50 protein-coding genes and 1 other annotated feature (1 of these 51 running past the window's edge) are annotated in these 57,671 nt (G+C 53.7%); of the genes, 11 read left to right on the top strand and 39 right to left on the bottom strand.

What is annotated here, in order from left to right; translation table 11 throughout:
- From FC18_RS02445 to FC18_RS02430, 4 genes are all read right to left on the bottom strand, one after another.
- Window positions 1-1,068, bottom strand: the 5' portion of a protein-coding gene (locus tag FC18_RS02445) for an ArgE/DapE family deacylase (RefSeq protein WP_056975397.1). The gene continues 81 nt to the left of window position 1, outside the view; 1,068 of the gene's 1,149 nt are visible here — the first part of the coding sequence; the start codon lies at window positions 1,066-1,068; its stop codon lies off the left edge, out of view.
- A gap of 170 nt (window positions 1,069-1,238) precedes the next feature.
- Entirely contained in the window at window positions 1,239-2,675 is a 1,437-nt protein-coding gene (locus tag FC18_RS02440) for a 6-phospho-beta-glucosidase (RefSeq protein ID WP_054677644.1), read from the bottom strand.
- 149 nt (window positions 2,676-2,824) lie between these two features.
- Window positions 2,825-3,124 carry a PTS lactose/cellobiose transporter subunit IIA gene (locus FC18_RS02435; protein WP_054677726.1) on the bottom strand — a complete coding sequence of 100 codons (300 nt, stop codon included), beginning with the start codon at window positions 3,122-3,124 and terminating at the stop codon, window positions 2,825-2,827.
- Window positions 3,125-3,202: 78 nt separating this feature from the next.
- Entirely contained in the window at window positions 3,203-3,523 is a 321-nt protein-coding gene (locus FC18_RS02430; protein ID WP_054677647.1) for a PTS sugar transporter subunit IIB, read from the bottom strand.
- Between the two features lie 319 nt (window positions 3,524-3,842).
- Here FC18_RS02430 and FC18_RS02425 point away from each other — a divergent pair, with 319 nt between their 5' ends.
- The gene (locus FC18_RS02425; RefSeq protein WP_054677649.1) at window positions 3,843-4,550 is read left to right on the top strand and encodes a GntR family transcriptional regulator; all 708 of its coding nucleotides are present in this window, start codon (window positions 3,843-3,845) and stop codon (window positions 4,548-4,550) included.
- Between the two features lie 51 nt (window positions 4,551-4,601).
- Here FC18_RS02425 and FC18_RS02420 read toward each other — a convergent pair whose 3' ends face one another.
- The 4 genes from FC18_RS02420 to FC18_RS02405 all read right to left on the bottom strand — a co-directional run bounded on the left by FC18_RS02420 (window position 4,602) and on the right by FC18_RS02405 (window position 8,697).
- Window positions 4,602-5,318 carry a GntR family transcriptional regulator gene (locus FC18_RS02420; protein WP_054677651.1) on the bottom strand — a complete coding sequence of 239 codons (717 nt, stop codon included), beginning with the start codon at window positions 5,316-5,318 and terminating at the stop codon, window positions 4,602-4,604.
- 797 nt (window positions 5,319-6,115) lie between these two features.
- Window positions 6,116-6,934 carry a Cof-type HAD-IIB family hydrolase gene (locus FC18_RS02415; RefSeq protein WP_054677653.1) on the bottom strand — a complete coding sequence of 273 codons (819 nt, stop codon included), beginning with the start codon at window positions 6,932-6,934 and terminating at the stop codon, window positions 6,116-6,118.
- Window positions 6,935-7,077: 143 nt separating this feature from the next.
- Window positions 7,078-8,421 (bottom strand): PFL family protein, encoded by a 1,344-nt coding sequence (locus FC18_RS02410; protein WP_054677655.1) that lies wholly within the window; start codon window positions 8,419-8,421, stop codon window positions 7,078-7,080.
- A gap of 9 nt (window positions 8,422-8,430) precedes the next feature.
- Entirely contained in the window at window positions 8,431-8,697 is a 267-nt protein-coding gene (locus FC18_RS02405) for an ACT domain-containing protein (RefSeq protein ID WP_054677657.1), read from the bottom strand.
- Window positions 8,698-8,961: 264 nt separating this feature from the next.
- Between FC18_RS02405 and FC18_RS02400 the strand changes: the two genes are divergently transcribed.
- Complete coding sequence (locus FC18_RS02400) at window positions 8,962-10,335, top strand: glycoside hydrolase family 1 protein (protein ID WP_054677659.1); 1,374 nt, start codon at window positions 8,962-8,964, stop codon at window positions 10,333-10,335.
- Window positions 10,336-10,393: 58 nt separating this feature from the next.
- On the opposite strand, the gene FC18_RS02395 is transcribed toward FC18_RS02400, so the two are convergent.
- Both FC18_RS02395 and FC18_RS02390 read right to left on the bottom strand, forming a co-directional pair.
- Window positions 10,394-10,969 (bottom strand): GNAT family N-acetyltransferase, encoded by a 576-nt coding sequence (locus FC18_RS02395; protein WP_054677661.1) that lies wholly within the window; start codon window positions 10,967-10,969, stop codon window positions 10,394-10,396.
- A 114-nt stretch (window positions 10,970-11,083) separates the two neighbouring features.
- Window positions 11,084-11,815: a LysR family transcriptional regulator gene (locus FC18_RS02390; protein ID WP_054677663.1), complete on the bottom strand. Its 732-nt coding sequence runs from the start codon at window positions 11,813-11,815 to the stop codon at window positions 11,084-11,086.
- A 111-nt stretch (window positions 11,816-11,926) separates the two neighbouring features.
- Between FC18_RS02390 and FC18_RS02385 the strand changes: the two genes are divergently transcribed.
- Entirely contained in the window at window positions 11,927-12,328 is a 402-nt protein-coding gene (locus FC18_RS02385) for a tautomerase family protein (RefSeq protein ID WP_054677665.1), read from the top strand.
- 64 nt (window positions 12,329-12,392) lie between these two features.
- On the opposite strand, the gene FC18_RS02380 is transcribed toward FC18_RS02385, so the two are convergent.
- The 9 genes from FC18_RS02380 to FC18_RS02345 all read right to left on the bottom strand — a co-directional run bounded on the left by FC18_RS02380 (window position 12,393) and on the right by FC18_RS02345 (window position 23,621).
- Window positions 12,393-13,703: a PTS sugar transporter subunit IIC gene (locus FC18_RS02380; RefSeq protein ID WP_056975386.1), complete on the bottom strand. Its 1,311-nt coding sequence runs from the start codon at window positions 13,701-13,703 to the stop codon at window positions 12,393-12,395.
- A gap of 118 nt (window positions 13,704-13,821) precedes the next feature.
- Window positions 13,822-14,073, bottom strand: coding sequence for a hypothetical protein (locus FC18_RS12005; RefSeq protein WP_156660852.1), 252 nt, complete (start codon window positions 14,071-14,073; stop codon window positions 13,822-13,824).
- Window positions 14,074-14,134: 61 nt separating this feature from the next.
- A complete protein-coding gene (locus FC18_RS02375) occupies window positions 14,135-14,323 on the bottom strand; it encodes a hypothetical protein (RefSeq protein ID WP_054677667.1) in 189 nt (62 codons plus the stop codon).
- 593 nt (window positions 14,324-14,916) lie between these two features.
- Entirely contained in the window at window positions 14,917-15,804 is an 888-nt protein-coding gene (locus FC18_RS02370; protein WP_056975385.1) for a PfkB family carbohydrate kinase, read from the bottom strand.
- A 179-nt stretch (window positions 15,805-15,983) separates the two neighbouring features.
- A complete protein-coding gene (locus FC18_RS02365) occupies window positions 15,984-17,621 on the bottom strand; it encodes a putative polysaccharide biosynthesis protein (RefSeq protein ID WP_056975384.1) in 1,638 nt (545 codons plus the stop codon).
- Window positions 17,622-17,828: 207 nt separating this feature from the next.
- Window positions 17,829-20,240 (bottom strand): leucine--tRNA ligase, encoded by a 2,412-nt coding sequence (gene leuS / locus FC18_RS02360; protein ID WP_054677669.1) that lies wholly within the window; start codon window positions 20,238-20,240, stop codon window positions 17,829-17,831.
- A gap of 78 nt (window positions 20,241-20,318) precedes the next feature.
- Window positions 20,319-20,525, bottom strand: a binding site (T-box leader).
- Window positions 20,526-20,618: 93 nt separating this feature from the next.
- Window positions 20,619-21,269 (bottom strand): phosphatase PAP2 family protein, encoded by a 651-nt coding sequence (locus FC18_RS02355; RefSeq protein WP_054677670.1) that lies wholly within the window; start codon window positions 21,267-21,269, stop codon window positions 20,619-20,621.
- A gap of 135 nt (window positions 21,270-21,404) precedes the next feature.
- Window positions 21,405-21,878 (bottom strand): nucleoside 2-deoxyribosyltransferase, encoded by a 474-nt coding sequence (locus FC18_RS02350; RefSeq protein WP_054677672.1) that lies wholly within the window; start codon window positions 21,876-21,878, stop codon window positions 21,405-21,407.
- A 579-nt stretch (window positions 21,879-22,457) separates the two neighbouring features.
- Entirely contained in the window at window positions 22,458-23,621 is a 1,164-nt protein-coding gene (locus FC18_RS02345) for an MFS transporter (protein ID WP_056975383.1), read from the bottom strand.
- Between the two features lie 424 nt (window positions 23,622-24,045).
- Here FC18_RS02345 and FC18_RS02340 point away from each other — a divergent pair, with 424 nt between their 5' ends.
- On the top strand, window positions 24,046-24,687 hold the full coding sequence (locus FC18_RS02340; RefSeq protein ID WP_054677678.1) for a TetR/AcrR family transcriptional regulator: 642 nt from the start codon (window positions 24,046-24,048) through the stop codon (window positions 24,685-24,687).
- Between the two features lie 38 nt (window positions 24,688-24,725).
- Here the strand turns inward: FC18_RS02340 and FC18_RS02335 are convergent, their stop codons facing one another.
- From FC18_RS02335 to metK, 6 genes are all read right to left on the bottom strand, one after another.
- Window positions 24,726-25,592, bottom strand: a complete 867-nt coding sequence (locus tag FC18_RS02335) for a lysophospholipid acyltransferase family protein (RefSeq protein ID WP_056975382.1) — start codon at window positions 25,590-25,592, stop codon at window positions 24,726-24,728.
- Window positions 25,589-26,542: a glycosyltransferase family 8 protein gene (locus tag FC18_RS02330; RefSeq protein ID WP_054677682.1), complete on the bottom strand. Its 954-nt coding sequence runs from the start codon at window positions 26,540-26,542 to the stop codon at window positions 25,589-25,591. Before FC18_RS02330 ends, FC18_RS02335 begins: the two co-directional genes overlap by 4 nt.
- 77 nt (window positions 26,543-26,619) lie before the next feature.
- Window positions 26,620-27,444, bottom strand: a complete 825-nt coding sequence (locus tag FC18_RS02325) for a glycosyltransferase (RefSeq protein WP_054677684.1) — start codon at window positions 27,442-27,444, stop codon at window positions 26,620-26,622.
- A 21-nt stretch (window positions 27,445-27,465) separates the two neighbouring features.
- On the bottom strand, window positions 27,466-28,215 hold the full coding sequence (locus FC18_RS02320) for a 1-acyl-sn-glycerol-3-phosphate acyltransferase (protein WP_054677686.1): 750 nt from the start codon (window positions 28,213-28,215) through the stop codon (window positions 27,466-27,468).
- 228 nt (window positions 28,216-28,443) lie between these two features.
- Window positions 28,444-29,901: an MDR family MFS transporter gene (locus tag FC18_RS02315; RefSeq protein ID WP_054677687.1), complete on the bottom strand. Its 1,458-nt coding sequence runs from the start codon at window positions 29,899-29,901 to the stop codon at window positions 28,444-28,446.
- Between the two features lie 109 nt (window positions 29,902-30,010).
- Window positions 30,011-31,195: a methionine adenosyltransferase gene (metK, locus tag FC18_RS02310; RefSeq protein WP_054677689.1), complete on the bottom strand. Its 1,185-nt coding sequence runs from the start codon at window positions 31,193-31,195 to the stop codon at window positions 30,011-30,013.
- Between the two features lie 305 nt (window positions 31,196-31,500).
- On the opposite strand from metK, the gene FC18_RS02305 reads away from it, so the two are divergent.
- Both FC18_RS02305 and FC18_RS02300 read left to right on the top strand, forming a co-directional pair.
- A complete protein-coding gene (locus FC18_RS02305) occupies window positions 31,501-32,148 on the top strand; it encodes a hypothetical protein (protein WP_054677691.1) in 648 nt (215 codons plus the stop codon).
- Between the two features lie 93 nt (window positions 32,149-32,241).
- Entirely contained in the window at window positions 32,242-33,138 is an 897-nt protein-coding gene (locus FC18_RS02300; protein ID WP_056975381.1) for a DMT family transporter, read from the top strand.
- Window positions 33,139-33,189: 51 nt separating this feature from the next.
- On the opposite strand, the gene FC18_RS02295 is transcribed toward FC18_RS02300, so the two are convergent.
- The 5 genes from FC18_RS02295 to FC18_RS02275 form a co-directional block, all read right to left on the bottom strand.
- Window positions 33,190-34,974: a LysM peptidoglycan-binding domain-containing C40 family peptidase gene (locus FC18_RS02295; RefSeq protein WP_054677692.1), complete on the bottom strand. Its 1,785-nt coding sequence runs from the start codon at window positions 34,972-34,974 to the stop codon at window positions 33,190-33,192.
- Between the two features lie 264 nt (window positions 34,975-35,238).
- Window positions 35,239-35,805: a guanylate kinase gene (locus FC18_RS02290; RefSeq protein WP_225353676.1), complete on the bottom strand. Its 567-nt coding sequence runs from the start codon at window positions 35,803-35,805 to the stop codon at window positions 35,239-35,241.
- Window positions 35,806-35,961: 156 nt separating this feature from the next.
- On the bottom strand, window positions 35,962-37,122 hold the full coding sequence (locus FC18_RS02285) for a C40 family peptidase (protein WP_056975380.1): 1,161 nt from the start codon (window positions 37,120-37,122) through the stop codon (window positions 35,962-35,964).
- A gap of 355 nt (window positions 37,123-37,477) precedes the next feature.
- Window positions 37,478-38,740, bottom strand: coding sequence for a tyrosine--tRNA ligase (gene tyrS, locus FC18_RS02280; RefSeq protein WP_054677698.1), 1,263 nt, complete (start codon window positions 38,738-38,740; stop codon window positions 37,478-37,480).
- A 507-nt stretch (window positions 38,741-39,247) separates the two neighbouring features.
- Window positions 39,248-39,502: a hypothetical protein gene (locus FC18_RS02275; protein ID WP_054677700.1), complete on the bottom strand. Its 255-nt coding sequence runs from the start codon at window positions 39,500-39,502 to the stop codon at window positions 39,248-39,250.
- A 254-nt stretch (window positions 39,503-39,756) separates the two neighbouring features.
- Between FC18_RS02275 and FC18_RS02270 the strand changes: the two genes are divergently transcribed.
- Window positions 39,757-40,467, top strand: a complete 711-nt coding sequence (locus tag FC18_RS02270; RefSeq protein ID WP_054677706.1) for an MgtC/SapB family protein — start codon at window positions 39,757-39,759, stop codon at window positions 40,465-40,467.
- A 377-nt stretch (window positions 40,468-40,844) separates the two neighbouring features.
- Here FC18_RS02270 and FC18_RS02265 read toward each other — a convergent pair whose 3' ends face one another.
- From FC18_RS02265 to FC18_RS02255, 3 genes are read right to left on the bottom strand one after another with little or no spacing between them, the layout of a single operon-like run.
- Entirely contained in the window at window positions 40,845-42,626 is a 1,782-nt protein-coding gene (locus FC18_RS02265; protein WP_156300833.1) for a GGDEF domain-containing protein, read from the bottom strand.
- Between the two features lie 15 nt (window positions 42,627-42,641).
- Window positions 42,642-44,441 (bottom strand): sensor domain-containing diguanylate cyclase, encoded by a 1,800-nt coding sequence (locus FC18_RS02260; RefSeq protein WP_056975379.1) that lies wholly within the window; start codon window positions 44,439-44,441, stop codon window positions 42,642-42,644.
- A 30-nt stretch (window positions 44,442-44,471) separates the two neighbouring features.
- On the bottom strand, window positions 44,472-47,210 hold the full coding sequence (locus FC18_RS02255) for a YhgE/Pip domain-containing protein (RefSeq protein ID WP_054677713.1): 2,739 nt from the start codon (window positions 47,208-47,210) through the stop codon (window positions 44,472-44,474).
- Between the two features lie 163 nt (window positions 47,211-47,373).
- Here FC18_RS02255 and FC18_RS02250 point away from each other — a divergent pair, with 163 nt between their 5' ends.
- On the top strand, window positions 47,374-48,009 hold the full coding sequence (locus tag FC18_RS02250; protein WP_054677714.1) for a copper homeostasis protein CutC: 636 nt from the start codon (window positions 47,374-47,376) through the stop codon (window positions 48,007-48,009).
- Between the two features lie 17 nt (window positions 48,010-48,026).
- Window positions 48,027-48,518 (top strand): GNAT family N-acetyltransferase, encoded by a 492-nt coding sequence (locus tag FC18_RS02245; RefSeq protein ID WP_054677715.1) that lies wholly within the window; start codon window positions 48,027-48,029, stop codon window positions 48,516-48,518.
- A 58-nt stretch (window positions 48,519-48,576) separates the two neighbouring features.
- Here the strand turns inward: FC18_RS02245 and FC18_RS12275 are convergent, their stop codons facing one another.
- Window positions 48,577-49,890, bottom strand: coding sequence for a polysaccharide deacetylase family protein (locus tag FC18_RS12275; protein WP_082403933.1), 1,314 nt, complete (start codon window positions 49,888-49,890; stop codon window positions 48,577-48,579).
- A 397-nt stretch (window positions 49,891-50,287) separates the two neighbouring features.
- On the opposite strand from FC18_RS12275, the gene FC18_RS02235 reads away from it, so the two are divergent.
- The gene (locus FC18_RS02235) at window positions 50,288-50,725 is read left to right on the top strand and encodes a methylated-DNA--[protein]-cysteine S-methyltransferase (protein ID WP_054677716.1); all 438 of its coding nucleotides are present in this window, start codon (window positions 50,288-50,290) and stop codon (window positions 50,723-50,725) included.
- Window positions 50,726-50,831: 106 nt separating this feature from the next.
- Here the strand turns inward: FC18_RS02235 and FC18_RS02230 are convergent, their stop codons facing one another.
- Both FC18_RS02230 and FC18_RS02225 read right to left on the bottom strand, forming a co-directional pair.
- Window positions 50,832-51,272 (bottom strand): nucleoside-diphosphate kinase, encoded by a 441-nt coding sequence (locus tag FC18_RS02230; protein WP_054677717.1) that lies wholly within the window; start codon window positions 51,270-51,272, stop codon window positions 50,832-50,834.
- A gap of 105 nt (window positions 51,273-51,377) precedes the next feature.
- Entirely contained in the window at window positions 51,378-51,719 is a 342-nt protein-coding gene (locus FC18_RS02225; RefSeq protein ID WP_082403935.1) for a thioredoxin family protein, read from the bottom strand.
- 251 nt (window positions 51,720-51,970) lie between these two features.
- Between FC18_RS02225 and ndk the strand changes: the two genes are divergently transcribed.
- Window positions 51,971-52,399 (top strand): nucleoside-diphosphate kinase, encoded by a 429-nt coding sequence (gene ndk, locus FC18_RS02220; RefSeq protein ID WP_054677718.1) that lies wholly within the window; start codon window positions 51,971-51,973, stop codon window positions 52,397-52,399.
- A 53-nt stretch (window positions 52,400-52,452) separates the two neighbouring features.
- Here the strand turns inward: ndk and FC18_RS02215 are convergent, their stop codons facing one another.
- From FC18_RS02215 to FC18_RS02205, 3 genes are read right to left on the bottom strand one after another with little or no spacing between them, the layout of a single operon-like run.
- Window positions 52,453-54,309 (bottom strand): hypothetical protein, encoded by a 1,857-nt coding sequence (locus FC18_RS02215; protein ID WP_054677720.1) that lies wholly within the window; start codon window positions 54,307-54,309, stop codon window positions 52,453-52,455.
- A 4-nt stretch (window positions 54,310-54,313) separates the two neighbouring features.
- Window positions 54,314-56,293, bottom strand: coding sequence for a glycosyltransferase family 2 protein (locus FC18_RS02210; protein ID WP_054677734.1), 1,980 nt, complete (start codon window positions 56,291-56,293; stop codon window positions 54,314-54,316).
- Window positions 56,294-56,298: 5 nt separating this feature from the next.
- Window positions 56,299-57,381: a bifunctional glycosyltransferase family 2/GtrA family protein gene (locus tag FC18_RS02205; RefSeq protein ID WP_054677722.1), complete on the bottom strand. Its 1,083-nt coding sequence runs from the start codon at window positions 57,379-57,381 to the stop codon at window positions 56,299-56,301.
- Window positions 57,382-57,671 lie beyond the last annotated feature (290 nt).

Raw genomic sequence — 57,671 nt, 5'->3', positions numbered from 1 at the left:
GGAAGTATCGTTACCAGGGCCGAATTCGGCCATGTCCATGCCGGGTGTGAGCAACAGCGCCGCGTCACAGATACCGGTGCCGCCGACAACCGGCAACTCTTCCTTGCCGAACTGCTGTTGCACGCTCTGAATCGTCTGCACCAAACGGTTATCTGCCGGGCTGCCAACGGATGGCAGCGTCGAGTCGATACTGAGGCTGAGCTTAACCCCCGGCACCTGAGTGTTTGCCTCCGCCACCGCTGCAGTCAAGGCGGCAGTAAAGTCATCGTTATCTGCCAGCGGCGTGGTGCGAATATTGCCGCGCAGGCTTGCGGCTTTGGGGATAATGTTGACCTGATTGCCGCCATTAATCAGGGTAATGCTGTGCGTGGCGTGGCCCAGCATTGCGTGGGCTTTGGCGGTCAGTGGTGCCGTCAACTTAGCGGCGGCTGCGTTGTAGGCGAACAAACCGGCGATGGCATTCGCACCCTCTTCAGGAGTGGACGAGTGGGCGGCCTTCCCCGTTGCCGTCACGGTGTAATCAATAATCCCCCGCGTGGTAGGTTCAATCTGCGGACCACTTGGTTCACACACAATCAGCCCGGTTAACCCGTCGTTGTAACCCGCAGCCGCCAGCTGGCGCGCCCCGTAGTTGTCAACTTCTTCACCCACCGTGGCGAAGAAGTGCAGCTGACTGTTAAGTTGGACGCCGCTAACCAGCAAGTTGTACAGGGCCACAAACGAGGCAATTAACCCGGCCTTCATGTCCGTCGCGCCCCGTCCATACAGGATTCCATCTTCAATCTCGGCAGCAAATGGCGCGTGCGTCCACTTGGCGGAATCGCCCGCGGCAACGACGTCCATGTGCCCGTCGATGCCCAGCTTGGTTGCTGCATCCTTAGGCCCGGCAACAATAATCAGGTTATCCCGGCCCGGCGCGTATGGTAGGCGTTCAATTGTCGCAAGCCCCGCATCCACCAGTGGCTGCATCTTCGCCGCCAGAATGTCCGCAATTTTGGCTTCATCTGCCCCCACCGTGGGAATCTGCATCACTTGCTGGAGTAATGCGACTGCTTCTTCATCCGTAATCTTCTGCATAACCAGACCTCCGTTTTGCTATCAATGCATATAGTGTACATCTTCGTGAATAAATATTCAACGAGTAACTGCATATTCTTTCGGCACCAAAAAGGCAGCCACACAATCATGCGGCTGCCCTTGCATTCATTCATTTCATTGTTGCTTTGTGGTGCTCTAAGTTAAAGTTCGGTCCCGCGGCTAGCAATCAGCTTCTGGTACCAGAAGTAAGAATCCTTCAGCAGGCGCTTGCCGCTACCCTGACCCTTGTCGTCTTGGTCGACGTAAATCAGACCGTAACGCTTGGCCATTTCCCCCGTGGAGGCAGAAATCAGGTCGATTGGACTCCACATCATGTACCCAATCAGGTCAACGCCGTCAATCACCACGGCCTTTTCCATCTCGGCAATGTGCGCCCGCAGGTAATCGATCCGGTAGTCATCATGAATCTTGCCGTCTTCGAGTTTGTCGTACGCCCCAAACCCGTTTTCGACAATCATGATTGGCTTGTGCCAGCGATCCTGGGTCCAGTTCAGCATCCAGCGCAGGCCGACGGGGTCAATCTGCCAGCCCCAATCGCTCTTCGGCAGGTATGGGTTGTTGACCAGGTTGTTGTGCTCGTCGAATTCAACCTTGCCGTCCTTACGCGCTTCGGTAGTGAAGGACATGTAGTAAGAAATCCCCATGAAGTCGGCAGTACCCCGGCGCAGGATGTCCGCATCCGCAGCAGTCACCTTGATGTTGTAGCCCTTTTCCTGCCAGTAGTTCCGCAACCATGCAGGGTACTGACCCAGGCAGTGAACGTCGCCCCAGAAGTAGCGGTACTGCATTGCGCGCATCGCAAACATCTGGTCTTCAGGCTTAGCAGTCAGTGGGTAAATTGGCACCATCGCCAGCATCCCCCCGACCTGCAGCTGTGGGTCAATCTTGCGGGCTGCCAGTACAGCCTTCGCACTAGCCACCAGTTCGTTGTGGGAAGCCTGGAACATTGCTTCTTCCGCGTTTTCACCCGGCTTCAGCTGCAAGCCGGAGTCCTGGAGCAGGTGGTGATCGAAGCGCCAGTCGGACTGGTTATCAATTTCGTTGAAGGTCATCCAGTAGCGGACCTGCTTGTGGAAGCGTTGGAAACACGTGGTGGCAAAACGTACAAACATGTCAATCAGTTCGCGGTTCCGCCAGCCGCCGTATTCCTGCACCAGCTTGTAGGGCATTTCAAAGTGCGACAGGGTCACAATTGGTTCAATGCCGTTGGCGCGCAAGGTGTTGAACATGTCCTCGTAGTATGCCAGCCCCGCTTCGTTTGGCGTAGTCTCATCACCATTAGGGTAAATCCGGGTCCACGCAATCGAAATTCGGAATGCCTTCATCCCCAACTGCTTGAACAGTTGAATATCATCCTTGTAGTGGTGGTAGAAGTCGATGCCCCAGTGGTTCGGGTACACCTTACCCGGTTCAACTTTGTCCGTCACAATGCGGGCAGGGTCAGTCCGGCTTGCGGCCTGCATCACGTCGGCAATACTTACACCCTTGCCGCCTTCTTGCCACGCGCCTTCAACTTGGTGCGCCGCAACGGCACCACCCCAGAGAAAGTCGCTGGGCATCTTCAATCCTTTAGTCAATGAACGTGTCCTCCTAAAACCGCGCGGAATCGCGCCAACCGGCTGATTCCGCTTGTATCAATAATTACTTCACCGTATGCACCAAAATCATTGAATAAAAAAGACCGGCAGAAAATAAGCCGGCCCGTAAATATTCATTTTGGTTATTGTTACTTGGTGTCCTTACCGTCGAGGCGCTTGTACAAGTCGACGATTTCGCCAGCCAGGTCGCGGAACGTGATGGCATTCATCAGGTGATCCTGTGAGTGCACGGTCAGCAGCGTTACCTTAGCGTGGTTGCCTTGTGCTTCTTGGGTCAGCATCCCCGTCTGGGAGTTGTGTGCTTCAACCAGGAAGTTGTCGGCTTCGGTCAGCTTAGCGTCAGCGGTTTCGAAGTCGCCTTTTTTCGCAGCTGCGATTGCCTCGAATGCGGAGCTCTTGGCGTTACCGCCATTCACGATGAGACCCATGATGGTTTCCAAATCTTGTTCTTTTTCTTCTGCCACGGAAAAACGCCTTCTTTCTTTTGTCTAGTTTATTGGTCTGTATTAAGCTTCGGAGTCTTCAATCAGCTTCATCGCTGCCTTGAGCACCTTAGCCCCGTTCATCAGACCATAATCTTGCATGTTGATAACGTCAACTGGAATGTCCAGTTCCTTCTTCAGGTCGTTAGCCATGTAGCGAACTTGAGGTCCAAGCATCAGAACGTCTGGGTGCTGCTGCTCCAACTGGTTACGAATATCATTGGAAGCGGCAGCGAAGATCTTAACTTCAGTGTTTTCAGCTTCAGCAGCCTTCTGCATCTTGTTAACCAGAAGACTTGTGGACATACCTGCGTTGCAAGCCAACATAATCGTTTTTTCAGCCATAATACATACTCTCTTTCTTATCTACAAATTGTTCAGCTAACGGCTTTTCCGGAAACCGTTTCCATCTCTACGTGGATTATCATAATACGTAGGAACAAATTTCGCAAGTGCTTACAAATGATTTTTTGCAAAAAGTTGTAAATGCTTGCGCGAATTTCGCCCGCGGCCAAAGCGTTACCAGGTGGCGAAATTTGGTCTCAAACAATATGAAAAGCGGGTTAAACAAATTTTCCTACCCTTTTGGTGCGCACTTGGCGTACAATATGGGGAGACAAATAACGAGTTTTCACATATCGAAAACGAACGGACGGTGAAACCCTTGTACCATGACATTGCAGAAGACATAATCGCCAAAATAAATAACGGCGAGTTCGATACCAAGCTGCCGACTGAGCAAGCGCTGATGAATCAATACAACGTAAGCCGTAACACAATCCGGCGCGCAATCGATGTTGTCTACCAGCGGGGACTCCTGCGCCGCGTTCAAGGATCTGGTTACTACATCAACCAACTGCCAAGCACCTCTAAGGCAATTCTCAACTTATCTGTGGGCACTGGTGGGCCAATGCACAGCGCGGAATACCACCTAACCTCCCACGTTGTGACCTTCGACAAGATTCTGGCACCCCACAAATTGGCGCGACTGATGAGCGTCGTGGACGGCACCGAATTGTACCGCGTTGTCCGGCTGCGCTTCCTCGACGACGTTGAATATTCACTGGAATGTTCCTACTACCTCACAAGCGTCGTTCCCGTTTTGACCGTTGATGCCGTCAACAACTCCATCTTCGGTTTCGTGCGCGAAACTTACGGCATCCGTGTCACCAGCAGTGAGGACTACATCAGTATGGAGGCCCTGCAGCCCGACCAGGCATCGCTTCTGGGCCGGGAAGTCGGCGATGAAGTAATGGCGCTCAGCCAGTTGAACTTCTACGGTAACAACTCACTGTTCAACTACTCAACCACCTATTTCGTCTACCCCGACCTGCGTTTTTACGTCCACTCATCGCACCTTAGCAGTAACTAAGCCGGTTGACGGCACCAAAAAAGCTATCGAAAAATTTTCGATAGCTTTTTTTTAACGCTTAATTTCGACATCCGCAACCACGGAACTGGTCTCGTACGGGAAGTGCGTAATCGAGTATTCGAACGGTTCGCCCTCCTCCGTGTAACTCACCTGGGTAATGGCGAGCACGGGATCATTGAGCCGGGCACCAAGCGCCTCGACATCTTCAGCCGTAGCCTTAATCGCGTACACTTTGCGGTGTGAACCCGCAATGTGCATGCCCTTTTCGTCCGCCAAGTGCTTGTAGACTGACCCCATCAGCACTTCTTCGGTGATGGTCGCAATCTTGGTCGGCATCACCGTGTGTTCGTACGCGTAGACCTGACCGTCGACATACCGGACACGGCGAATGACGTACACCGGTTCACCGGGGCCAATCAGCAGCTGATCTTGCTCCTTACCCGTTGGCAAGCGTGCATCGAGTCCCAAAACTTTACTGGTAACTTTGCGCCCCAGGTACGTCTCGGTGGTCCCGTACGGCTTGTCAATGGAGGAATCAAGTTCATTATCGTCACGCCGGAAGTCCTTGCGCAAAAAAGTACCGGCACCGCGCCGCGTGTACACAACCCCCTCAGTCACGAGGGTCTGCACCGCCTTACGAATGGTCATCCGGGTGGTGTTGAACTCCCGGGCAAGCTGTTCTTGGTCCGGAAGCAGCGCGCCGGGTTCGTATTTGCCGCTGGTGAACATCGCCTTCAACTCGGCAGAAATTTCTTCGTATTTGTACATAACTTTCTCCTCCTACTTTACGCAGCATAGTGCGGTGCGGTAAAGCACTAGGTTTGTTTGATCGAGGACAAGCACGGCCCGGCGCGCTCGTCCCACGCGTTTTTTAATTTCCCACTTCAACCACAATTTTACGCTATTTTACAGCAATAGCAAATGCTAAATTTTATTAATGTATATACTTTTTCAAAAAAAGACTTTACAGGAGTGTGAGCAGCGTATATACTTGTAATCGGATTCAAGGATGACAACGTTAACTGATGGACATTCCGCTGCCACACGTCAAGCTAGTCAATAGCACGGCCCGCGAAGGCCAGCTCGGCGCCCCGACTGCGAAGTAAAATCTACTTGCGTCCGAATCTATGTGGGACATGTTTAGTGCATGTCGGTGACGAACTCTACCTTGTTGATAATTTGTTCAGCGCACATCGTCACAACCACACCTTGTTTTTGCCGTTCCGCCCCCGCATTGCGGTTGGGCGGTATGTATATATTGAATGCAAAATGTAGCCATATTCGTCCGGGAATACGACTACACGGCGGATTCACCCACATAAATGCGTTTGTTACAGTTACACTTGGTGGTTTTGCCTGGTTATTTTAACCAGCTTAATGACCAAGCTGCTCACAGTTACTAAGGGGGATTGGGAGCATCTAACTTGCTGGTGAACGTACTTATGGTTCAACGATTACCTTGGTGCCATTGCCCAGAATTACGCACCACGGTTAATCCATTCCGTTTTGCTATTTTTATCAACTAAAAAGGTGGCGTGCCGATTGGCGCGCCACCTTTTTTGGCTTCACTGAATATCACCCGTAATCACTCGCAGCAGGGTCAAGCCCGCCCCGTCTTTTTCATTCGTCGGCGCCACAATCTTCGCCGCCTGCTTCACCTGCCGCACCGCGTTGCCCATCGCGACCCCATAGCCAACGCCCGCAACCATGGTCAGATCGTTCAGTTGGTCGCCAAAGCACATGCACTCAGTTAGCGGGACCCCCGCAGCTTGCGCAATTACGCGCATGCCGGCTAGTTTATCAATCCCCGGGGCCAGTCCTTCGTACAGCAGGGGCTTGGACCGCGTCATGTTCAGTGGTAGCTTAGCCAGCGCAGCCAGTGCCAGCTTGAGTGCGAGGACGTTGCCGAACGCGGCCTCCACCGTAAACTTGTAAAACTGGACGTCTGGTCGCCGCAAGAGTTGATTCATCGCGGATACCGTTGCAATCCGGACGTCGCGGTCCAGTTCGCCGCCGAGGTAGTTACCGGCGCGGTGCGGCGTATACAGTGCGTGCTGTAATTCACTGTAAAAGCGCACCTGCACCCCGTAATGCTGGGCAAGGGCGAACACCCGCCGCACCGTCGTCTTGGCCAGGGGCGTCGCGCTAAGCAGCTTATCGTCCTGATCATACACTAGTGCCCCGTTCAGACACATCTTATAGCCCGGAACCTGCAATTCATCCCGCATCAACTTCGCAACGCGCGGAATCATCCGCCCAGAACAGATTGCAAAAAGGCGCTCGCTGGCAACCCAGGCGCGCACGGCATTGCGGTTCATCTTCGACACGCGCAGATGTCGGTTGTACAGTGTCCCATCAAGGTCTAACCCTGCTAATTTAATCACAATAACGCCCCCAAACAGTTCCTAATGCTTTATCTTGATTGTACCGCAGCTCGCGCATTAATTTGTTAATGTTTGCACTAAAATGGCCACCAAAACCGTTAAGTTACATGCGGTTTTGGTGGCCAAATTGGTTTGCGCTAACGTTAGTTCTTGAAGCTGTGAATTGGTGCCGGAATGTGACCCCCACGGGCGATGAATTGACTTGCATCCCCGTCGTTCACCTTCATGATTGGCGCCCGACCAAACAAGCCCCCAAACTCAACGAAGTCGCCGACATCCTTACCGGGTACGGGAATTACGCGCACGGCCGTGGTCTTGTTGTTGATCATCCCAAGGGCCGCTTCATCCGCTATCATCCCGGAAATCGTACTTGCTGGGGTGGCCCCAGGAATAGCGACCATGTCCAGACCCACGGAACAAACCGCGGTCATTGCTTCGAGCTTCTCGAGGCCAATGTGCCCCTTAGCCACGGCATCGATCATGTTCGCATCTTCACTAACCGGAATGAAGGCCCCAGAAAGACCCCCGACCCGTTCAGCCGCCATGATTCCGCCCTTCTTGACCGCATCATTCAGCAACGCCAATGCGGCAGTGGTCCCGTACGTCCCCACGTGGCTGAGGCCCATGGTTTCCAAAATCTGCGCTACGGAATCACCGACCGCTGGGGTTGGTGCCAATGACAGGTCAACAATGTTGAACGGAACGCCGAGTCGTTCCGCCGCCGTTTTGCCAATCAGCTGCCCCATCCGGGAAACCTTGAACGCGGTCTTCTTGATGGTCTCGCAGACTTCGCCAAATGGTGCGTCCGGAATGGCGGCCAGGGCCCGCTGGACCACCCCGGGGCCAGAAACCCCGGTGGATACGGCGCAGTCGCCCTCAGAAACGCCCCAGAAGGCCCCCGCCATGAACGGGTTGTCTTCCACCGCGTTGCAGAAGACAACGAGCTTCATCGCGTTCTGGGGTACTGGGTTCGCGATTTCTTTAACCACTTCACCCATCAGCTGTACGGCGTCCATGTTCATCCCCGACTTGGTGCTGCCGACGTTGACGGAGCCGCAAACCCGTTCGGTTGCCGCGAAGGCTGCAGGCATACTGCGCATGAGCGCCTCATCCGCCGCGGTCATCCCACTTTGCACCAGCGCCGTGTAGCCCCCGATGAGGTCGATGCCGGTGTCGCGCGCAGCATTATCCATCGCCTTGGCAATCTGGACAAAGTCAAAATCAGTTGCCCCGCCCGCCAGCAGTGCCACGGGCGTCACCGCCACGCGCTTGTTCACAATGGGAATCCCGAATTCAGTTTCGATTTGTTCTGCCACCGGCACCAAATTCTTGGCCCGCGCCACGATTTTGGCGTACACCGCATCTGCCGTTTCCGTCATCGTGCCACGAATACAATCGAGGAGGGAAATTCCCATCGTGATGGTCCGAATATCGAGGTTTTCTTCCCGAATCATCGCAATGGTTTCTTGCATTTGCTGGATATCCATAACGACCTCCTACAGGCTGTGCATGGCGGAGAACAGTTCTTCGCGCTGCATCTGAACTTCAACTTCAATCTGCTTGCCGGCAGCCTGAATGGCGTCGCGAATGTCCGCAAAGTTGCCGTCGTCAGGCAAAGCCGCACTGATCATCATGGTGAAGTTGCCCTTGAAGATGGACTGGGTTACTTCAAGGACGTTGACGTTCTCCTTGGCTAGTGCCGTAGTGATGGCAGCAATGATGCCGGGGTGGTCCTTACCTAATACAGAAACGATTACGTTCATGGTGTTTTCCTCACTTTGGTGGGCCCGCTGCCAACACGGACCATGTATTTTTAATCATCTTTGGCGTTCTGATTTATATTATACCGAAGTTTTGAATTAACTCCAGTTCACGACCCATAACCATTTGACGTTCTTTGTACTTTCAACGTGGAACACCAATTCGGCTCTTGATTTGTATATACTTTTATATATAAAGACTTCACATTAGATGGATTGCATGGGATAATGAAATCGTATACAAGAATCACTCAAGGAGGATGGATCATGAGCAAAGCATTACCACAAGGGTTCCTCTGGGGGAACTCCACATCCAGCATGCAGACAGAAGGCGGCTGGAATGAAGGCGGCAAGGGCCTGTCCGTTTACGACGTACGCCCGGCAACCGCGAACTCAATGGATTGGCACGTGGCCATCGATAATTACCACCACTATGATGAAGATATTCAACTGATGGCGGATCAGGGGATGAACTGCTACCGGTTCCAGATTTCCTGGAGTCGCGTGTGCCCAGATGGCGACGGCGCGTTCAACGAAGAAGGTATCAAGTTTTACAGCGACCTCATCGACAAGCTGCTGGCACACGGCATCACCCCGATGATTTGCCTCTACCACTTCGACATGCCCCTCGCCCTGGCGCAGAAGTACAACGGGTTCCTGGACCGCCACGTGGTTGACGCCTTCATCCGCTACGGTAAGGAAATGGTCGACCGCTTCAGTGACCGCGTCCCTTACTGGATCACGTTCAACGAACAGAACCTGTACTCGATGGAAAACGTCTGGGATATCGCTGGGTACGACCACGGTGACAAAACGGACGCGGAACTGCTGAAGATTGCCCATCACGTCATGGTCGCGCACGTCGGCGTGGCGAACTACATCCACAGCAAGACCGACGCCAAAATCGGGGGCATGCTGGCATACAGCGAGGTGTACCCCGCTAGTGCTGCGCCCCGCGACATCCTGTACGCCCGCCAGATTGACGAGTTCCTGAACAAAAATCTGCTGGACGTCTTCGTTTACGGGACCTACTCCACCGAATACGAAAAGTTCATCCAGAACCACCACTTCGACATCGACTACACGGACGCCGACAAGGATGCGTTTGCCGACAACTACAGTGACTACATCGCCTTCTCCTACTACCGTTCCGATGCCATCGACAGCAGCAAGGTGCCCGTGAACACCATTCCGAACCACTACCTGGAATACGGGACGGTGAAGGTACCCGGACTCCAGTCCAACGAATGGGGCTGGAATATTGATCCACTCGGTTTCCGCGACATTCTCACCAAGGTCTACAACCAGTACCACCTACCAATGTTCCCGATTGAAAATGGGATTGGGATTCGTGAGGAGTATGACGGTCGCGAAATCGAAGACGATTACCGCATCGACTACCACCGCCAGCACATTCAGGCCATGAAGGACGCAATCTACGTTGATGGCGTTGATGTGCTCGGCTACCTCGGCTGGGGCCTCATCGACATTCCTAGCTCGTCAGGGAACATGGACAAGCGCTACGGGATGGTCTACGTGAACCGCACCAACCACGATTTGCGCGACATGAAACGCATTCCGAAGAAGTCCTACAAATGGTTCCAGGAAGTGATTGCTTCCAACGGGGCGCACTTGGATTAATCATTAATAATACGCAAATGGGCCACCAGTTCAGCACTGGTGGCCCATTTTGCTTTGCTTAATGCAGCCCCTTTTCTACCAAGTGATACGGATATTTGGACCAATACTTCAGGTACTTACGGGCCGAATCGCCATCACGATTCAGGAGGTAAAGCCGAAAGTGGACCGGAATGTCCTTGGGCTGCCACTGTTCCAGATACGTGTACTGATACTGCATCCCGAGGCGCTGCATCACCGCCCCACTGCGCGGATTCTGGACATCATGGGTCGCCGTCAGGTATGGATAGTCTGCCACGGGTAAGGCCGCAATCAGCGCCGCGGCAGCCTCCGTCATGTAGCCGTGGCCCCAGGCATCGCGGCGCATCCCGTAACCAAGGTCGTGGCTCTCATCCGCGTCAACACCAATGTAACCAACCGCCTTGTTAGTACTGCGCAAGCACACAGCCAGCTGATAGCCAGCAGCTGGCGCCAAATACCGTTCCTGAAGCATGATTAACGCCTCAGCCTCAGTCTTAGGCGCAAACCACGGCAAGAACCGATTAACTTCTAGATCAGCTTGAATGGCGTAGAACTCGGGTAGATCCGCCTCCGTGAACGGACGCAGAATTAACCGGTCAGTGGTAATTGGCAACATACTATCTCTCCTTCATGACCTTAAGCAGATATTTCCCGGGAAATAATGCGGTCTAAATGCTCATTTCCCAATGTGCTTTCCATTATGCACGTTCGCACCATGTAATCGCCAGGCTTAACGGCGAAACCAGCCGTACGGTACGCGGAAATGGCGTTTAGCATCCACAACCGTCAAATGCTCCGCTGCTGCTAAATATTGGGGCAACAATGCTACCCCACGACCTGCCTTAACCAGTTCGATGATGCTCGCCCACGAGTCGATTTCGAGCACTTGGCGTTTGCCTTGCGCTAGCCGCAGTGTCCGCGCGCGAAATGGACACGCCCGATCTTGATTAACTAGTAGCGGTAACTCCGCTGCCTTTGCAGCATCCCTCACTAAAAAACTGGCAGGTAAATAATCGCGGGCCACTTCAGTATAGCGTGGATCATTAAAGTTGGCATACGTAATCACCGTGTCCACATCCGGCGTTTTTTGCAAGAGGGCCGTCGAACCAACAATCGCAAAGTGACTATCCGCCAGTGCTAAGCGCCCACTCGCCACCACCAAATAATTGAACAATAGCTCCGAGATTGCGACCGTCTGCCCCGCTTGGACCGGCTCCATTTGTGCCTTAATTTTGGTTGTTGCCCGCAGCACCGACTGTGCATAGTGGTAAAACCGCGTCCCGTTTGCAGTCGGGGTGAGCCCCTGTGCACTGCGCGTGAACAGCTGCGTACCAAATTCCGCTTCCAGCACCTGCAAGCGCACGGTGATGTTCGACTGTGCGAAGCCCATGGTGCGGGCAACCAGGTTAATCGACCGCAATTCGTACAGCTGCTGATAGATTTCTAAGTCCTGGGTTTGCATGACGTCCTCCTTATCACTTTTTGCGATAACTATATCACTAATTGGTAATATGCAACAGCCACCGCGCACCTTAGAATGACCACGTAATCAAAACAAAGGAGCAAACAAATTATGCCATATTTACGTGTCCGCATTGCAACCGAAAATCCTAGTAAGCATGCTGCCCAGGAGGTCGCGACAGTCCTCACCCAGCTCGCCGTGTCCGATCTAGGCAAATCCGCCAGTGCCGCAGCAGTCGACGTACAATTCACTAACCCAGCTAACTGGTTCATCGGGGCCCAGCAGCTTGCAGCCAACCAATCCAGTTTTGTCGTTGAAATCAACATCACCGCTGCAACCAACACCCGTGATGCCAAGGCCAAGTTCGTTCGCGACGTCTTTGCCGCCATGGCGGCCCAGTTCCCCCACGTAGCCAAAACCAGCTACGTGCTGCTGCGCGACGTCACCTCTGAAGCTTGGGGGTACGGCGGTAAAACGCAGGAATTCCGTTACATTACGGGCGTAACCGATTAAACTAACCCGTAAATTTACACAAAAAAAGCGTTCCCGCAAAGGAACGCTTTTTTTCGCATCAATCTTAGTCGTTAGCTTCAGCAAGCTGCTTAGCAACAACACCATCGTTAATCTTAACAAATGGCATGTAGAGCAGAACACCGGCGATGAAGACGATAATCTGGATAACAGGAGCACGCCAGTCACCACCTGTTGCCAGGAAGGAGTTGAGGAACATAGGTGTGGTCCATGGAACCTGAATGACCATTGGGTTCATCCAGCCAAGTGTCGTCGTGAGCCATGCCACGAAGATACCGATGGAAGGAAGAGCGATGAATGGGATGATCAGGGAAACGTTGTAAACGATTGGGTAACCAAAGATTACAGGTTCGTTGATGTTGAACACACCTGGAAGGAGGGCCAACTTAGCAACGTTACGGGAAGCTGCGTTACGGCTAACAAGGAAGGTCGCAACCAGCAGGCAGAGGGTACCACCAGAACCACCGAGAAGAGCGAAGGACTGAACAAGGGACAGGTTGATGATGTTTGGAATCGCGTGACCTGCGTTGTAAGCAGCCGTGTTCTGCACGATGTTGATAATCAGAAGAGGTTCGAGGATAGTACTGTAGATAACGGAGAAGTGAATCCCGAAGAGCCACAGCAGGTTTGCCAGGGTGTAAATGATAAGCGTCCCAACAATACCAGTACCAATCCCACGAAGAGGTTCCTGAATGAAGGTGGTAATCAAACTGATAACATTCATGCCGGTAGTGTCAAACAGAACGGTAGAAATGATAGCAAAGAATGAAAGAACCAAGATAACTGGAATCAAAACGTTAAAGGAGTCACCAACTGCAGGTGGAACCTGGTCACCCAAGTTAACCTTGAGTGCCTTAACGTTAGACAAGCGAATGAAGAGTTCGGTTGCCAGAAGACCCATGATAACCCCGGCGAACATACCACCAGTACCCATGTTGGAGTAGGTCAGGACGCCGGCAATGTCGACAGCCTTGGTTGCGCCAGTAGGAATCAGGGAAACGGAGTTAGGCATCATTGCAACCAGGGTTGCAAGAGATACCATTGCTGCTGCCAGTGGGTTGTCAAAGCCCCGGTTCTTCGCCAGGAAGTAACCAATCATGGTAGCAATCAAAATACTAGAAATATTCAGCGTCGCGTTACCCAGCATGTTGCCCCAGTACTGAACGTTGACCAGTGCGTCACCCTTAAAGATCCAGGTGAACACGGTGTTGTTCAGCAATGTGGAAAGACCAGCCAGGATGTACAGAGGCATGATTGTCGCGAACGCGTCACGCAATGAGCGCAGGTGGATTTGGTTACCGAGTTTAACGGCGACCTTGATAAATCCTTGCCCGAACTTAGTGTCCTCTAAAGCCATATTGTTCACATCTCCTTCAAACAAGTGCGCATGTCCTTCAGAGGATCCCCGGCTATTGCCCCCAATGTCAGGAATCAGGAATTGAAAAATATCAGTTGGAAATAATAATCTCTGAATTTCATGCTTTACAACAACAAACGAACAAAACGACCAGACGGTAATGAAGTGGGTCGACACCGGATGGAACCGTTTCGAAAGCGCTTGCTATTCCTATCAACAAACTAAAGTATACACCGTATTCGCGGTAACGCAATACATTTTCTTTAAAAGAATATACATTTGCGTTTACATTTTGATTTTCAGTGTGTGAACCTTGATTTATGGGCGTTTTGCAAGCCCTATCATTTTTTAAAAAAACATCGATGGCCAAAGAAAGGGCCACCAAGCATTGATAGTTACCTATACCAATACTTGATGGCTCAAGCTGAATGCTATTTAGCTGTTCCGTGCTCCAAGTAGCTAACATCCAGACTAGTCATGCCCGTAGCGAGGATTGCCATCCCCAGGACGACCAAGCCATAGCTCTGGTTTGCCACACCCAACCCGACTAACAGTGATCCACCGATGAATACGACTACGCCAACGACCAAATAGAGCAACCAATTTTCGTTCTTACGCATGTATACCACTCCTTTGATTTCACACCCTTATTGTAAGCCCTATTTTTATATTAATAAATAGGTTTTGTGAAGTTCCGCACGATTTTTAGCGGCGGGTACCTGACCAATATTTCATCAAAATATTATTTTATTCGGAATCAGCCGAATATTCACTGATTAAAGAACGCCAATCACCCGAATTTTAAAGTGCGAATTGTCAGCTTTCTGTTCACTTTGTTCATTTGGCGTGGATTCTAGCCTTTTACCGTTCACGTTTGCATACCAATTCAAGAATTGTTCCCATGAATATCAATCACAGCAAACGGTAAAAGCCACCACAGAATGCCGCATGTGCCGTTTGCAATCCGCAACACAGCGCGTTATTCTCTATTAGTTGGCAAGATTTATGGCCAACTAATTCCCCACACTACTTCAGGTAGTTGTGATTTAGCACCCGCTCAACTTATGAGCGCAGCCATCATTATTAGCGAACAAAAACTTGACTTGGAACAAGTTTGTGTCTGCCGGATTACGACACAGTTCGCTTCCCCAGGTTTGGGGTCAATTCAAAAAAATCTGCCCCGACCAACGTCGAGGCAGATTTTTTCGTTTAACTAAAATGATACTGACAGCATGTTGGCCTGCATCCCGCAAACCTTCGCCGCGAGCTGGTTTCCAAGCTGAATCGATTCGGTCAAGCTGAGACCCTGCGCCATCCCCGCGAGCATGCCCCCACAGTGGGTGTCGCCGGCGCCAACCGTGTTGACGACCTTGACCTTAAAGCCCGGCACAATCCCGGAATCATCGGGACCCGCGTAGTAGTAAGTCCCCTTGCTTCCAAGCGTGACCACTACTGGCTGGTGGGTCTGCGCGTGCAGGTAGGCAATCCGTTCGTCGAAGGTATTGCCTTCAGCGACCTGGGGCAGTTCCACTTCATTACAGTGAACAATGACCCCTGAGTGCAGCAGTTCAGCCAGGATGTCCTTGTCCACACTCTTAATCCGGGCCGCCACGTCAAACAGCACCACGGCGTCGTCCCGGCGGTTGTTCAGCGCGTCAACGGTTGCCCGCGCGACCAGTGGGTTGGTGAGCTGAAAACCGCTCAGGTAAATGTAGTCGTACTTAGTCATGTCGACCGGCTTAAACCATGGCGCACGCCACAGCTGTTCCATCCCGGGCAGAACGACGAAGGTCCGTTCCCCGTTCGGCTCAATCATCGCAACCGTCCAGCCGTTATCGGGGGCCCCGGTCACGACGTAAGGCTTCACGCCAATCTTCTTCAAATGTTCAGTGATCCGGTCAGCGTTAGCACCGCGCCCAACCGGCACGAACAGGTCACCTTCAGCGCCGGCGTAGCGGTAGCCGCAGTAGGCGTTAATCGCACAGCCGCCGACCTGGTATTCGAGGAAATCACCAAGCACATTCAGTCCGCTGGTTGGCACGCTTGGTACGTTCATCAATGCATCAACGAGCGCCGTACCGAAAATCAGAGTTTTACCCATGGGTTTTGTTATTCCTTCCAAAATCAATCACAATGTCTAAAAAGTATCTTAATTATTTGTACCGCATTTCACGCACTGCATGCAAGTCTAAAATAACACGAGGTGCTGGCTTCGGGCCCCAAATGTGCCTTTTCCCCGCACCTCAGCGTTTATTTGATAAATAATTGTTTGAATCTTGCCTACCGGATATGCAGCATGCGCCGAATCTTGCCGACGCGCTTGCCCATGATGGTATCCGCCAGCCGGGTGGTCAAGCTGAGGTAAACATAAATGCCGACCCCAACGGCCAGTGCGGGAATCAGGATAATCGCGGACTGCACCTTGCTGGCAGGATTCAGAATCTGGCTGAGCCCAACCACCGTGAGCCGGGTGGCGATGAACATGATGATACTGAAGGCCGTGATGCCCACCACGCGCTTTAAGGTCTGCAGGCCCTTGTAGTGGTAAAGGTGGTGCAGGTCATAGAGCATGAGCGCACACGACACGCCGGCGCCGGCAATCGTGGCAATCATTGGCCCGTAGACGTTGAACAGGTACATGAATGGCAGCTGCAGGATGACTTTGACCGCCATCCCCGCCAGCATTTCCCAAATCGCCCGCATGTTCTGGAACAGGCCCTGCAAGATGCCGACCAAGACCAGGAACATTCCCAGGAAGATGGCCATCACACAAGAGATTTCGAGCATCCGGAAACCGATCTCGTTGTAGTCGTAGAAGATGACGTACAGCGGGTGGCTAATGGCCGCCATCCCGAACGACGCCGGGATAATGACGAAGAAGAGCAGTTGGAGCGCGTTAGTGATTTGGTTGGTCACCTCGTGCATCTTGTGCTTGGTCCAGGCTGTGGTCAGCAGCGGAATTGCCGTGGTCGACATCCCCGCGGCCAGGGACACAACGATGGTCACCAGCTTGTTGGCGTTGCCGGCGAACATCGCGTAGTAAATGTTGAGTGCGTGCATGGTGGTCGAATACAGACTCTTCATGCCCGTGAAGAACGTGTACTGGTCAATCAGGTAGTACACATTGATGGTGGCACTCAGGATAATGAACGGAATCGCCTGCTGCACAACTTCCCACAGCAGGTGGTTTACGGACACGTGAATCTCGTTGCGGCTTTCCGCGTTGCGCCGCCGAATTTGCGGCATCCGCTTGGCCAGCAAGAACGCGAGCAGCGCAATCCCGGCGATGGCCCCAACGAAGGCCCCGAACGTGGATTGCTTAACGGCTTCCACGTAATCGCGGTTCCCCACCTTCATGATCATGTAGGCGGTGACCAGCATGTACGCCACGCGGACGAGCTGTTCCAGGAACTGCGAAATGGCACTCGGCGCCATTTCGGAATGGCCCTGGAAGAACCCGCGCAGGATACTAAGCATTGGAATCAGCACGAGGGCGAGCGACAGGGTGTGGAATATTGGTACCATCCGCGCATCGCCTGCCGCTAGGATTGGGGCGGCGAACCACATGATGGCAGCACCCAAGACACCCATGATGCTGGTCGCAAGCATCCCGTGCCAGAACAGCCGCATACTGGTTGAGTATTCGCCCATCGCGTCATACCGGGCGATTTGCTTAGACACCGCCCCGGGAATCCCCGCCGTTGAAATCATGATGAAAATTGCGTAAACGGAGTACCCCTTAACGAAGAGGGAATTCGCCGTCGCGGCGGACGCCCCCATCCAGATGTACCAAGGGATGATATAAATCGCACCAAGTACCCGCGAGAACATACTCCCCGCAGTCATCCAGGCCGATCCCGTTAACATTTTAGCTTGGGCAGACTTCTCTTGTGGTGCCCGTGCTGCTTTTCTATCCATTGTGTCCCCCGCTACCACCAGTTTTTGTCGCTGCCGTATTTCAGACAGCCCGACATTATAACACTCTATTCTATAATTAAAGCGGGGCATTATGCAATCAGCAGCGCCAATGTTAACCTTCTCAAAAGAAAATCGGGGCCAGCACGCGCAAAAAAGCACCGGTTGCCCCAGATTTTGGGTAACCGGTGCTTGATTTAGGCGCCAATATTACTTAGCAACAATGTTAACGAGCTTGTTTGGAATGACAACAACCTTCTTGATGTCCTTGCCTTCCGTGAACTTCTGCACGTTCGGCTGGCCCATCGCTGCCTGCTGGGTATCTTCCTTAGAAGTATCCTTCGCCAGCTTAATCTGCGCCCGTAGCTTACCGTTAACCTGAACGACAACGTTCACTTCGTCGGAAACCAGTGCGGATTCGTCGTAGGTTGGCCATGGTTCGTAACTGATGGTTTCGTCGTGGCCAAAAATGGACCAGATTTCTTCCATCAGGTGTGGTGCAACTGGGGCGAGCATCTTGACGAAGCCCTCGCAGTATTCGAACGGCAATGCGTCCACCTTGTTTGCTTCGTTGATGAAGACCATCATCTGGGCAATGGCGGTGTTGAAGTGCAAGTCGGTGTAGTCCTTGGTTACCTTCTTGACCGTTTCGTTGTAGACCTTGGTCAGCTTGCCATCGTTGAGGGTCGTGATGTGGTCACGCATCTTGCCCTTGTCATCGACGAAGGTCCGGTAGACGCGGTCCAGGAACTTGTGCGCGCCGGCGAGACCGTCAGTACTCCAAGCAATCCCGGCGTCCAGTGGGCCCATGAACATTTCGTACAGACGCAGAGTATCCGCACCATATTCAGCCACAACATCGTCAGGGTTAACCACGTTTCCCTTACTCTTACTCATCTTTTCGTGGTTGTCACCCAGAATCATCCCCTGGTTGAACAACTTCTGGAATGGTTCCTTCGTTGGTACAACGCCAAGGTCGTACAGGAACTTGTGCCAGAAGCGGGCGTAGAGCAAGTGCAGAACCGCGTGTTCGGCACCACCGATGTAGAGGTCAACATTCATCCAGTACTTGAGCTTCTTCGGGTCGGCAATCATGCGGCCGTTGTGTGGGTCACAGTAACGCAGGAAGTACCATGAAGAACCAGCCCATTGTGGCATGGTGTTGGTTTCCCGGCGGCCCTTGCGCCCGTTTTCGTCAACCACGTTCACCCAATCTTCAAGGTTAGCCAGTGGTGATTCACCGGTCCCAGAAGGCTTGATGTCGGCTTCTTCAGGCAACCGCAGTGGCAGCTGGTCTTCAGGCACCAGTGTGGTTTCGCCATCTTCCCAGTGAATGACCGGAATTGGTTCACCCCAGTAACGCTGACGGGAGAAGACCCAGTCGCGCAGCTTGTAGTTGACCTTGGCACTACCAACGCCTTCGCTCTCGAGCCATTCAATTGCCTTGGCAATCGCGTCGGTCTTGTTCAGGCCGTTCAAGAAACCAGAGTTGATGTGCTGGCCATCGCCAGTGTATGCTTCTTCCTCGGTGTTGCCGCCTTTGATAACCGGCACAATCTTGAGGCCGAACTTCTTGGCGAAGGCGAAGTCACGTTCGTCGTGTGCGGGAACAGCCATGATGGCCCCCGTCCCGTAAGTGGACAGCACGTAGTCAGAAATCCAGATTGGCAGCTTGTCGCCATTAATTGGGTTGATGGCGTAGGCCCCGGTGAAGACCCCGGTCTTGTCCTTGTTGAGGTCCGTCCGGTCCAGGTCAGACTTGTGGGAAGCTTCGTCGATGTAAGCATCCACAGCAGCCTTCTGCTCTGGCGTGGTGATTTCCTTAACCAGGTCCAGTTCAGGCGCCAGCACGGAGTAGGTCGCCCCGAACAGGGTGTCTGGGCGCGTGGTGTAGATCTCGTAGGACTTGTCGGTTCCGTCCACCTTGAACGTCACGCTGGCCCCAGTTGACTTACCAATCCAGTTACGCTGCATCTGCTTAATGGATTCAGGCCAGTCAAGGTCGTCGAGGTCCGAAAGCAGGCGGTCAGCGTAGGCCGTAATCTTCAGCACCCACTGCCGCATTGGCTTGCGAATAACGGGGAAGCCGCCACGTTCGGTCTTACCGTCGATAACTTCTTCGTTGGCAACAACCGTGCCCAGGTCGGGACTCCAGTTAACCGCAACTTCATCTTCGTAAGCGAGACCCTTCTTGTACATCTGTTCGAAGATCCACTGGGTCCACTTGTAATATGAGGGGTCGGTCGTGTTGATTTCCCGGTCCCAGTCGTAAGAAAAGCCGAGGCTTTGGATCTGGCGCTTGAAGTTGGCAATGTTCTTGGCCGTGAATTCCTTAGGGGCGTTCCCGGTCTTCAGCGCGTACTGTTCTGCGGGCAAGCCAAAGGCATCCCAGCCCATTGGGTGCAAGACGTTAAAGCCCTGCATCCGCTTCATGCGGGCAACGATGTCCGTTGCGGTGTAACCTTCTGGGTGCCCAACGTGCAAACCCTGACCTGATGGGTAAGGGAACATGTCGAGGACGTAATACTTAGGTTTTTTTGGGTCTTTCCCCGTCTTAAATGTGTCGTGTTCGCGCCAGTACTTCTGCCACTTTTTTTCGATGCCAGTGTGATCGAAAGCCATGATGAATCCTCCCTGAATTGATATGTAACCTGGATGTATGTGTGTTGGTCCATTAAACGCAAAAAGCCGCCCTAACAACGTTAGGACGGCTTGGCCGCGGTACCACCTAATTTCTGCACCAATTGATGCAGCACTTAACTGGATAACGGCAGCCCGGTCACTCCTACTTGATTCAAAGTGACAACATTTAGAAGTCAGTTCGTGATTTTGTGGGGTCGGCTCGCAGTCCCGCCGACTTCCTGAACGCCACCAAAATCCTACTACTCTTCCGCGTTTAATATTAGTCTTAATATAGCAGACAAATAGCGGAAAAGCAAAACGGAAACGGGCAAAAAGTCACGGCAGACGGCGACTTTCTCTGCAGGTAGGCGCAGTGCCTTAAGCATTTTCGGTATCGAAGAAATACAGCGACAAAAACAGGCCGGTTGCCCCCAAGCACAGCCCCGCCAGTACGTCAGTTGGGTAGTGCACCTGCACGTAAATCCGGCTGAGCGGAATCGTAATCAGGAGGAAGATACTGAGACCCCGCAACCAGTTAACCTGCCAGCGCTTTTGCACCAGCGCCGCCGCACACACGATGATGGTGCCGTAGAGTAGCACCGCGCCGGTCGAGTGGCCGCTGGGAAAGCTCCAGCCACTAGCTGCAACCAGGTTGTGCACCGTCGCATCCGCGTTGAACGGTCGCACCCGCTCCACGATGTTCTTGACGATGTAGTTCACCGCGTTGATGCCCATCATGTTGACCGCCACGAAGCTAAACAGGGTCCACTGCCGACGCATTGCGAAAATTAGCGCCAGGATAATACTCAAGATGGTCACCACTAGCGGATTGCCGAAGTTAGTCAGCGGCACCACCAGCGCCGTCAAGCCAGGATTACGCACCGCCAGCGCGCCGCGAAAACCAGCTTGGTCAATCGCGTGAATGTAACCAAAGTTATTCAGCACACCTGCAATCAAGATGGCAAAAAGTGTGGCCGTGATGCACGCGCCAATTAGTAGATACGCGGGCTGCCGTTTTCCTCTATACATGTCCTCGTCCTCCAAAGCATTCTATGCCTAGAATAGCATGGTCGCAGCCGAAATGGCACCAAGGTTGCGCATCCTTAACAAAGCAGCAAAAAACGGGCGGCAATCATGCCACCCGCAAATCTGTTGCTGTTTGGTTTAGTAAACTTGACCCTTGTACACGTCGTAGTTCGGGAAGTTGAAGTTGTAATCAGCCAGGTCCTTAACGTGAATGATGGCCGTTGCGCCAATGGCCGGCATCAGGTTCAGCGGAATTTCGTTGGCATCTGGCAGCACCAGAATCACTGGCTTGCGCAGGCCGTATGCGTAGCCGACTTCCCAGAGCACGCCGGGATCGCTGTTTTCCTGCTTCGGATCGTACAGAGCAATCACGAGGTCCGTGTTGTTAATGCCCTGCACGTCGCCGTTGAACGTTGCCAGCTGCCACTCGGTGTCGCTGAGCAGTTCTGGGTTCTTCATGGTGTCGAGGCCCTTGTACTGGTGTGCCAGTGGCAGGTAGCTGTTGTCGAAGTCGACAGTTGGGTTCGCCTTGATTGCGGCAACCCCACCGTTCATGTGCGCGGTCTGTTCGTCGTTGAACCAGCTTGAGGCAATGTATGCTGTTTTGGTCATGAATTCATTCATCCTTCTCTATTAATATTTATATAGCTTAACAAAGATTCGCTGGCATTGCACGGCACTGCAAAATGTTCATAGTTAACGCTTTTTGACTTCACAGTTAAAACACCCGCAATTCAAAGCTGCCCGCTATTCTATATTCATAGTCAATCAGCGGTCAGTATCTCCGGCAACCACCGCCTAACTGCAACCGCGCAGGACCACCCACCAAAGGAGGCGTAACCGACGCATGATAATCTCATTTTTACTACTAATCGGCTGTTCCGGTTTAGCCGGCATCGCCACCATCTTGGTCGCCAGCCGGCCGGAACCACAACACGTTAAAACCCGTAACCACATCTAAGGAGCTTGCCTATGCAAAAATTCATTATTATCGGTACCGCCACCACCATTATCGGTGCCGCTGCCATCGCCCTTACCCACTTACGTAATGTCCGCCACGAATTTGTCAGATAATCTGTGGGGACAAAGGCGCGCGTTAGCCGAGGTATCTTCGTCTAATGCGCGCGTCCACCATTAACCCTAACTATCAAAGAAGGCCAGCAAGCTATCGTTCTTGCTGGCCTTCGTCAATTATGCGGCGCGTTTTTGGCGCACCGCCCAGCCAATCGTGGCTAGCAGCAAAACCAGCCCGAAGCCGCCAAACGTCACGTTAAAGCTAAAGCGGTCAACAAGCCAACCACAAACCGGGAAGAGCACAATCATTACCACCGAAAACAGCATGCTGGCCACACTCAGCAAGGTTGCCCGCTGCTTGCTGGGAATCAGCTCGTTGTAATAGGCGTTAAACAACGGGTACATGACTGCCGTAATGGCCTGAATTATGAGGTACATCACAATCATCGCCACCATCGACGGCACGGCGATGACGATGAGGGCAAACGTCATCGCAACCGTAATGCCAAGCAAAAGCTGCAGCTGTGAGGTCTTGGCCTGCAGCCACGGAAGTGCCCGCATCGCTGCGATGGAGCCCAATGAACTCACGAGCATCAAGGTTGAGATCATCCACCCGGCAAAGTCGGCCTTCGTCATCACGTCCTGGAAGTAGTAGTAAAAGGCGGTGCCAGCCGTGCTGATGACTGCGTCCAGCAACATGAGGTTGCGCAAAACTGGCTGGTGCCGCAGTTCGTGAACGGCGGCGCGGACAATCATCGCAAGCGTTTGTCGCTGCTCGCGCGGACCGTGCACGGATGGCTCCTGCATGAACGCAATCGTGCCCAGCGCAACGATGCCGAGGACGATGGAAATGTAATAGGTAATTTCGAAGTGCCAGTGCACCAGCGCCCCAGCGATGATCACCCCCGCCGTGCTCCCCACTTCGGTCACGATGCTAATCATCGACACGACCTTAGCGTACCGCGCATCCCGGCTCGCCTGGGGTAGTGATTCGTAGGCCAGAGCTTCCAGCGTTCCCGACTGCAAGTTGTACGACCAGGCACTAACAATAAAACTAATGGCGAACCAGATGAACGAGTGCCCAATCAGCATCAATAGCGACGAAATAATGGCCATGATGCGGCTGAAGTACAGTACCGTTTTGTAGCTGAAACGGTCAGCCAACATCCCCGACGGCACTTCGAAGCAGAAGCTGGCCACGTGGAAGATGCTTTCACATAGCCCAATCTGAATCAGGGGCAGTCCTTGCTGACCCAGGTATATGACCCATAAATTCGTAATCCCAAACCACGCGGCAAAACTGTAAGCATAAGCCAGAATGGTATTTCTTTTTGTATTCATTTTTAAATTTTCTCCGGCTGCAGGCCGCCCACAAAAAAAGCCTTGCGCCACGCAAATGCGCGGATGAGTGCAAGGCCGACGCCGGGACGTCACGGTGCTGCGGATTCGAATGCGACTAATGCACCCGTAGCAGTCACCTACCTGCAGAATATTCATTGACTGACGACCAAAAAAGGGTAGACTCCACCCCTAAAGCGCAAAAATGAAGATAATTGCGTTCTTCTGGCCAATCCAGTCAATGAGTTCGTTCTGCATTAGACGTTTCCTCCGTTTAAAAGTTGGCCTAATAATACCATTGTGAAAATGAAAAAACAAATAGTTTTCAAAGTTCCATTAGCTCTTTTATAAAACCACTTGACACGGCAACAGGTAAACGATTAGGCTTATTTTGAGTAAACACTTAAAATGTGAATTGGGGCACGTCATGGAACCGCAAGAATTACAAATATTTATTGATAATCATGTCTTTGATAACTACACCGCCAAGCAGATGCAAATTATCGGTGCGGCCATCGATGTCTTCGCGCAGAAGGGTTACGCGAACTCCAGCACGCACGAGATTGCCAAGGTAGCCGGCGTCGCGGAAGGCAATATTTTCAGCAAATTTGGCAGCAAACACGGCCTACTGGAGGCAATCGTGGAGCCGGTGATTGAATCCATCTTCCCGGCAACCATCAATAACTTCATCGCTGAACGGTTCACGTCGCAATACCATACCCTGCACGATTTCTTCGCCACCATCCTGCACGACCGCGCGGAATTCGTGCGCGCCAACCGCAAAGTCCTGCGCATTCTAATCTCGGAACTCGTTTACAACCAAGAGGTGCGCGACAAGGTCATGGCGAACGTACCCAAGGGCTACATCGCGGCGCTGAACAGCAAATTCAACCAGCTTAAGGCGGACGGCTTGCTCGTGCAGTGGGACAACCAGGAGATTTTGCGGATGATTCTCGCCGTCGCCGGCGGCATCCTGAGTACCGCCCTGTTTTTCGAGGTCAAGCCCACCACGAACATGGAAACGCACGTGATTGATGCCCTCACCAAGGCCCTCAGTCCGGAGCCATAGAGATAACAAAGGCTAGTGCCCCCGCAGATGCGGTGGTACTAGCCTTTTTGCTGCCAACCGGCGATGTCGGATGGCTGGAATGTATAGTCGAGCTCCTTGCCGTACGCCGCCGTGTACGCTGCACACTTTTGCGCGTAATCAGTAGCCGCCATCTTGATGCTCGCCGCACGTACCCCGAGCGTTTGGTCGGGATAGATAGGCGGCAATACGTGGACGGTGTACTTAATGGCGTTGAAGTCCTTGTTCACCTTCCGCGTGGTGGTTTCCATGCTGACAAACATCGACACCACGGGCACGTTGAACCGGGCGGCGTAGTAATAGGCGCCCCGCTGAACCGGGCGCGGCTTACGGTAATTGAACCACATCTCTTGTTCCGGATAGATCAGCACCCATTGTCCGCGCACCAGGCACTTGTGGATGAGTTCAGGAAACTCGCGGCCGACCCACTCCCGCCTATTGCCAAGCGGGATGGTGTCGCCGTAGTTCATCAAGAAGCCCAGAACACCGTGCATCATCAGGTTGGTCAATTGACTGACGATGTGCAACCGGTGCCCGCGGGCGGCACTACGCACGAAGAGGTTCTCGATGGGCGAAAAGTGGTTACTAGTCACAATGGCGCCCCCTTGAACCGCCGCCAAATTCTCGCGGCCCACAAACTGCACGGACCGGCCCACCCAGGAGGCCGCTGTATCCATCATTTTGCGGGCAATTAGCGTTTTGGTCCGGAACGAGGCAGTGCTGCTGTGTTGCAAGTAGCGCTGTAATTCGGCCTTTTCTGCTTCCGGGGTCAACACGGGGTCGCCCGGTTCCACCTTGGCCGTGTAATCGGCCGCCGCCACCGCCGCCTTGATGTTGTTAATGGCGGTCAGGTGCTCGCCCTGCAGGATTTGATCGGCAAACGTCACAGCCGGACCTCCCCCGTGCGTGCTTGAATATCCCGGAATGATGCGGGCGCGTACGTGATGCTCTCTGCCCGGGCTACCATTTCCCGCATGTGTTTTTCGTCATTCGCCGCATCCGCTGCCGTGAAGTGTGCCCGCGTGGCACGCAACTTGGCTGCGTATGGCGTCTGGTCCGCATACCGCCAAAAATCGGCGCCATTCGGGACGTCCACGTAATGCCATGGCTTCTTGAATAGGTTGTAATGCACCAGCTGCACTGCATAGCTCGGGCCCACCTCCTGCACGTTCCAGCTAAGTGGCAGGTGCACCATCTGGTCGGCGGCAATTGCATTCAGGTAGTCCTGGTCGGGGGCAATGCTGGCGAACTTGTACTGGTTCAGTAAGGTCAGGAAGTGCTCAGCAAAATGCTGCTGCCGCATTTCCGCCAGGTTCATCACGAGCACGCCGGAATTAACGTACGCATCCGCTGGGACCCCCACCGAATTAACGGCGTATGGTGCCATAATCGCATCGGTAGCGATGAACGGATCAACCGCCGCAGCCACGAGCTTGCCGGTAACGTCGGTGGCAAACAGCTTGGCCACATCGTCCAACGCAATCACGTCGGCATCCAGGTACAGCCCCTTGCTGTACTGCGGGAACATTTCCGCAATAAACAAGCGGTAGTAAATCGTGAGCGTGAAGTAATCCGCCCGCAACTTATTGCCGTTATCCGCCAAGCATTCCTTGATTCGTTCCGCCATTGGGACGAGCTCAACTTGCACGTTGTCTGTCGCCAGGGCGAGCAAGTTCTTGCGGTTCTCTGGTTTAAGCCCGCGTTGCAGCACAATCACGTGGTAACTGCGCCCCCGGTCGGCATTTGCCACCAACGACTGAATCGCAACCGCTAAACTTGCGGCGTAATGGTCATCGACGGCAAAAAAGATGGGCATGGCACTTGCTGCTTCATACATAAAAAATCTCCTTATACTTCTGGCCCCGCAAAAAGCGGCACCTGCCTAGAAATAACGGCTACTAGTAAACCAATTATTTATTTTGCAATGTGTTTAATCTCTGCGTATTCCGAAAGCACGTCGTCGTACTCGTGCAGGTGCAAATCGCTGTGCACCCGGTCAACTTCCCAAGGCTTCACGGACAGGGTGTGCACCCACGGGAAGAAGCGGAAACTGGTGGTGAAGTGCTGGAACACGGTGTTCCGGTGCAGCCGCCGCTGTTCGTTGAACCGCCGCGGCGCCAAACGCTTGGTATCTGCCAACTTGTTGAGGGCCGACTGGTCGGGCATGAACATCTTGACCGTCGCGCACACCCGGCGGCAGCGCACAAATAGCTGCGTTTTGCGGATCTGAGGCATGTTCATCAGCATCATCCCCGAGTTCACGTAATCGAGGGCCCGCAACTGGCTGTGGAAGAACCACTTACCGTAGTGGTCGAGAACCCCCACGAATTCGGTCCCCGTGAGGTCCTGGTCGTAGAAGTGCTGGGGGCTTTCCCGGCACACGATGTCAGTGTCCAGGTACAGCAGCCGGTCGGGCAACTGCGGCACGAGGTCGCTGTACAGCCGCAGCATGCAGTACGGGGTGAAGCGGGTGTCCATGTTGACGGTAGGCGGGTTCGCCGTGAAGATGTCGGTAATGTCAATCAACTCCGCGGAGCTGAGCGGGTTGACGTCGTGCAACTGCTCCTGCACGACCGTCACCGCGTCTTGCCCCAAGGCCTGAAAATCCCGGTTCTGGGTGTGGATATTAGCGGTCAAAACGTAGACGTGAATTGGTGCCTGATAGTGTTTGGTTAGACTGAGCGTGGAGATGAGCAAGCCATCCGCCATGTGTGCGTCACCACAATATAAAATGTTCATATTGTCTTCCCTCCCATTGCGTTACTTTTTGGTGTACTTGATGTATGTGTACGTGTTTTGCGCCTGCGCCCGGCTGTGCATCGCTGCCTGGACCTGCGCGGTTAACTGGCTCTGCTGCTTTTTGCGGGGTAGCTGTTCGTCCGGCATGAACGGTCCGTCAATGTCGACGGTAATGCGCGGCTTTCGACCGCATCTGCGCCGCTGATACGTAGTGGTCATGGCAAACACCGGCGTATTGCTCGCCACGGGGTAGTGCATGCTCCCGGGGACAAACGGCCGGATGATGGTGGCGTACGGCCAGACGTGGGCCTCGGGGTACACCGTCACCACGTGGCCGGACGCAATGCGGCTGCGCACCTCGCGATTGAACGCCGCCAGTTGGTGCATGCTCTGCGGTAAGACGAGCGCGCCGCCGAGCTTCAGCAACCGTCCGAGCACCGGCACGCTCAGGTTAGCGGGCGCCGCGACGGTATCCACCCGTTTGCCCGCTCCCGCCAGCATGGGTACGAACACGTCCCCAACCGGCTGGGTGTGGTTGGCGTAAATAAACGCACCGCCTTTGATCCGTGCCACCTTGGCGCGTCCGCGGACTTGAACGTGCAAAAACACCCGCACGTATAACCCGCCGAGCAACCGCGCACCCCAATAGACGAGGTGTGCGAGGTGCGGGCGTTCCTGGTGCCAGGAGTAATCGGCCGGCAGCGTGCGCTCTTGCTCCGGACTGGCAACAAAATCATCGGTGAACTCATGATAGAATTGTTCGCGTTGCACGCCGGCCACCCCCTATAAATTCCCGCTTACATGGCATTTTTGAGTGAGCACTCAATCCATTCTTTACCGAAAATTATAACTCATTTCCCGTGTAAATCAAGTCTGGGGTGAACCATCACTGACGGCTCCAGACAGCAAGCACGCGGGCAATCCCTGTTTTTCCGCACAGAAAAAGCACTCCACGCGAAAGTGAAGTGCTTCGTGCACGGGCAAGATTGCGACCGCAAACTACTTGGTGCGGTGCGTTCGGTCAAGCAAGTTGAGGAAAATCCCCAGGACAACAACCACGGCGCACGCAATGTAGACGCCGTGCAACGCGCCAAACAAAATGTTGCGCAGAGTGGGCACCACGCTTTGTGGCAGCTGGCTCACCGTATGCGGGTTGATGAGCTTGTTCATCATCGCTACCTGCAACCCGTGTGCGTGTGTGCCGCTAGCTACCTGCACGTTGAAAATCATTCCGAAAATGGCAACCATCACGGTCTGGCCCAGTGTCCGGCTGAGCGTGTTGAACCCCGTCGCAACCCCCACTTTGTCCTGCGAGACAGCTGCCTGCGAACTAACCGTCGTGGTCGTAATCGCAATCCCGAACCCGGAACCAAGCACGGCGGAAATGGCGAGGAACGCAGCAAACGGCGTCGACACTGGTACCAGCGTGAGCGTCACGATACCGACAGTGATAATCGCCAGCGACACCACGAGCACCCGCTGTGGCCGCATCTGCACGAGCATCCGACCCGCAATGAACGAGCCAATCACCCACATGAGGCTACTTGGGGTCACGGCAAAGCCCCCCATTGAAGCATCGAGGCCCAGAATCCCCTGCATCCACATCGGCATGTAGACTTCGTGGCCCATGACAATCCCGGAAACAATGGCTGCCAGTACGTTCTGAATCGTGAACGTGCGGGAAGCGAATAAATCCAGGCTAATCACAGGATCAACCGCCCGCTTTTCCTGCCGAATGAACAGTACCAGGCTGATGATTGCGAGGGCAAACAGGACGGCGAAAATGATGACGCCGTTTTTACTGTCTAGCATCTGGAACCCAGAGAGCATGAACAGCAATGTCATCGCCAGCAGGACCGTGCCGGCAATATCGATGGGGCCGCTCTTCTTGACGTGGTTTTCACGCAGGAAAATGGCCGTGAGAATCATCGTCAAAATCCCAATTGGCACGTTCAAGATGAAGACCCAGTGCCAAGACAGACGGTCAACGATGAAGCCCCCAATCAGTGGGGCGACCACGGCGGCAATGCCCCAGGCGGACCCGTTAAAGCCCAGCACCTTGGCCCGCTTATCAATCGGGTAGATGTCCGCGATGATGGTGAAGGTGACCGGCATAATCCCGCCGGCCCCAATTCCCTGCAGTGCCCGGAACAGAATCAACATCGGCATCGACTGGGACAGGCCGCTAAGCAGCGAGCCGACCACGAAGACGGCCAAGCTGAACAATAAGACCGGCTTGCGGCCAATGCGGTCCGCCATTTTGCCGTAAATCGGCGTGGCCATCGCACTGGTCAACAGGTACATCGTGAACACCCAGTTCATGAGCTTCACACCGTGGAGGGAGCCCACAATGGTCGGCATCGCGGTACTAACAATGGTCCCCTCGATGGCGGCCATAAATGTTGCAATAAAAATCGTCGCCGTCACTACGGCCACATTAGTTTTTTTCTGGTTCATATTTCTTCAACCAACCTCGCGTTCTTGCTTCGTGCACATCTGCTTACCCGAATTGAGGGCAAACAAAAAGAGACAACTAAATAAAGTTGCCTCCCATACCAATCGATCACTACTTAAGCAGTTGCTTCAGCACGTCAACCTTGTCCAGGTGTTCCCAAGGCAAGTCGATGTCTGTGCGGCCGAAGTGACCATAAGCCGCAGTTTGTTCATATATTGGCCGGCGGAGATTGAGCATCTCAATAATCCCGGCTGGACGCAGGTCGAAGTTGTCGCGAATGGCAGCAACGATCTTATCCTCTGCAATTTTGTTCGTGCCAAACGTGTTGACCGAAATCGACACGGGCTTCGCAACCCCAATGGCGTAGGCGAGCTGAACTTCAAGCTTACTTGCTAGCCCCGCGGCAACGATGTTCTTGGCGATGTACCGCGCTGCGTAGGACGCAGAACGGTCAACCTTCGTCGCATCCTTACCGGAGAAGGCCCCACCACCATGACGGGCGTATGAGCCGTACGTATCAACGATGACCTTCCGTCCGGTCAGGCCCGCATCCGCTGCGGGGCCCCCGAGTACGAAACGGCCAGTTGGGTTAACCAGAATCTTGGTGTTCTCATCGAGCAGCTGCGCCGGAATTACCTTGCGCACAATCTGCTCTTCAACGTCGCGGCGAATCTGGTCGAGCGTCGCGTCTGGGTCGTGCTGGGTGGACAGAACAATGGTGTCCACGCGCACAGGCTTGTCGTTGTCGTCGTATTCAACGGTAACCTGAGCCTTGGCATCCGGACGCAAATACTTAATCGTCCCGTCATGCCGCAGCTTAGCCGTCCGCCGCATGAGCGCGTGTGCTAATGCAGCGGGTAGTGGCATGTATTCGGGTGTCTCGTCACAAGCAAACCCGAACATCATCCCCTGGTCCCCCGCCCCAATCTTATCGAGTGGGTCGGTGTCGGCGTCGCGTGCTTCAAGGGATTCATCAACCCCTTGCGCAATGTCTGGTGACTGTTCATCAAGTGCAACCAGCACGGCGACTGAATCAGGATCAAAGCCGCTTTCCTTGGTGTAGCCAATGCGGCGAATGGTCCCGCGGACGATTCCCTGAATGTCAACGTACGCAGTGGTGGAGATTTCCCCGACTACCAGCACAAGGCCAGTCGTAACGGTTGTTTCGCACGCCACCCGCGCCATTGGGTCTTTGGCGAGAATCGCATCGAGAATCGCGTCACTGATCTGATCAGCGACCTTATCCGGGTGTCCTTCTGAGACGGACTCGGACGTAAATAAGTGTCGTTCCTGCATGAAAATATTTTCCCCCTTCAATTGTCGGTTACAAGGCATGCCACTGTGCAGTTGGTCAAAACGACGCAACTAATCTTCGTGGCCCCATCGGGAATTCTTTGCAACTAGTCCATCCTAACATACTTACATAGAAGAAATGAAATAATTTTTTGAAACAGGGGCCATTTTCGGGTAGCATTAGGGGTGTGCACGCACAGATTGGCACGCTTGCGCCCGGATAACACAGGGCGCTAATCATCCCGGCATTTTTTCTGAATCAGATTCACCCTAACTGCCGTCATTCCTTATCAATCGGAGAAAAACGCATGGAAAAAAGTTACACACGGATTCTAAATAGCCTCGCGGTGGCCCTTGGTGCCCTGCTCATGCCGCTCGTAAACCTCGGCCCCGGCAGCACTTCTTGGGGAATGCACCTGCTGGCCCTCATCGCCCTAGCCATCGTCTTGGCCGCCATGAACATGCACTGGCAGGAAAAATGGCTGCTTGTGGCCGCGGCCATCCTGGCAATCATCGGCAGTGCCGGTAACTGGACCTTGCTGCCACTGGCCGCCGCGCAGGTGCTGCTCGCTCTGCTCATCAACACGCAGGACATGCAGACACCGCTGCGCGCAACGAGCATGATTGCCCAGAGTGCGTTCCTGCAGGTGCTCATCACAATGGCGGGAAGCCAAATTATCACGCGGACGTTCCTTTTCCAGCTGCTATTTACCACCGTCCCGTTCATCATCGCCGCTTGGGGCAGTGAATTACCACTGCCACTCACTGCCATCCTGGTGGTCGGTGTGGGTGTGGCCGGGTATTTCACCCAGACGCTCACCCTACTCGTCACGCTGCTCATCATCATCTGGGCGCTGCTACCCGTACGCGTTTATAGCCGCATGCCGGCCTGGTACTGGACGGGTGCGGTCCCGATTATCGGCTTCTTGCTGCACCTCACCATCCTGCACGGCTAACTTTCAACCTGTGCACAACGTCCATGCGGCGTGGCACTTATCAACAGGGGATAACTTTTAGTCGTACTAACCGTCAATAGAAAATGGGTCAAAATGAAACTCACCAAAACTCAAGCAAACTTCGCCCTTACCCTCACCGCAATCATCTGGGGGGCCGGGTACATTTTCTCCAAACAAGCAACCAACGCGGGCATGCCGGCCGGGCTCATCAACGGTATTCGGGGCACCATCTACGCCGTGCTCGTCTTCATCTTCTTCCACAAGACCGTTCTGCGCATGACCAAACGCGAGTTGCGCATCGGCCTGATTGCCGGGGTGATCAACCTAGCAGCCTACCAGGTGCAAACGGTCGGGTTAATGTACACCACCCCCGGGAACAACGCGTTTTTGACCGCAATCTACGTGGTGATGATTCCGTTCATCATGTGGCTGGTCTTCCACGACGCGCCGGCTCCGAAGAGTTACCTCGCCATCGCCATCTGTGTGCTGGGGATGCTGATTCTCACCGGCGTTTTCCAGCACGGGCTCACGCTACATTATGGTGATTTGCTGGTCATTGGCTCGGCATTCCTCTACGCCGTCCAAATCGTGTACTTCGGTTCCGTGGCCGCCACCATTAATCCGTGGATTGTTGCGTTCATGTTGGGCGCGGTGCAAGGCATTGGCGGCATGCTGTGGTCAGGGGTATTCGAACACGGCAGTTACGCCGGCATTAACTGGACGGCCGCACTGGTACCAGTGATTACGCTCGGCATTCTCTCGTCATTCGGGGCGCAAAGCCTGCAACTGATTGGCCAGAAGTTCACTGACCCCACCCCCGCTGGGCTGATTATGATGACCGAGTCCGTCTTCGGTAGCGTGTTCTCCGTCATGTTTGGCTTTGAACCGTTTACCATGGATCTCCTGTTTGGGGGCCTGCTCATCCTCATCGCCATCATCATTATGCAAGTCGATTTTCGGAAGGTATTCACCAAGTCCGCCACCAAATAAATCACAGCATACAAAAAGGAACCCGATTGCTCGGGTTCCTTTTTCGGTTGCTTACAGCACGCGCTTCGCAAAGCTTGGCTGGAAGTATGAGCTGACGGTCTGAATCTGAACGTCCGTCCCTGTGTGTGGGGCAACGATGTACTGACCACCGCCAATGTAGATGGCAACGTGGTAAACACCGGAGTTAGAGCCATTGGAGCTCCAGAAGATGAGGTCCCCAGCCTGGAGTGCACTCAGTGAAACCTTCGTCCCCTTGTAGGACTGGGTAGCGGAGTTGCCGGCCATCATGTTGGAACCAAGTGCCTGCTTGAAGACGTAGCTTACAAGTCCGGAGCAGTCGAAGGAACTAGGACCCTTGGCGCCGTAAACGTATGGCTTGCCCAGCTGGTTCTTAGCAACCTTGAGGACTGCAGCAACCTTAGCGGCACGGCTGGACGTGCTTGCGGTTGTGGTGGTCTTCTTGGCTACCGTTGTCGTCTTCTTGACGGTAGTGGTCTTCTTGGCTGCGGTCGTCGTGGTCTTAGCTGGTGTCGCAGCTTTCTTCACGGTTGTCGTAGTCTTAGGCGTGGTCGTTGCAGGAGCAGCGGCCTTGGTGCTGGTTGTCTTAGCCGGTGTTGTTGTGGCACTAGACGTTGTAGCCTTGGTGCTGGTTTCAGTCTTAGCAGGAGTAGTTGCAGTGCTAGACGTTGCAGCAGAACTGCTGGAGGTAGATGTGGTAGCAGGTGCAGACGTGGTGTCCGCATCAGCGTCATCATCGGTTGCTGCTGCAGTCGTGGTGACGTTAGTTGCAGCAGCAGACGTGGTGTCTGTGTCCGCAGCGGCACTTGTCGTGTCAGTTGCATCCGTTGCAGTGTCGTCAGTTGCGGTTTCGTCTACCGCAACACCATTTTCAGTGAACTGGTAGTTGGTTACGCCGTAGTACTTAACCAGGTGGGTCAGTACTTCGATGTCGCCATCAGAAGCGCCAGCAACTTCAAAGGAGTACTTGCTGTTAGCATCCTTAGTGAAGGTGTAACCGGCATTCTTGACTGCCTGTTCGAAGTGGCCGTTAGCTGTTTCGTCGGCAACCCGGATAATAGTGACAACGCCATCGTCAAGATCAGCGGTGGCAACTGCATCGTTAACCGCAGCAACGGTTTCAGCATCCTTGGTCTTCAACTGGATGGTGACGTTACCCTGGCCATCTTCGCTGTAAACAGCTTTGTCGGTCCCAACCTTGGCAACAGCAGCCTTGAGCGTAGCCTTCTTGGTGGCCGTTGCGGCCGCCGTGTTGGTGGACTTAGCAGCTGACGTGCTGGTGGTGGCAGTAGCCTTGGCGGTGGTGCTTGCAGTTGCCTGGCTCTTCTTAGCTGCTTCAACATCGGACTTAGTTGCCTTAGCCTGCTTGTTAGGATCCAGGTTGTAAGATGTGGTCTTACCATCTGCTTCCTTAACCGTAGCAACGGCCTTGTCACCAGTACCAGTGAAGGTCAGCTTGTTGCCAGCGTAAATCAAATCAGCCTTCGCAATGTGGTTGATTTCTGCCAGGCGGTTAGCGGTGGTGTTAATCCCGGTGTTGCTCAGTGCCTGAGCGATTGTGCCGAGGGTGTCCCCCCACTTGATGGTGTACGTCGTCTTGTCAGCTGACGTCTTGATTTGGTCGACAATCTCGCTAACAGAACGGGTCTTCCACGTAGCAGCGGAGACATCGCTAGCGTTACTGCCGAGTGTAATCACCCCAGCGGCCATAGCAAGAGTGGTGACCCCCATTGTCATCCATCCCTTGTGCGTCTTGAAGAGCTTTACCCGGCGTGATGCATCCCGGTTCAGTCGTACTTGTTTACGTGTTTCTTTCATATCTGAGTAATCCTCCGTATACCGTAACAACTTAGCCAATTGGCCTTCGATAAAAAACTTCAAAGGGGCACATATGTGTCGCTTCTGGCGATTAACACCAAACCTAAACTTTACGAAGCCAAAAGAGTCTTAAAGCTTTATTAAGCTATTTAAGGCAAATGTACACCGTCTACGTTACAAAGTTATTACAAAGTAGTCATAGTAAGTTTACACAAAAGCCCACATTCCGCGGTTTTAGGCGTGCAAACGTTCGTAAACAAACGGCTAATCCTTGTCCTGTAAGCGTTTGACGATGTTGTCTAATTGCTGTCTAGTTGTAGACCAATTTGTATTATCAATTTCAATTGCCCGATTTTTTAACTCCGCTGGCAGCTCCAAATCCCGTTCGTGCTCCTTGCTGCCCAAACGCTTCGCAATCATCTTGGGATTATCTCCGCGAATTTGCATGCGTTCCTTCAGTTGGGCGTGGTTGCGCACCGTCATGAAGAGAATGACGGCTTGGTCGCCTAATTTCTCCGCATACGTAATCGCCCCTAGAGTTTCGAGCACAATCGTTGCAATCTGGCCCTGATGCCACGCCTGCTGCAGTGCTTCAAAGGATGATCCGTACTGGTAGCCTGAATACGAAACCCGTTCAAGGTAATGGTTCCGTTCAAACGATTCGTCATCTTCGAAGTAATAGTCCACACCGTTTTGTTCACCAGCACGCATGGGCCTGGTGGTGTGGGTAAGTACCCGCTTCAAACCGAATTCCTTCAATAGATACTTCTGGACGGTGGTCTTGCCGGTGCCAGCCGCACCGGTGATGACGATAACCTTATTTTCTGCCACGATTTTTCCTCCAACAGTTACTAATGGATTAAGCATAACATTTGCGTGCACATCTTGATACTCAATGCAGGGTAATCTAAGCCCCAGGACGAAAAAAGAAGCACACCGACGATTGGTGTGCTTCCATATGAAGACGAGTTAGTTAGTTGTTGGTGCTTAGAGGCGAACCCCGAAGTCTGGTGTGTAACCGCTGATGGACTGGGTCTTAACCACGGAACCGGTGTGTGGTGCGTGAACGAACATGCCACCACCAATGTAAATCCCAACGTGGTGTACTGGTGAACCCCAGAATACCAGGTCGCCAGGCTGAAGCTGGCTGATGGATATGCGGGTACCCATCTGTGCCTGAGCCGCGGATGAGTGTGGCAGGGATACGCCAACCTTGGCGTAAGCCCACATTACAAGACCGGAGCAGTCGTATGCGCTAGGACCAGCTGCGCCCCATACGTATGGCTTGCCCTGCTGGGAAAGTGCTGCAGCAATGGCACTGCCGTATGACTTGTTGGCGTCAGCAACGTTGTTCTGGGTTGCTGCAACTGGTGTGGACTTGCCACTGTTGGAAGTCTTAGCAGCTGTCTGCACAATCTTAGGTGTGTTAACCTTAGCGGCAGCCTTTTCAGCCTTAGCCGCAGCTTCAGCCTTCTTGGCAGCGTCAGCAGAAAGCTTAGCGAGGACATCCTTGTTGTCAGCAAGCATCTTGGTCAACTTGCTGCTTTCCTTCTTGGAGTCCTTCTGGAGGGAAACGAGCTTAGCCTTGTCAGATACCAACGTTGCGCGGGTGTCTTCGAGGGTCTTCTCAGCGGTCTTCTGGTCGTCCTGGAGGTCGCTGAGCTTGTTCTTCGTGTCCTTAACCTGCTGCAGTGCGTCCTGGTTAGCCTGGTTAAGCTTGGTAACCGTTGCGCCCCGGGAAATCAGGTCGGAGAGGTTCTTGGAGTTCAGGAGGAAATCGATGAAGACACTACCAGTAACGGAGTCGCCAGCTTCCTTCTGGAGGGAAACAAGCTGCTTCTTCATTGCTTCTTTACGTGCGGCAAGTTCCTTCTTTTCGGCCTTGATGTTCGTGCCGAGCTTTTCAATCTTCGCCTTGGATGCGGTAATCTTCTTGTCCGCAGCCTTGATGGCGGTGTTCTTGTTGCCAATCTGATCGGCAAGCTTGGAGTACTTCTCATCCTGAGTCTGAATCTTGCTGAGGATGTCGTTGTTCTTCTTGGTGATTTCTTCCTTGGTTACAGCAGATGCTGGGGCGATGCTAGTGCTAAATGCGGCGCCGAAACTGATTGCTGCAACTGCGGCGATAAATAACTTACTCGTCTTCATTAATCGTCACTCCTGTGATATGTCTTAACTAACTGTGAATAAGATTACCACCTGAACGTTACAGCCCCGTTACGTCTCAATTACTGTCTGATACCAAGGATGTTAACGGATTAGTTAACTTTTTTGCCGATTTGTCTATCAAAACCATAAGTTATAAATTTGTGACAGAATTGGCGAAATTCTTTTGTCGCACGCAAATGCCCATCCTTGGGCATTTCTTAGATTTTAATTGTTATTTAGTTACATTAATCTTTTAATTTTTACCAGAAATCCCAGTGTAACAATATTTCAAACGAAAATGGCGGTAACATTGCAAACTCATCTTTTGCAACATTACCGCCATTTTCTGACTTATTTAGTTAGCAATCCGGACCAGGAAGTACTTCTTCTTCCCCCGGCGAACAATGACAAACTTACCGTCAAAATGTGCTGCCGGATCGATTGTAAATTCCACGTCGCGGACCTTTTCACCGTTAATACTAATCGCACCATTAGTCACATCTTCACGTGCTTGGCGCCGAGACTTCTCGATTCCGGTCACATCCACCAGGAATTCAACGATGTTCGTCTGCGCGCTCGTCGCAGTTGCACTTGGCACACTAGCAAAGCCCTGTTCGATTTCACTAGCGGTCAAATCCGCAACATCCCCGGAGAACAATGCCGCACTGATTTCTTCGGCTTCGGCAACTGCAGCCTGCCCGTGGACAAAGGCGGTCACTTCTTCAGCGAGACGACGCTGAGCCGCACGTTTTTGCGGCTGGTCCTTGGTCTGCTGCACGAGGTCGGCAATCTCTTCCTTGCTCAGGAAGGTGAAGAACTTGAGGAACTTCTCCACGTCCGCGTCATCCTGGTTGAACCAGAACTGGTAGAATTCGTACGGCGTCGTCTTCTCTGGGTCAAGCCAAACGGCCCCACCAGCAGACTTACCAAACTTAGTTCCGTCACTCTTCAGCATCAATGGGTTGGTCAGGCCGAACACCTTCGCATCAGAACCTTCGACGCGGTGGATCAGGTCGATCCCAGCCGTGATGTTCCCCCACTGGTCTGCACCCCCGATTTGAAGCTGCACGTCATGCTGCTGGTACAGGGTCAAGAAGTCAACCGACTGCAGAATCTGGTAGGTGAATTCCGTGTAGCTAATCCCGGTTTCCAGACGGCTAGCAACTACTTCCTTGGCGAGCATGGAGTTCACGGAGAACAGCTTCCCGAAGTCGCGCAGGAATTCGAGCATGCTGTACTGACTCTGCCAATCGTAGTTGTTCACAATGCTGAAGTTTTCGGTGCCGAACAACTTCTTCATCTGGGCGGTGAGCTTCTTCTCGTTGCTGTGGATAACATCCATGGACTGCAGCACGCGTTCACTGTTACGGCCGGATGGATCCCCGATTGAACCGGTTGCCCCACCAATCAGAATGACTGGGTGGTGTCCGAACTGCTGGAACCGCTTGAGAATCATGAAGGGAATGAGGTGCCCAACGTGCAAGGAATCACCAGTTGGGTCGGTCCCGCAGTAGACGGAAATCGACTTTTCCGCCGTAATTTTCCGCAAGCCCTCTTCGTCCGTCATCTGGTTGAGCGCCCCACGCCAATCAAGTTCGTCAATAATATTGTCTGCCATGATGTTCCTCCATCTATGTTGATAACTATTTGATGCCGCCAATGTTTCCAGGTGTGGATAACAATAAAAAAGTCCCCAAGCGAAAAACTCGCTTGGGGACGAACGTGCCGCGGTACCACCCACAATAATGGCCTAAAAGCCACCTCTCAAACAGGGATAACGGTCTGCACCGCTGACCACTTAACACGCATGTAATTCACAATGACGGCCTTCATCGGCTCGCAGCAAGCGCCGACTTTCTGAAGAAGATTCCGCCCCGCTACTATTACGCCGGTCTGGAAACGCCAATCGCACGTGCGATTGACTTGTTTACGGAGAGTTTAACACAGAGACTTCGTGGAGGTCAAAAAAATCGGCTAAATATGCCGCATTGGTTATCCACAGGTGGATAATGTGCAACTTTTAATCATCGTGATTGTGCATATGTGCTAAAAGCTGTGCATTATTACCCTTAACTTTTGCCGGCAAAAAAAAGGCCCACTGCACCGTGTGGCCCAACCAATGTGTTTACTTAAACAGCGAGAACGACATCAGGAACTTCCCCTTCTGCGCCCGTTCCATGGCCCGCTCGAAATCTTGTTCCTCGGCGTTCCACTGGTCGTAGCGGGGACTATTAAGCGGCCGCTGCAGGCGCACACTATCACCGTTGTCCATCCATGCATCGATGGTTTCCCAGCCAAAGCGCTTGTACGCATTGAGTCGGTAACTAGCATCCTTGCTTGTCAGTGAGATGTCTTTGTATTCGTACGCGATTTCCTGCATTGGTCTTCCTCCCCGAATGCCGCTATCTGCCAGCGGCACTACTTCTTTTGCTGAGCAGTTGTGCTCCTTTAATTACGATAGGTTCATTATAAATGGCAATATGTGAAGAACCATCGGACTTTAGTGGGAGATTTGCTGAATTTTCGCCGAAAACTGCTTGCGACTGTGCAAAGACACCGATAACATTGAGGTAGCAATGTTAAGTAGGTTGTGCTGGTATTGCAGCTGCTGTTTACCACACATAAGGAAAAAATATGTTTGAAGTTGATATTCTTACCGTCATCGAACGCCTCAGCCTGGCCGTCGTCATCGCCGGCGTCATTGGGTTTAACCGGGAGCACAACAGCCACCCAGCCGGCATGCGCACCCACATCCTCGTCTGCGTCGGTGCGTGCGTCATCGCGATGATCCAACAGGAAATTGCCGCACAGACCATCGCGTTTGCGACAACCCACCACGAAATTTATGAAGCCATCCGGTCTGACCCAGCACGGCTCATCGCCCAGGTCGTCAGCGGGATTGGGTTCCTGGGGGCCGGCACCATTATCGTGACGCGCCACAACATTTCTGGGCTCACCACCGCGGCATCACTTTGGGCCACCGCCGGCATCGGACTGGCGGTCGGGATGGGCTACTACCCCATCGCCATCATTAGCGGGGTGTTCGTCTTCATCGTCCTGACTGTGCTTAAGCGTGCCATCAAGATTACGCCAATTCGCCGGATTGAGGTGAAGTACGTCGACAAGGCCACCACGCAGGACTTCATCAAGGTCTACTTCGGCGAACACGACATCAAGGTCCTCGGCGTGGCCTTCTCCACCGAAATCAACAAGGTGGGCAGTCACGAGCACTTATACAAAAATATCTACCGCATCGAGATGCCACGCAACGTTTCCTACGCCGCCATCATCGACGGACTATCGCAAAACGACAACATCCGCACCGCCCGGTTGATCACGTTGTAGCACCACCCGTTAGTTATATTTGTGCCCACAATTTTGTAATTAGGCGCCCACAATCACCGCAGACACGAACGTTTCGTCCCAGTTGCAGATATTCAAAAATTAGTTTTTGGATGTTGCACTTGTTATTTTTGATATCCAGCTATACTAAAGTCATGGAGCGGCGATATGCCGAGCATTATCCTAATTATTACACTCCCTCAAAAAAATCCCCCCAAAATTTTCCCCCGCCGACTGGTGGGGGTTTTTAGTTACACTTAACGCTTTAGCGTTTAGTGTAACTTAACGCGGAGGCAACCCGCCGCCGCAGCTACTTCCTTCTCCCACCCCAAGCACCAAAAAGGCCCCCGCACCATCCGGCGGCGGGGGCCACTAATCAACTAATCAATCTCCGGCAGCACCGGCTCACTAAAGTATGGGCCCTGCATCTCCACAACGCCGAGTTCCCGTCCCCGAGTAACTTGGGCGGCATGCGTTACGCCCTTGAGCACAAAGCGCTTGTGGCTGCTTGCGGCGATGTCGCGCCACTGCGCTGCAGTCGGCCACACATCCGCCGCGCTAAACGCCTTGAGGTCAAACTTAAGCGCGTCCACCGCCTTTAACACTGGCTGCACCTGCAAGTCTGTCAGTGCACTGCCCACGCCGTCCAGCAAAATCTGCACGCCGGATTCATGGTACAGCTGCGCAACCCGCACAAAATCAGCCGGTGCCGGCAACTGGTTCACCTCAAGTGTTAACGTATCAATGTCTGAATTGTTGCGCGCAAACTCGGTTATCCGCCGAATAACGCGCTCATTCATGTACTGGTCGCGCGCAACGTTCAAGTTAATGTTGCGCACAGGCAGCTGCTTGAGCGTGGCCTGAACTAACCCAATATGGGCCTCAATGGTCATCGTAATCGTCCGTGCCGGTACCCATGCACCCGCGGTTTGACTGAACGTCCGCACAAGCAGTTCATTGTGCACCACTGCACCCGTATCTGTGTCAATCACTGGCTGCGTGAAGTAGGTGTAGGGCATCATGAGCACACGCCGGTCACTTGTCTGCATGGTCTGGCCTTCAATCGTGATAGTGTCCCGCCCTTGCCGTTTGGACTGGTACAAATTATTATCCGCCCGCCGGTACAGTGAGTCGATGTCGTGATCGCCAGGTTGCAGCGCGGTCACCCCAACTGAAATGGTGACGTGCAGCTGCTTGCCGTCATATTCGAAGTGCGCATCCCGAACCGCTTGCCAGCAGGCCTCAACTTCGCCGCGAATTGCGTCCGGTGTCTGCTGCGGAAAGATGACGTTGAATTCTTCCCCACCGGTGCGGTACACGTGCCGCGACACGCCACTGTTAACCTGCAGCGTATCTTCCAGCAACCGCGCAACGCTCACGAGCACGCTGTTACCCGCCATGTGGCCGTAACGATCATTGATGGCCTTAAAGTCGTCAATGTCGAGCATCACCAGCGTTAACTCCGCACCCGTTTTGCGCACCTGCTGGAAGTATTCCTCCAGGCTGCTGCGAAATGCCGCGTAACCACGCAGGCCCGTCAACGCATCGAAGTTCGCCCGGGTTTCCAATTGCCCTTGCTCCACGAAGTTGTTGTGGGCGTTGCTCCAGTAGATAAAGGCAAACAAGTTGATGAGCATGTACGCCATGACACCGCCCCAGGCAATGGCCACCGGCTGAGCCGTTTGCAGGGCCCAAAAGCCGCCGCTAATGACCAGCCCAATTGACAGGCTCGCCCACCACGCATAGTGCACCGTTTCGTGCCACACCCAGGTGCTCAGGCACACAGCAATCAGCAATGCGAGCGAGATTGCCACCGTCTGCAAACTGTCATGCGCATAAATCAGCCAGAAGCTGGCCAGCACCAAACAACGGTACAGAAAGCCGCCACCGGTAACATTATCAAACAGCGGGTAGGCCACAACGAATAGGGCGAGGTTCATGTACATCGCCTCGTTGATGGGGTCGTGGTACACCGCAAATAGTAAGAGCAGCATCATCGCAAGCGGGGTCGCGCCTAAGAAAAAGCGCTGCGCTGTTTCCCGCTTTTCCGCACTGGTCGCCCGTAAAATCACGGTCCAAAAGCGGCTTGAAAAAGTCAGGTAGCCCGCGATGAACAAGGTTGATACGAATACATGGATTAACCATAAACCCCAATTTAACACGTGCTACCCCCTTTCTTACCGCAACTGTGGCATTGTCGGGCGGGCAAAAAAATTCCCCTGGCCCAGCAAGATGCCGTATTCCTTGGCGCGCACCACATCACTGGCGGTCTCAATTCCCGCTAGCGTAAAGGTCAGGCCGTATTCCTGCGCCACGGCCGTCCAGTGCTGTACCTGCTTCCGCACCACATCTTCATTACCCCGTTCGGCCGGGATGACAAACTTGATGCCGTCAACCAGTGGCAGGTACGCAGCAACACTGGCAGCATCGGTAACATTGTTAATCTGGTCTAGCTCAAGGGCAATGCCCTGCTGCCGATACCAACTAGCGGCTTCCTTGAAGGTTGGCAGATCCGGGCGGTCCGTGATTTCTACAATCACCTGGTCAACGTGGTCGTTGCTAGCGACAAACTGGGCGAGCGCGTGCGCCGTACTTTGGCGCATGAACTGTTCAGTCTGTAAGTTCACCGCCAAATGGCCGTGCTGCAAATGCCGGGCGGACCGATCCAGCAACATAATGCGTGACGGAACCGTGACATCATAGAAGTTCGGTGCCACCCACCGGTTCCGCGTTTCGTCAAACCAGCGTAGTTTCAGCTCGTGGCGCACGGTTTGACCATCTCGCAACCCGACAATGGGCTGGGAGAAGAAGGCAAAGTTATAGCTGGCAACTTGCCGCTCGCTCAGCCGCTCCGTGGTGCCCTCAACCGTGATGGTGTCGCGGCCGTGACGCTTAGACAGATACAAGTTGTTATCCGCCCGTTTGTAGAGCGCATCCGCATTTTCGGTGGTGCGCAGGCCAACAATCCCCACCGAGATGGTTGCTTGTAGCGGCGTCCCCTCGAAGGCAAACTGATGCGTCCGCACCGTTTGCCAACACGTCGTCATAACGCGCCGCACAGTCTGCACGTCAATTCCCGGGAACACGAGGTTGAACTCCTCGCCCCCCGTCCGGTACAGTCTGAATTGCGGGGCAAAATCGGCGGCGACTTCGGTCAATAACGTCGCAATCTGCACCAGCATCGCGTTCCCCGCTAGGTGCCCGTACTTATCGTTTAACGCCTTGAAGTGGTCAATATCCAGCATCGCCATGGTGAATGGCTTGTGCGTGCGCATGGCTTCTGCCACCAGCTGGCCGTAATCACTGCGAAACTTCGCAAAGGACTGGGCGCCAGTCAGCTCATCGACATCCGCCCGGTATTGCAGCAGGCGCCGCTTGACGTCGGCCACGTGTTGTTCTTTCCACAACAGGAACGCAAACGAGACCATTACCAAATACGTGACCGTCGCCGCCAGCGCATTGATTCGCGCCAGGTTGGCCTGGAGGAACCAGTACAGCACGGCGGTCACCAGCCCAAACGCCAGAATTGCCGGGAAGTTATAGTGCACCACGTTGTGTAAATAGCGCAACAACGCACACATGGTGGCAATCGCAACCGCACACAGCAATAGTGCTGCCGAACTCATCCCGAGGTAATAGTTCTCCACCATCAAAAACGTGAAGACGAACACCGACCGGAATGCGTACGTCGGCAGCGACAGCCGGTCATCCAGCAGAATCAAACTCAAGATGAGCAGCCGCAAGTTGCGGTACAGCATGTCGTTCATCGGGTCAATATAGACGGCGTACGTTAAGGCGAAAATCACGAAGAGGGGAAAAATAATCGCGCCGGGCCGCGCCATCCGGTACGTCCACGGGTGATTGCGCGCGTCATCGCCGAATGCTAGGCGCCACAAAACGGTATAGAAGGCCATGAAGCCCGACACAACCGCAATCGACAGCATCAGGTGCATGAACCAAAGCGCCCAATTAAACATTCGGCAATCCCCCCTTTCTTTAGTGATTAATTAGTGAATGATCTTACTCTTAACGGCATTCGCGTGCAGCTTGTTCATCAGTGGCTCGATTGGCTGTTTAAGAAGCAGTCCGGCGAGGAAGAAGCCCACGCCATAAAGCGTCAGCACAATAATATCCTGCCACATGTTCGGCCAGTAGATGCCCCCGACTGTTTCGCGAATCAAGTTCACTGCGTACGTGAACGGCAACCACGGATTAATCATGCGGAAGAAGTGCCCCGACAGCTGAATGGGGAAGTTCGCCCCGGCCCCAGAAATCGACAGCACCAGGATGATAATCCCGAGGCCCTTCCCGACGTTCCCAAATAGGGACACGAGTGGGTACAAAATACCCATGAACATCAGATCCAGGAAGAGCGACATGAGGATGAACATGAACGGCTGCGCGACAAACGCGTGGATGAGGAACATGTTCCCGAGTGCCACGATGAGTGCCTGGAGCAAGCCAATCACCGCAAACGTCAAGAAGCGGCCGGTGAACTTCGCCTTCGTGCCGTAACGCCGCTTTTGCTTCTCGTCCAGGGCGATGTCCGTCACCAGAATGCTCGACAGGAGCAGCCCCCCGACCCACATGCACAGGGCCGTGTAGAATGGCGCACTAGCCGAACCGTACGTCGGAATGCTGTAGTAGGACTTGGTCTTCAGCGTGACGGGGTTGGCCAGGAAGTCAGATTCCTTACCTGCATCCCGCTTGAGCAACTTGATGAGCTTGTTAAAGTCCACGGACTTCTTACCTTCAGCGACCAATTTGGCCCCCTTGGTGATGCCCGTACGCAGCAGCGGCCAGTCCGCATCCAGCAGCTTGTTGGCCTCCGTCAACGCTTTTTCGGCTTTCGGCATGGCCGTGTTCAGCTGGCCCAGTGTCGTCGTCAGCTCATCTTCAATGCCGGGCAGGTCATTGTTGATGAAGGAGGTCGCCAGCCCCAACTTGTTTTTGAGCGTTGGGTAGTCATTCTTGTACATGGCGCTAACCGTGGTGAGACCGGTGGTGATTTCATCCATGTGTCCGTTCAGCAACGTGTTGGCATCCGCCAATTCCTGCTTCAGCGCGGGCATCTGCTTTTGGTACTTGGTCAGCAGTTGCACCGCATTTTTGACCACCTGCTTCGTATTTTTGAGCAAACCCGGTAGTTTCGGCATGACGCTGGTATTCAAGGTAGCCAGGGAGGTCGCCGTATCCGCCAACAACTGTTTGAACTGCTGGTTGAACTTAGCCACCTTGGTATCGAGGTTCATCCCCGCCAGCGCTTTGTCCGCAGCGGTGAACTTGGCAAAGACAACGGCGAGCGCGTCGACCTTTGCTTGCAGCTGGTCAACACTAGCAGACTTGGCATCCGCACTTAACGCGGACGCGCGCACGCTGAGTTGCGTCAAGATGGTCGCCACGTTTTGCAGCCGCGTAATGCCGGCCGTGAGCGTGTTGTCTTGCTTGCCACTGGCCGCATTGTTATAGGCCGTCTGCAGCTTAGTCAGTGCGTTCGCCAAACTCGTGGCGGTATCCGCACCGGTCTGGGCATTAGTCGCCACACTCGCCAGTTCGTTAACCAGCGCCGTGCGGGCAGCCTGACTATCAGCATCGTTCTTGAGTGCCGTCAGGTCGGAGCTAATATTCGTCATTTTGGTCGTCAAGGTGCCGTTCAAGGAAGTAAGTAGCGCCAGTCCGCTGACGGCAGCCGTATTGACGGCAGGGAGCGCCTTGTCAATCTGCGGGATAATGTCGTCCTTGGCCGTCGCCACCGCACCCTGGGCGTCCTTACCCGCACGCGTGATGGCCGGCAGTGCCGAATCCACCTTATCCAGAACCGTCAAGGCGCCCGTAGCCGTCGTGATGGCGGAATCGAGGGTGCCGCTGATGGTGTCAAAATCATTGTTGACCGTCTGCAGCTGCGTGCCGGCCCGCTTGATTTCGGGAATCTTCCCCGCCACACTCGTCGCTAATGCCCCCGCGCTTTCGACTTGCGGCAGGTACCCGTTGACCGCGACAATCTTCTTGGCCAACTTGTTAACTTCCGGCAGGTACGCGGTCATCGCGTTTGCTTCCTTGAGCTTGGCCTTAATTGCCGGCATATCCGTCTGCAGCTGCTTGGCCTGGGCGACGTACTTGTCCAGCTCGGGCAAGTTCTTGTTCGTGTCCAAAAGCAAGCTAGCCATGCGCCGCATCATCGGCAAGTTAGCGTCCAGGTCCACCCCCGCCTTATTCATCGCCTTCATCAGCGTCCCCGCGACGGTCTCCTGGAACTCGGTACCAATCGTGGCTTGGAGCGTTGAAGCCCCCGTGCCCGTCAGCTTCGGGGCCACGGCGTTAATCTTCTCGTTGACGTAATAGGTCAGTTCCGGCTTTTGAATTTTGCCCTCAACGAAACTCATTAGGTCCCCGGAAAAATTCTTCGGCACGTAAATCCCCGCGTAGTACTTCCCGCTGCGCACCCCGTCTGCGACCGCCGCTTTGGAGTCCACAAACCGCCAGCCGAGCTTCTTGTTCTTGTGCAGCTGGTCAACCAGCTGGTCGCCAATAGCCACCTGCTGCTTCTGGAACGTCACCGGTTTGTCCGCGGAGTACACCGCCACCTGTAAGTCGGCGGTGTTGCTGTATGGATCCCACAGCGCCCAGACGTTGAACCAACAATACAATGATGGGATAATCAAGAGTGCAAGCATTAGTAATGTCGCTGCCTTGCTCTTGAATATTCGCTTCCAATCGAGCAGGAACAGCTCAAAAACCTTCTTCATCTCTATTTCCCCCTGGTGTTTATGAATGGACTAATCTTTCCGTATTTTAGCATATATGTCATTAATTGTTTTATGAAAAATGTACCTAAACAGCGGTTCTAACAAGTTTTATTGCAAATTCGGCAATCATCAATAACGTTATTTATAAAAGGAGCGTTTTCACATGATCAAAGAAGTCTGCGTTGAGAATTTCACTGACATCCCCGCAGCCATTCGTGCCGGTGCCGGGCGCATCGAATTAAACGATAATCTGGCGGTCGGCGGCACGACCGTTTCGCGGGGCGTCATGGCCGCAGCGGCGCAATACACACGCGAGGCTGGCATTCCGCTGGTGGCCATGATTCGGCCCCGCGGCGGCGATTTCGTCTACTCGGAAGAGGAAGTGGCCATGATGATTGGTGACATCCGCACCGCCGCCGAGTGCGGGGTACCGGCAGTCACGTTCTGCGCCGTCACCCCGGATGGCCGACTCGACACCAAGCTCATGGAGCTACTCATCGCCGCGGCCACCCCGATGGAGGTGGTCTGCCACATGGGCTTTGACACCATCGTCCATTCGCAGCGCCAAGCCACCATTGACTGGCTCATCGACCACCACGTCACGCGCATTTTGACCCACGGCGGTCCACTCACACTGCCCATCGGCAAAACGCTGCCGAACATTAAAGCGTACGTTGATTACGCGGCCGGCCGAATTGGCATCTTGCCGGGCGGCGGCATCACCAACGCGAACGTGGATGAAATCACGAATTACCTGGGCGTGGATCAAGCCCACGGCACGAAGATCATCCGCTACTAATAAAGGAGCATCGTTTTTTGCAAATAATCGCAGCCACTCCGCAAACTGATTTCGCCGCCGTGGCGGACCTCTACTACCGAACCTGGCAGGTGGCCTACCGCAAGCTGGTGCCCAAGGCCTACCTGGATTCCCTCACTCCCGCAACCTGGCACCCGGAAAAGCGGCAGCAAAACACCCTGCTGGCCATGGATGGTGACCAAATTGTCGGCGTCTGCAGTTTTGGCCCGGCCCGCCTGGCCGCATATCGGGGCCACGGCGAACTATACTCGCTCTACGTGGACCCGCAATCCCAGCACCAAGGTATTGGCCGCGCACTGCTCCAGGCCGGCTTGACCCGGCTTGCCGCGCAGTACGCCACGTATTACCTCGTGGTGTTGACCGGGAATCTGCCCGCAATTAATTTGTACAAGTCCGCTGGCTTTCACGCCACCGGCATCAAGCGGGAAGCCCCGACGCCCTTTGGCAATCTGCACGAAGAAATCTTCGCGAACACCCCCGATTTTAAATAAGTGGGTACTAAAAAATCGTTCACGGTATGTGAGCGATTTTTTTAGTGCCTTGTTTTAATCAAATCGAACGGTGGTCACCAGCGCCAAAGTATTGCTCCTCTGGCAGCAGGTACTTACCGAGCAGCTGGTTCACCGTCACGAACCGGTAACCCTTCGCCTTCAGCGTGCGAATTACCTGCGGCAGGGCCGCAACACTTTGCGGGTGAATATCGTGCATCAAGATAATTGCGCCGGGATAAACGGTGCGGTTAATGCGGGCGATAATCGGTGCCGGTGCGTGGACCCGCCAGTCCTCAGAATCGACCGCCCACTGGATGGACGGCAGTGGAATCGTGCTGTCGTGGGCCTTATTCACCGCGCCGTATGGTGGCCGCAATGTTAATGGCAGTGTCCCAAGTGCGTGGTACATCGCATTGGCCGACTGTTCAACTTCCGCATATGCACTGGCCGGATCGAGGACCGCCAGATTCTTGTGGTCGAACGTGTGCGTCCCCACCTCGTTACCAGCCTGAACCACGGAACGTGCCAGGGCCGGGTTAGCCGCCACTTCATAGCCGACCATGAAGAACGTGGCCTTGATGTGCTCCTGCTTCAGCGTCTTCAGCACAGTCGGCGTGGTCTTGGGGTTCGGGCCGTCATCGAATGACAATGCGACGACCTTCTCCTTGCCGAAGTTTGGCTCTGCGACCGTGTACAGCCGATCCAGGTACCCCTTAATCTGGGTGAGCGGAATCTTGACCGCCTTAATGTGCAACGGATTCTGCGCCGGGAAAATCGTCAGGTACTTACTGCTCAAGTTAAAGTTTTGGGCCGCCATGTTCTTCATGAACGTGATGCTGCGGGCCTGCGTTAACTGCACATCTGTGTATTGCTTGTGAGCCACCGCCACCGCCAGCGCGTGGTAGTTGATGGCCTTTAGCTGCTGCTGACTGCGCATTAAGCTGCCGGCGGTGACGGCCTTGCCCGTCTGCGTGTCGACATTCACGCTGGCTAGTTGCCGGCGTGCAACTAGTTTTGTCGCCCGTTTTTGCCGCTGGTACACGGACACAACGGGTTGCAAGTGGACAAAGTTGCGGGCACTTTTTTGCCCCGTAAACGTGACGTACGCCGCCTTGCTTTGCGTCTGCCCGGTAACCTTGCCGAGCTCTTTCTTGGCCGCCGCCACGTACTTTTTTGCCGTAACCAGGTTATGCTTGCCCTTTTCGCGGGGCATAATCACCGTCACGTTATTGTGTTCCTGCACCACACTGCTTGCCAGCGACTTTTGCTGCACCTGCAACAACTTATCACTTTGACTTGCCGGCTTGTGCGCCCCGCAAGCGGACAGTGCCAAAACCACCGCAACGACTAATCCCAACCGTAAATATTTCAAAATAATCCTCCAACCCCCGTGTGACCCCCACACGTCTTAATCGTGTCATCTGTGTCCCCGTCATTTAATTGCACATGGCAGTTTCGTTTTTGACACGTTCATAACAAATATGTTACACGGGTAATATTTGGCTGTATAGAGTATTCATCAATATATTAATAAGTTTAACCAGGTCTTTACTTTGTTGTGGTGCAAAACTAATGCGCTTCCCAAACTATTTTCGTCCGGAATTTTGTCACACTTGATTTTGGGCACGTGTTATCTATTTCTAAGTGCGTCACAATCGCCTCGTGCGCGCTAAACATGCATATCAGCATTTATGCGCCCGCAAGTGAATATGACTTGCACACACAGGCGAACAAATGTACTATAAAACGAAAACCCGGAGGAAATTGACATGCAAGATTTGTACTACAGCACACTAACCGTGCATGAAAAAAATTATGTCGTTGCGGCAACACGTCAGGGGTTGGCCTTCGTCGGGTTTGCGGACGAACCCGCCAGCGAAATCTTGCGGTTCTATCCACAGTCCCGGATGCACCTGGATGATGCCATGCTGCGCCCGTACAGCACTGAAATCACTGACTACCTGAACGGCACGCGGCGGGAGTTCGACCTGCCCCTTGATATTCACGGCACCATTTTTCAAGAGGCCGTCTGGTCCGCGCTGCGCCAAATTCCGTACGGCCAAACCGTCCACTACCAGGACATTGCCACCGCAATTGGCCGTCCCACCGCAAACCGTGCGGTCGGCCACGCCATCGACATCAATCCCGTCCCCATCGTCATCCCCTGCCACCGCGTGCTGCCCAAGAGTGGCGGCATCGGCGGCTAACGGGGTGGCAGTGCCATGAAGGCTGAATTGCTGCAACTTGAAGGCGTAATAATGTAAAAATGACCCGACGACTTTTTGGTCATCGGGTCATTTGTTTAGTGGTTAATTAGTCTTCCTCTACATCAGCAAGCTCGGGAAACCACACTTTGATTTCATCCGCCGCCGTCTCGGGACTGTCCGAACTGTGCACCACGTTGAGAATGCTCCCGTCCGGCCAGGCACGGCCGAAGTCCCCGCGAATGGTGCCGCACGCCGCCTCTTCCGGCTTGGTAACGCCAGCCATCTTGTGAAAGTCGGCCACAATCCCCGTCCCGGAAGCAATAATGGCCACGAGCGGGCCGCTCATCATGTAATCCTCAATTTCGTGGTAAAACGGCTTGTCTACGAGCTGCGGGTAATGGGCCTGCAACTGCGCCCTGGTCGCACGGACCACCTTCAGGCCGTCAATCGTGAACCGCCGCCGTTCCAGCCGGCTAATAACATCCCCAATATGGCCTGACGCCACACCATCTGGTTTCACCAAAATCAAAGTCCGTTCCTCTGCCAAAGAAGTACCTCCTGTCATCTAAACCACAGCGTTGTATCCGATTACATTTTACCATCAGGCACAAAAAAAGCCACCGCAGCTGCGATGACTTCAGGATTGTTTAACTTAAGCGAGGACGGTGTTGTTCACCCAAGCGATAACATCCTTGGGGTTCAGGCGTTCACCGTTACCGATGTGGTCAACCTGCTTGCCGTCTTCAAAGAGAACGAATGCGGGAATACCGCGCAGGCCCTGTTCATTTGCAACTTCGATGTTGGCGTCACGATCGGCGTCAACCCAACCAGCGCCCTTGCTGGTTGCGAGGTCCTTAATCTTCTGGACGAATGGCTTGATGGCCTTGCAATCGCCACACCAATCAGCCGTCAAGAACATGAGCTGCTTGCCCGCCTTGTCGATTACGGCGTGCACCGCCTCGTCGCTGACTACTTCTGGCTTGTACATTTCCATAAGAACATCCTCCTTCAGACCGCGAGCCAAGTTGTGCGCCGCGGTACTTACGCATCTGCGTTTATTGATAAATCTATTATGCCATAGATTTTCAAAATTGCAAACAAAAAGTAAGTAAATCTACAAAGTGACATTTTTCAGAAACCGTCGCAGGCAAAACGTTTACAAGTTGCAACCCGCGACTTGCACCCATATAATTAAAACGTAGATAAGCACCGAATTTATATCCAATCATCACAGGAGGCGCGACTTTGACTGAAGAACGCACATTGATTTTGGTAAAACCAGATGGGGTTGCTACCGGCCACATCGGCGACGTAATTAGCCGGTTGGAACGGCGGCGGTTCACCATCGACGCACTGAAGGTCGTGAACGCCAGCACCGAGCAGCTGCGGACCCACTACCAGCAGCTTGTCGGCAAGCCCTACTACCCAGGCATTGAAAAATTCATGCAAAGTGGGCCAATGGTTGCGATGGTTGCAAGCGGCACCGACATCATCGAATGCTTCCACAAAATGGCGGGGAGCACCAACCCCACTGAAGCAGCCATCGGTACCATCCGCGGTGACTTCGGCCGTGCATGGGGCCCCGGCCCAATCAAGAACGTTGTCCACAGCTCCGACAGTGCGGACAGCGCCGAACGGGAAATTCCCATCTGGTTCCCTGAATTAAGCAAGTAAACATTAACTAGCAAGGGCAAGACGCAAACGCGTCTTGCCCTTTTTGCTGGCCATTACCAGTCTTTTCCCTTTTGCATCCGGACCAACCCATTACGCGTCACCCGGAAGAGACCCGTCTTGAGGTGCTGCCCCCACACCTGCTTGACCATGGCAGAAAAGGTGCGGTGCCATTCGGGGATGGCGACGTACTTGTAGCCGCGCACCGTTTGTTTGAACTGGGCCCGTGACATGTCGAAGTTCTCTTGCCCCACAACCTTGTCCGAGAAGAAGTAGTACCGACCAACATACCCGGTGAAGTAGTTGGCGACATCGTTTGCGTGTGGATCAACAATCAGGACCCGGTCATGATTCAGTGTGGTTCGTTGCCGCATAATCCGGTCGAGTTGCTGCGGCAGCGCGTTAATGTTCATCTGGTTTTGGTAATCGACCCCGTTGGCCTCAGAGAACATCATGATGATGGAGAAGATTGCCAGGACGAGCGAGCTCGTTTGGTACGCGCTCTTCGTGAATACCGAAGTGAAACTACGCAGGCTGCGCTTGTCAATCTGCTGTTCGTACATCGCGTAGTCCATGGCCACCACCCCCGCCATTGCCGCAATGAACAAGGCGAGAATCATGACGCTGGACATATACCGTTCAAAGCCATCTAGCAGTTTGGCTTCCGCGTACGGCATTGCCAGCACGTACATGCCAAACAGCGAGATGACGTACAGAATCACGCCAACGTCGATGGCAAATAACACTTTGAGCAGCGCGTTTTGTTTACGGCACCAGAACCGCAGCAGCCCCCACCCAGCAAGCACGATTAGGTTGAGCAACAAGATTCCGTTCGCTGACAACGACGACCCGCTGCAAAGTGTGTGTACCATTTTGCGCCCGATACCCCAGATTTGGGCCGTGGTTTCGTGGGCCAGCTGACTCTTGTACGCAGTCGCGCTGATTTCGTGTTTGGATAGCGCGAAGGTGGTTTTGACGTGGTAATTCCACCAGGCAAAGGGCAAATACGTCCCCACCGCAAACACAGCTAGACTGATCACATGCTCGAGCCGCTTCCGCCAACTCGCAGCAGCCTGGTAGTGCCCAAGCGCGTACAGGTAGTAGACGCCGATGCACAGCACGAAGAAGGTCCCCGAGTTCTTGACCAGGAGCAAACTGGCACCAATTAACGTAACTGTTAGCAGCTGCATGCGCGGCTTTCTGCGGTAGATGTATACTGCCGCGATTCCGGCTGCCGCCAGCACGGGCAAGACATAATCCACCAGTAGATTGTTCATCCGAATGGCGATGTTGAAGACATTCGACATCGCGAGCACGAAGCACAATACCAGTGCCGTGAGCCCCCGCGACTTGTCGCGCAGCACGCCAAACAGCGCGTATAGGCCCGCCCAAATCAGGATGAACTGCCCCAGCAACATCGCCCCACTGCTGAAGCCCAGCAGGCGCACCACATAGGTGATGAACAGGCCCGTGCCGGTCGGATACGAGGTGTAGGTAATCAGGGTGTCATGCACGGTTGGCAAGCGCCCCGCGAAGTTCATGAATTTGACGATGAGCGCCCACTGGGTGTAGTTGTCATAGTGAATGAGCGGGCTGTGGTAGAGAATCCAGCCCATGTAGATGCCCATACCAATCATCCAGAGATCGAACATGTGCGTGCCGGCAAACGGAAAACGCAATTTGCCCCACAGCAGCAAGATGAGCAGCACCACGAATAACAAAACGCCAACGTAAGTCACCAAGAGCAGCCCTAAATTGAGCAGCTTCAGCATCGCAAACACGTATAACGCAATGATTTGGGTCAAAATGGCAGTGAGCCAGCTTAAATGGACTTCAGCCCCAAGCATGCGCCAGGCCATATTGTAGCCACTCAGCGACATGATGAGGATAAGTGCGCCAAATGCAAAAGTCATCCAATCACCCCCGTTGCGTGTTGCCGCGATTCAGCCGCTGCAACTGCCGATCCAAGGTTCTAAACCGCAGCACGAAATTCATGTACAGTTCGTCAAACGGCGTAATCCAGCGATCCTGTTCTTCGGGCAACAGTTCATTTTCACCATCGTACGTTAACTGCAGGTAGTAGTTGTAATCGGCCTGACGCAGGTCGCGCAGCACCACCCCGTACAGCGGGTGCTTATCCTGCGTCTTCCGCACGACCTCTCCCCGCACGTGCAGGGGGTGGTGCTTGTAGTAGAAGGTCGCGGCAAATTGCTGGCCAACCGCCAGTTTTGCGCCGTCTGTGGTGAAGGTGAAGGAGAAACCACCATCGGAAACATCGTCGGTGTGGATGCGTGCTTCCTGACCGTCCGGGAGCACCACTTCCCCGTCGACTTTGCGGGCAAACCGCTCGCTGCGGCGGTATACACCCCGCCCCAGAACAATAAACAAACAGAAGCTCAGGTTGATGAAGTGCATCACCAGCCAGAAGGTGATGATGCTCCCCACCAGGATTTCGGAGCCCCACTTGCCGTAGTTGAAGCTAACAATGGCAAAGGCGGTTAAGAGCCACAACACGAGGTAAGGCAAAATGTAGAGCTTATCCCGCCAGTTGGACTGCGCATCCTTATTCGTCACCTTAAACTTGGTTGCCTTAATGCCGATGGTCTCCAGTAGCACCGGCAGAAACAGATACGGCGCGAAGAACGTCTCTTGCACTTCGCCCCACCGTTCGTCCCGAATCCGGCTAGAGGCATCACCAAGCACGTAATGGAGCAAAAAGTACCCTGGGGCCCACACAAGCATCAAAATCCAGAAGTTCGCGTTCACGACCTGCACCTTAAACAGCGCATAGAGCAACGGCGCCGCAATGTAAATCAACCGGCGCGCAAATGACCACCAGTAAAGGTAAGAGTTAATCAGGATAATGCGGTTTAAGAACGGAATCTTGGGGTTCACAAAAATGTGCAAGTTACGACAGCTCTGCACCACTCCGCGCGCCCACCGCGTCCGCTGCTTAATCACACCCTTAACGTCGATTGGCGTCGTGCCGCTAGACTCCGGGTGCATGGTCGCCAGGCTCGCGTAACCCGCAATATTCAGTTTGGCGCCGAGCTCAAAGTCTTCGGTGATGGTGTCGGTAGGAAAATCGCCAACATCATCAACGGCTTGCCGCAAGAACAACGCGTTCGAGCCCGTGAAGAGCGCGGTCTGATTCGACCCGTTCAACACGTTGACGTCGCGGGAGAAGAAGTCCTGCTCGTTCGCCACGATTTTTTCGGAATACAGATTGTACTGAAAAATATCGGCATTGTAAAAACTCTGCGGGGTCTGCACAAACCCCAGCGGCTTCGTGTGGTCGGGATCTGCTGCCAAATCCGCAAAGTTGCGGGTGAAAAATGGCACACTGTGCAGCAGAAAAGTCGAAAACGGAATCATGTCAGCGTCGAAAATCGCAAACAGCGGTGCGTGCAGGAACTGCAACGCGTGGTTAATATTGCCGGATTTGGCCTGCTTATTATTCTCCATGCCGATATAGTGCACGTGATATTCACGGGCGAGTGCCGCCACTTCCGGCCGGTTGCCGTCATCGACCACACTGATTGTGACCTTGGCCTTATCTGGATACTTGATGAACGTCGCGGCGTTGATTGTTTTGCGCAGCAGATCAACCTCTTCGTTATGAGTCACGACCAGAATATCCACCGCGGGTAACTCCTGGCCGGGCGTGAATGCCGGCACCGCAACACTCTGCTGCGCCTTATTGGTCTCCACCATCCGCAAGCAGATTAAGATGTACGCGGTCAGGTTCGAGAAAATCTCGCTGCTAACCAGCAATAGCGCGAACACTAAGGTCAAGAAGTGGGCGTGCCACGGAATGGTAAACAGCACTCGCCACAGCAGATAGATGACCGACAGCACTAATGACAAGACGTAAACGGCACGTTTTTTACCAGTCATCCCCATTAGTCAGCACCTCTTTGGTTAAAGACCCAGCGCTTTTGAATCTGGTAGCTAACGATGAAGAGCAGGAAGTCGACCACCATTTTAATGCCAGTTAAGACCAGCGTCTGGTGCCCGATTGCCGTTGCGGCCGCTCCAATCAGGTGCGTGCAGGTGGCGGACAACAACATCTGGACCACCATCAACGCAACGTATTTAATCAAAGCCGCCTCCCCCTTGCCCGCAAAGACCAGGTGGTGATTAATCAGGTAGTTGGCAATGGCCGAAACTAGCCGCGCACTGACCGTCGCCGTCATGACGCTCGCGAGGGACGCGCTGCTAAAGGTGTGAATGAGCAGCGCAAAAATCCCGATATCAATCAAAAACGAGATGAACCCGCTGAACGCAAACTTAAAGAAGCGTGCGTAGATTGCAAGCGAGTCCCGGAGCACCCGAAAATGGGATCCGGCGTTGTTATCGAGGTAGATTGTCTGGATTGGTTGCTGGACAATACCGACGTGGTGCGCCTTGGCCTGCAGCAACATGTCAAATTCAAATGCGTAGCGCTGGTCGGCAAAGGCCAGACTTGCCTGCGCATAGCTAATGGGAATCACCCGCAGTCCGGTCTGCGTGTCGGTAATCGGCAAGTGCGTGAGTGCCCGTACAAGTGCGTTCGTGAGCGTGTTGCCGAACCGGCTACGCAGTGGAATGTCTTTGGCGAAGGCGCGACAACCAAGCACCATGTCTTGGGGATGCAGCTCAAATTGATGGACGCAGTTTTGCAAATCTGAGACAGTGTGTTGCCCGTCCGCGTCCAGTGTCGCAATCCCGACGAGGTCTTGCTGCTGGCGGATGAAGTAGCTAAAGCCAGTCTTCAGTGCGGCACCCTTCCCCTCGTTGCGTGCGTGATGCAAGACGGTCACGTCGCGCTGCATGGTTCGGCCAATGACGTTAAAAATCGTCTGCGACTGGCTACCATCGTCAACCACCACGATGCGCTGACTAAATTCGCCGGTGGCAATTAGCTGCTGCAATAAGTCTATTAGCCGCTGATCAGGGTCTAATGCGGGAATCAAAATACCAATTTGTTCGGAAACTTTACGCATAATGTCTACCTTTCAAGCATCACGACAACCACCCAGCGGTTGTGCGGTGCGCTTTTCAGAATAGAAAGTGGAGCGAAAGTTGTAATTACCCAGAACAACTCTGGCAAGTCGGTGTCGCCAGCACCGTTTTCGCCTCGAGCTTACACCATCTAGCTCATCATTTCACATAAATGCGCAAAAGCCATGCTTTTTTCATGAAAATCCGCAACAAAAATGCGTAAATGCCGCAAAAAAAGGGCGCTACGATATTTGGAGTTGATAGACATCTTGTCTGTCAGCTCCTTTTTCTA

It is taken from the genome of Lacticaseibacillus sharpeae JCM 1186 = DSM 20505 (assembly GCF_001436225.1).
GTDB classification, from domain to species: domain Bacteria; phylum Bacillota; class Bacilli; order Lactobacillales; family Lactobacillaceae; genus Lacticaseibacillus; species Lacticaseibacillus sharpeae.
The sequence above is the reverse complement of the archived record's forward strand: the minus strand, read 5'-3'. Positions and strand labels throughout refer to the sequence as shown.

Excerpts from the sequence above, each read along its gene's own strand:
- FC18_RS02210 (WP_054677734.1), bottom strand. The coding sequence starts at position 56,293 with ATGACTGGTAAAAAACGTGCCGTTTACGTCTTGTCATTAGTGCTGTCG.
- leuS (WP_054677669.1), bottom strand. The coding sequence starts at position 20,240 with ATGGCTTTCGATCACACTGGCATCGAAAAAAAGTGGCAGAAGTACTGG.
- FC18_RS02255 (WP_054677713.1), bottom strand. The coding sequence starts at position 47,210 with ATGAAGAAGGTTTTTGAGCTGTTCCTGCTCGATTGGAAGCGAATATTC.
- FC18_RS02430 (WP_054677647.1), bottom strand. The coding sequence starts at position 3,523 with ATGGCTGAAAAAACGATTATGTTGGCTTGCAACGCAGGTATGTCCACA.
- FC18_RS02420 (WP_054677651.1), bottom strand. The coding sequence starts at position 5,318 with ATGTACAAATACGAAGAAATTTCTGCCGAGTTGAAGGCGATGTTCACC.
- FC18_RS02305 (WP_054677691.1), top strand. The coding sequence starts at position 31,501 with ATGGAAAAAAGTTACACACGGATTCTAAATAGCCTCGCGGTGGCCCTT.
- FC18_RS02235 (WP_054677716.1), top strand. The coding sequence starts at position 50,288 with ATGCAAGATTTGTACTACAGCACACTAACCGTGCATGAAAAAAATTAT.
- tyrS (WP_054677698.1), bottom strand. The coding sequence starts at position 38,740 with ATGGCAGACAATATTATTGACGAACTTGATTGGCGTGGGGCGCTCAAC.
- FC18_RS02345 (WP_056975383.1), bottom strand. The coding sequence starts at position 23,621 with ATGAATACAAAAAGAAATACCATTCTGGCTTATGCTTACAGTTTTGCC.
- FC18_RS02385 (WP_054677665.1), top strand. The coding sequence starts at position 11,927 with ATGCCATATTTACGTGTCCGCATTGCAACCGAAAATCCTAGTAAGCAT.
- FC18_RS02405 (WP_054677657.1), bottom strand. The coding sequence starts at position 8,697 with ATGAACGTAATCGTTTCTGTATTAGGTAAGGACCACCCCGGCATCATT.
- FC18_RS02300 (WP_056975381.1), top strand. The coding sequence starts at position 32,242 with ATGAAACTCACCAAAACTCAAGCAAACTTCGCCCTTACCCTCACCGCA.
- FC18_RS02390 (WP_054677663.1), bottom strand. The coding sequence starts at position 11,815 with ATGCAAACCCAGGACTTAGAAATCTATCAGCAGCTGTACGAATTGCGG.
- FC18_RS02325 (WP_054677684.1), bottom strand. The coding sequence starts at position 27,444 with ATGAACATTTTATATTGTGGTGACGCACACATGGCGGATGGCTTGCTC.
- FC18_RS02225 (WP_082403935.1), bottom strand. The coding sequence starts at position 51,719 with ATGGAAATGTACAAGCCAGAAGTAGTCAGCGACGAGGCGGTGCACGCC.
- metK (WP_054677689.1), bottom strand. The coding sequence starts at position 31,195 with ATGCAGGAACGACACTTATTTACGTCCGAGTCCGTCTCAGAAGGACAC.
- FC18_RS02435 (WP_054677726.1), bottom strand. The coding sequence starts at position 3,124 with ATGGGTCTCATCGTGAATGGCGGTAACGCCAAGAGCTCCGCATTCGAG.
- FC18_RS02315 (WP_054677687.1), bottom strand. The coding sequence starts at position 29,901 with ATGAACCAGAAAAAAACTAATGTGGCCGTAGTGACGGCGACGATTTTT.
- FC18_RS02250 (WP_054677714.1), top strand. The coding sequence starts at position 47,374 with ATGATCAAAGAAGTCTGCGTTGAGAATTTCACTGACATCCCCGCAGCC.
- FC18_RS02365 (WP_056975384.1), bottom strand. The coding sequence starts at position 17,621 with ATGGATAGAAAAGCAGCACGGGCACCACAAGAGAAGTCTGCCCAAGCT.
- FC18_RS02355 (WP_054677670.1), bottom strand. The coding sequence starts at position 21,269 with ATGTATAGAGGAAAACGGCAGCCCGCGTATCTACTAATTGGCGCGTGC.
- FC18_RS02270 (WP_054677706.1), top strand. The coding sequence starts at position 39,757 with ATGTTTGAAGTTGATATTCTTACCGTCATCGAACGCCTCAGCCTGGCC.
- FC18_RS02395 (WP_054677661.1), bottom strand. The coding sequence starts at position 10,969 with ATGTTGCCAATTACCACTGACCGGTTAATTCTGCGTCCGTTCACGGAG.
- FC18_RS02340 (WP_054677678.1), top strand. The coding sequence starts at position 24,046 with ATGGAACCGCAAGAATTACAAATATTTATTGATAATCATGTCTTTGAT.
- FC18_RS02410 (WP_054677655.1), bottom strand. The coding sequence starts at position 8,421 with ATGGATATCCAGCAAATGCAAGAAACCATTGCGATGATTCGGGAAGAA.
- FC18_RS02380 (WP_056975386.1), bottom strand. The coding sequence starts at position 13,703 with ATGGCTTTAGAGGACACTAAGTTCGGGCAAGGATTTATCAAGGTCGCC.
- FC18_RS02285 (WP_056975380.1), bottom strand. The coding sequence starts at position 37,122 with ATGAAGACGAGTAAGTTATTTATCGCCGCAGTTGCAGCAATCAGTTTC.
- FC18_RS02370 (WP_056975385.1), bottom strand. The coding sequence starts at position 15,804 with ATGGGTAAAACTCTGATTTTCGGTACGGCGCTCGTTGATGCATTGATG.
- FC18_RS02215 (WP_054677720.1), bottom strand. The coding sequence starts at position 54,309 with ATGACTTTTGCATTTGGCGCACTTATCCTCATCATGTCGCTGAGTGGC.
- FC18_RS02260 (WP_056975379.1), bottom strand. The coding sequence starts at position 44,441 with ATGTTTAATTGGGCGCTTTGGTTCATGCACCTGATGCTGTCGATTGCG.
- FC18_RS02350 (WP_054677672.1), bottom strand. The coding sequence starts at position 21,878 with ATGACCAAAACAGCATACATTGCCTCAAGCTGGTTCAACGACGAACAG.
- FC18_RS02375 (WP_054677667.1), bottom strand. The coding sequence starts at position 14,323 with ATGCGTAAGAACGAAAATTGGTTGCTCTATTTGGTCGTTGGCGTAGTC.
- FC18_RS02330 (WP_054677682.1), bottom strand. The coding sequence starts at position 26,542 with ATGTATGAAGCAGCAAGTGCCATGCCCATCTTTTTTGCCGTCGATGAC.
- FC18_RS02275 (WP_054677700.1), bottom strand. The coding sequence starts at position 39,502 with ATGCAGGAAATCGCGTACGAATACAAAGACATCTCACTGACAAGCAAG.
- FC18_RS02295 (WP_054677692.1), bottom strand. The coding sequence starts at position 34,974 with ATGAAAGAAACACGTAAACAAGTACGACTGAACCGGGATGCATCACGC.
- FC18_RS02400 (WP_054677659.1), top strand. The coding sequence starts at position 8,962 with ATGAGCAAAGCATTACCACAAGGGTTCCTCTGGGGGAACTCCACATCC.
- FC18_RS02205 (WP_054677722.1), bottom strand. The coding sequence starts at position 57,381 with ATGCGTAAAGTTTCCGAACAAATTGGTATTTTGATTCCCGCATTAGAC.